The organism is Rhodococcus antarcticus, from assembly GCF_026153295.1.
Classification (GTDB): domain Bacteria; phylum Actinomycetota; class Actinomycetes; order Mycobacteriales; family Mycobacteriaceae; genus Rhodococcus_D; species Rhodococcus_D antarcticus.
This window is the reverse complement of record NZ_CP110616.1, coordinates 56,970-111,007: the sequence shown is the minus strand read 5'-3', so window position 1 is coordinate 111,007 and position 54,038 is coordinate 56,970. Positions and strand designations below refer to the sequence as shown.

Genomic DNA, 54,038 nt, shown 5'->3' with positions numbered 1-54,038 from the left:
CATCGACCTCTCGCGTCAGCAGTCGGTGTGGTACCCGGTCCGGGCGGGAATGGGGAGTGACGCTGCACCACGTGCGTGATTCGTGCAAGTAAGAACGCGTTGTGCGCACTTCGTGCGAGGCTACACATACGAGCGGGCACCGCGGGCCGTGCGTCGACGGGAGGCGAGCGATGGTCACACCGACCGGCATCGACATGCTTGCTCTTGCTGATGACCTCTCCGGTGCCGCCGAGATCACTGTCCTCCTGGGGGCGGCCCGGGCCGACGCTCAGGTCGTCCTTGGGGGGCACCATCCCGTCGAGCTGCGGGCGCGGATCTGCGTGGTCGACCTGGATTCCCGCCACCTTCCACCCGAGGTTGTGGCCGACCGTATCCACAGTGTGGTTTCCCAGGCGCGTTCCGCACGCATCTTTCTCAAGCTTGACTCCTTACTGCGCGGGCCGGTCGCGGCCGCCGTTGATGCAGTCCGCCCTGTGGTCGTGGCCAGTGCGTTACCGGTCCTGCAGCGTGTGGTGATCGACGGCGTGCCAACAGCGGCTGGGCTGCCCCTCTCCGCTGTCGGCGCTTGGGCCGTGGAAGGACGGGGTGCACCCAGCTCCTTGGCTGAGGCGTTGCACCCGCTCTCCGTGACCGTCGTCCCGTTGTCCGTCGTTCGGTCGGACCACCTGGTTGAGGAGCTGCAGTCGGTCATCGCCGGCGGGCGGGTTCCTGTCTGCGACGGGGTGAGCGATGCCGACCTCGACCGGGTCGCTCGCGCCACCGCATGCGTCCCGGGTGTTGCGCTGGCCGGCGCAGGTGGACTCGCCGCCGCCATCGGGCGCTCACTGGGGAACGACACCCCCTCGGGTGTGGCCGTGCGATCTGCCGGCCCCTTGCCGGTCGACGGGCCGTTGATCGTGGTCGGTACGGCGGAGGCCGTGGCCGCGGTTCAGGTGGCACACCTGGTCGCCGCGGGTATCCCCGAGCTGGTCCTCCCGGTGGCAACGATGCTCGCCGGCACCGGCGGTCTCGAGTGGGTCGACGCCATCATCGCGGGCCTCGCGGTGGGTGCGCTCATCCTCCGGGTGCCACCCGTGGAGGCGGAGGTGGACGGCGCTGTCTCCCGGGCCCTGGTCGCAAGGCTGGCCACCCTGGTCGCCACCGCGCTGCGGGAGGTCGGCCGCCCGGTCGACCTCGTGCTGACCGGCGGCGAGACCGCGCGTCGGGTGCTGGATGCACTGGGGGTTCGCACCCTCACCCCGACGGGCTCGGTGCACCACGGCGCCGTCATCTCCACCACCGATGACGGCCGCACCGTCGTCACCCGGCCTGGCAGCTTCGGTGGCCCCGACTCGCTCGTGTCGATCCTCGCTGCGCTGCGCCCCACCGGCGGCGAACCTCACCCCGTACCCACGACACCTACCCCCTTATCTGGCCGCGACCTCACGAAAGGCACCACGTCATGACCACCTCCACCCCCCCTCCCACGTCGACCACACAAGACAACCGTCCGTGGATCGCCGTCACCATGGGCGACGGCGCCGGGGTGGGGCCGGAGGTGATCGTCGGGGCACTGCTCGACCCGACGGCCCACGAGCGGTGTCGCCCCGTCGTAATCGGCGACGCCGTGCGACTGCAGGTCGCTGCGACTGCGCTCGGGCTGCACCCGGAGATCGTTGTCGTCGCCACCCCCGAGGCCGCGGTCTTCACCCCCGGCCGTATCAACGTCATCGACCTGGGACTGCTGCCCGCCGACCTGCCTTTCGGACAAATGTCGGCCATCGCCGGCCACGCCGCCTACGAGTACGTGCGGGTGGCCGCTGAGCTCGCCATGGCCGGACGGGTCCAGGGCATCTGCACCGCCCCGCTGAACAAGGAAGCACTCCACGCGGCCGGACACCTCTACCCCGGGCACACCGAGCTCCTCGCCCACTTCTGTGGCATCGGGGAGGTGTCGATGATGCTGAGCTCGCCCAAGATTCGGGTCATCCACGTCACCACACACATCGGCCTCATCGACGCGGTAGCCAAGATCGAGCCCGGGCTAGTCGAGCGCACGGTGCGCCGGGGGCACGAGGCACTGCTGCGGGCCGGGGTTCCCGAACCTCGCATCGGGGTCTGCGGCATCAACCCCCATGCCGGGGAGAACGGGCTCTTCGGTTACGGCGAGGAGGAAGAGAAGATCGTCCCGGCCATCGAGCGACTCCAGGCCGACGGCATCGACGCACGTGGACCCATACCGGCTGACACCGCGTTCTTCGTCGCCGGCCGGGGCGACTATGACCTCATCGTGGCGATGTACCACGACCAAGGCCACGGCCCGGTCAAGATCCTTGGCATCGAGTCGGGGGTCAACATCACCGTCGGTCTGCCGGTCATCCGCACCTCAGTCGACCACGGCACGGCCTTCGACATCGCCGGGACAGGGACCGTTCAGATCGGGAGCATGGTCGAGGCCCTCCGCCAGGCCGCGCAGATGTCCCCGCCGCCGAGCGTATGACCCACCGCAGCTCCGCTCCACGTGAGAGGAACAGCTGATGCCCAACGAGCCCGGCACCTCCCGGCAGCTGCGTTCGCGTCACCGACGCGAGCAGATCGTCCGTCTCGCGACGACGAGCGGACTTGCCTCGGTCGAGGACCTCGCCGAGGAGTTCGACGTAACGGCCTCGACCATCCGCCGGGACCTGGCCACCTTGACCGCCGGGGGGCGCCTGGCGCGGACCTATGGCGGCGCCATGGCCCTGAGCGCACACCCGGAGGCCTCGCTGCGTCAGCGGATCGGGGTGGCCTTCGAGGCCAAGCGGGGTATCGGGCGCTGGGCAGCCGCCCAGGTCCTCGTGGGGGAGTCGGTGCTGCTCGACGCCGGGTCCACCACCGGTGCACTCGCATTCGAGCTGCGCGGGCACGCCCCCCTCATGGTGGCCACGGTGGGGCTGACCACTCTCGAGGCTCTCGCCGACGCGGAGGCTGTGCACGTGGAGTGCTTGGGCGGCACGCTCCGGCACCTGTCCCAAGGATTCGTCGGTCCCCTGGCTGAAGCTGCGCTCGAGCGCATGAGCTTTGACAGGGTGTTCCTCGGCGCCGACGCCGTCACCGCCGACGACGGGATCTGCGAGGCGGCCATGGAACAGACCCGGCTCAAGGAGCTGATGGCGCGTCGCGGCGAGACTGTCTACGTCCTGGCCCACGCCGCGAAGCTCGGTCAGCGACCCTTCCACGCCTGGGCCCGGCTGCCCGAGGGCTGGACGCTCGTGACCGACGACTCGGCGGAACCCAGCGCCCTGGCCCCGTTCCTCGCGGCCGGGATCACCGTCGTCGTCACCGACGCCGGTGGGCATGCCCAGCTACCCCCTGATCCCGCTGTGCGGCCCCGACTGCCCGGCACCTGAGCAGTACGTCGGGCGGGAGAAGAAAAACTGCGCATTACTCCCCGGGGTCGGGGCACTGGTGGAGGGCGTGGGGCCTGCCTTATGGCGTACCCGGGCCGCCGCGGTCGGTGCCGGGGCGGGCGCGCACGACGGGGGCGCCCGCTGAACCGGGGCGCGTAATCTGCGCCGCGCACGGAGGTGATCCCACGCTCCGGCCCGACGGACGGAGTGCTGGCATGCGCATCGTGGATGTCCGGGAGCGAACGTTTCCGATCTCGTCTCCCATCCGCAACGCGGTCATCGACTTCAGCGGGATGACCCTCAGTGTGGTCGCAGTGGTCACTGACGTGGTGCGGCAGGGCCGGCCCGTCGTCGGGTACGGGTTCCACTCCAACGGCCGTTACGGCCAGGGCGCGATGTTGCGCGAACGCTTCATACCCCGGGTGCTGGGAGCTGACCCGGAGTCGCTGCTGGACGACAACGGTGACCTGGACCCTGGCCGGGTCTGGGCTGCCGCGATGGTCAACGAGAAGCCCGGCGGGCACGGGGAGCGGTCGGTCGCAGTGGGCACGCTGGACATGGCGGTGTGGGATGCCACCGCCAAGATCGCAGAACTCCCACTGTTCCAGCTGTTCGCAGATCGGTACGGCGACGGGCACGTGGACCGTTCGGTGTTCGTCTACGCCGCGGGCGGCTACTACTACCCCGACAAGGACCTGCAGGCGCTGACCGAGGAGATGCGCAGCTACCTCGACCTGGGCTACTCGATGGTGAAGATGAAGATCGGGGGCGCCCCGCTCGCGGAGGACCTGCGACGGATCGAGGCCGTGCTCGGTGTGCTGGGTCCCGGCCAGCGCCTGGCCGTCGACGCCAACGGCCGCTTCGACCGGGCCGAGGCGCTGACCTACGCGCAGGCGCTGTCGACCTACGACCTGGCGTGGTTCGAGGAACCGGTCGACCCGCTGGACTATGCGCTGCACGCCGAGATCGCGCAGGTCTACCCCGGAACCATCGCCACCGGCGAGAACCTGTTCTCCGTGCAGGACGCCCGCAACCTGCTGCTCCACGGGGGTCTTCGCCCCGACCGTGACGTGTTGCAGTTCGACTGCGCGCTCAGCTACGGGGCCGTGGAGTACCTGCGGACCCTCAACGTTCTCACCGAGCACGGCTGGTCCCCGCGCCGGTGCATCCCGCACGGCGGGCACCAGATGTCGCTGGCGTTGGCGGCGGGGCTCGGACTGGGCGGCAACGAGTCCTACCCGGGGCTGTTCCAGCCGTTCGGTGGTTTCCCCGACGGGGTCACCGTCTCCAACGGCCACGTGGTGGTCCCTGAGCTGCCCGGTATCGGATTCGAGGGCAAGGCCGACCTGTACCGCGTGCTCCGCGAGCTGACCCCCTGACCGTCGCCACCTGGTCCGGCTGAGGCCTCCGAAACCCGTTCTTGACGAGAGGGCACTGTGATGCCAATCTCATCAGACGTCTGTTGGATACATCGGAGGAGTCGCCGTGGCCAAGGTTGCCGTACTGCACACGAGCTTCGTGTTTGTCACCGTCGAGCCGGTGATCACCGACCTGATCACCGAGCTCATCCCGGGGGTTGAGCTGATGCACTTCGTCGACTCCGATGTTCTCGCCACGGTGGTGCGTGATCAGGGCATCTCGGCCTCCAGCGAGGCCCGGATGGTGCACCTGGCCCAGGCCGCGGAGGCTGCCGGGGCCGATGTGATCTTCTCGGCGTGCTCGTCGCTGGGACCGACCCTGGATGCCGCCCAGCGCGCGGTGGGCGTCCCGGTGGTGAAGATCGACGAGGCGATGGCGGTGTACGCCGCGACGTACGACCGGATCGGTGTCCTGGCGACGGTGCCGACCACGCTGGGACCCACTAGCGACCTGATCACGGCGAGGGCGCTGGACTCGGGTCGGCACCCGCAGATCGTGCAGCGGCTGTGCCCGGGCGCGTTCGACGTGCTCATGGGCGGTGACCGGGAGGAGCACGACCGGCTGGTCGCCGAGCAGGCCGCCGACCTCGCCGGTGAGGTCGACGTGCTCGTGCTGGCGCAGGCCTCCATGCAGCGGCTGGTGGGACGCCTGGAGTCCGAGACCGGGTTGCGCGTGCTGTCCAGCCCCCGCATCGGTGTGGAGCTGCTCGCCAAGACCGTGCGCGAGCACGGGGCGTGAGCACCAGTCCTGGGCCGGTGACCGCGGTCCCGTTCGGGACCACCACCGTAGAGCGGTTGCGGTCCGGGCTCCCCAAGGCGCTCGAGGTCCCCGACGCACTGCACCGCATCCGGGAGGCGAACGCCACCGCCGGAACGCACGTGGTCGTCCTGGATGACGACCCCACGGGCAGCCAGGTCGTGCACGACGTCCCGGTCCTCATCACGTGGGCGGACGAGGACCTGCGGTGGGCCTTCGCCCACCCCGCCCGCGCGTTCTTCATCCTCACCAACACCCGCAGCCTGGACCAGCGGGCTGCCCGCGCACTGCTCGTCGACCTCGACCAGAGAATTGCCCGCATCGCCGCCGAGGTCGGCACCACCGTGGTGCTGCTCAGCCGCAGCGACTCCACCCTACGAGGGCACTTCCCCCTCGAGACCGACGTCCTCGCGGACGCCGCAGCCGGCCGCGGCCACCCCTACGACGCTGTTGTTCTTTCCCCCGCCTACCTCGACGCGGGACGGGTCACCGTCGGGGACATCCACTACGCGCGCATCGGGACCGACTACGTCCCGGTGGGCGAGACCGACTACGCCACCGACTCGGCTTTCGGGTACCGCAGCTCCTCACTGCCGGAGTGGGTCCGGGAAAGGGCTGGCACCGCCGTGGAGGTGGTGAGCCTGGGCCTGGACGACATCCGGGTAGGGGGAGTGAGCCGGGTGCTCGAGCTGTTGCTGTCCGCGCGCCGCGGGACGGTGGTCGTGGTGAACGCCCTGGACGACGCCGACCTGGAGGTGGTCGCCCTGGCCCTAGGGGAGGCCGAGGCCACCGGGTGGCGGGCCCTGTGCCGGGTGGGGCCGAGCTTCGTCCCGATCCGGGCGGGCGTTGACCGTCGCGCACCCCTGCAGGCCAGCGAGATCGCCGCCGCCGGAGCCCGCCCAGGGCGGGGCCTGGTGGTGGTCGGTTCGCACGTCGCGCTGAGCTCGCGGCAGCTGGAGTCGTTGCTCGAGCTGCCGGGGATCATCCCCGTCGGGCTCGACGTGGAGGCCCTGCTGGACCCGGCGGGGGCCGCCGTCGAGATCGACCGGTGCGCGGCCGCGATGGCTGCCGCGGCGAGCACCGCCGACGTCGTGTTGGTGACCAGCCGTCGCCGGGTCGTCGTTGCCGCGGGCGAGTCGAGCCTGGAGCTGTCCCGGCTGGTGTCGGCGGCCTTGGTCCAGCTGACCCGGCGCCTGACCGACGTCGTCGAGCTCGGGTGGGTGATCGCCAAGGGCGGCATCACCTCCCACGACATCGCCGCGCACGGGCTGGACATCCATCGGGCGACGGTGCTCGGGCAGCTGTTCGCGGGAATTGTCTCGGTGTGGCGGACCGAGCCGGGTGGGGTCACCGACACCGCCCCCGCGGGTCTTCCCTACGTCGTGTTCGCGGGCAACGTCGGTGACGAGTCGACCCTGCGCGACGCCGTGTCCATCCTCAGGGAGGTCCACCGTGCGTGACCGGGGCACGGACACCTTGCGCGCTGCCTACGCGCAGGGCTGGTCGCTGGGCGCGTTCTCCACCTACACCCAGGAGATCACCCAGGCGATCTCCCTGGCCGCGGAGGACATCGGGTGCCCGGTGATCCTGCAGGCCGGGGCGAGCGCGTTCAGCCACGCAGGTCGCGCACAGCTGGCCGCGCAGGCCCTGCTGGCCGCCGACCTGGCCGGCGTCCCGGTGGGGGTGCACCTGGACCACTCCCGCAGCCTCAAGGAGATCCGCGCCTGCCTGGACGCCGGGTACACCTCGGTCATGGTCGACGGGTCGCACCTGCCCTTCGCCGACAACATCGCCCTGACCCAGTCGGTGGTGGCGGCCGCGGCCCCCTACGGGGCCTGGGTCGAGGGGGAGCTGGGGGCCATCCCCGGCGATGAGGACCGCTCCGAGCGCACGGGCCCCGGCGAGCTGACCGACCCGGGTCTCGCCGAGGAGTTCGTGGCACGCACCGGTGTAGATGCCCTGGCGGTGGCGGTCGGCAACGTGCACGGCACGGCCGCCGACCCGGTACCCCTGGACCTCGAGCTCCTGGCGCGGCTGGCCTCCCTCGTGCCCGTCCCGCTCGTGCTGCACGGCGCCTCGGGGCTCCCTGCCGCGGAGCTGGAGGCCGCCGTCGGTCTCGGGGTCGCGAAGGTCAACGTGAACACCGAGCTTCGCACCGCGTTCCTCGGTGCTGTCGAGCTGGCCCTGCCGGGTGCGCAACCCAGCTCGGATGTGGCGGCCGCTCTGGATGCCGCCCGCGAAGCCGTGCGCGAGGTGGTCCGCACCAAGCTCCGCCAGCTCACCCGAACCGCCGCTTCCCCCCGGACGCCGTCGTGAGACCACGCCTCCTCCACCCCAGCCACACCACCCCGAACCGCACCTACCCCTCCCTCACCACCTCAGAAACAGGAGTCATCATGCGCAGAGTCGCCATGCTGGGAACCCTTCTCGTCTCCGCCTCCCTCCTCGCTACCGCGTGCAGCTCCGGCGCCGGAAGCGCCGGAACCGGGAGCGCCCCGGCGACGGGCGCCGCCGGCGGGGGTGCTGCCGTCCAGGGGGGATCTGCCTCCGACGTCAGCTCGAACACCTACGTCTTCCTGCCCAAGTCGCTCAACAACCCGTACTGGGTGGACGCACGAAAGGGTATGGAGGCCGGGGTCAGCAAGTTCGGTGTGCAGGCTCAGTTCCTGGGCCCGGATACCGACGACGCGGCCAAGCAGGTCGCCATCTTCGAGTCTGTGCTGGCCAAGAAGCCCGCCGGCATCGCGGTGTCCCCCAACGACCCGGGCAGTGTCACCCAGATCGTGGCTATGGCCCGAGCGGCGAACATCCCTGTCATCGCCTGGGACGGCCCGGTCCCCAACAGCGAGGTCCAGGGCTACATCGGGACCGACAACGTGGCGGCGGGGGAGAAGGCCGCCGAGGCTCTCGGCAAGGCGATGGGCGGCAAGGGCAAGGTGGCTGTGGTAATTGGCTCGCTCAGCGCCACCAACCTGAACCAGCGCCTCGATGGTCTGAAGAAGGGCCTGGCCAAGTTCCCGGACATCTCCATCGTGGCCACGGAGCAGTCGGGTGAGTCCGTCGGCGACGCCCAGGCCAAGGCCGAGACCATCCTGCAGGCCCACCCCGACCTCGCTGGCTTTGCTGGCATTGGTGGTTCGGACCTGCCCGGGATCGCGGGTGCCCTGAAGTCCGGTGGGCAGTGCGGCAAGATCAAGACGGTTGGCTTCGACGTCGTGCCGCAGGGTGTCGACGGGATGAAGGGCGGCTGCGTCGATGCGCTCATCTCCCAGAAGCCTTACGGCATGACTGAGCAGGCCCTGCAGATCCTGATCGACCTGCACGACGGCAAGTCCACGTTGCCGGCCAACTTCAACGTCGACACCGGCGTCGAGGTGGTCACTCCGGCGACCCTGGACGCCTTCCAGGCTGCGGCACCGCACTAGTCACCGCCGCGCCCTCAGTCACCCCGTCACCCCTCGCGGTTGTCGTCGGTGACTGAGGGCGCCATCCCGGTCTCGGGTTGTTGGCCAACAAGGAAGTCGGAGTTCAACGGTGAACCAAGCACCGCTCATCCGCATGCAGGGCATCGTCAAGAGCTACCCGGGGGTCCGTGCCCTGCGGGGGGTGGACCTGGTGGTCGAGCCCGGTCAGGTCATGGGCCTGGTCGGGGAGAACGGTGCCGGCAAGAGCACCCTGCTGAAAGTCCTCGCCGGTGCCATCACCGCCGATGAGGGCACCATCGAGGTCGCTGGTCGCCCCACGGAGCTGCGGAGTCCCCGGGACTCACGAGATGCTGGCATCGCGGTCATCTACCAGGAGCTGATGCTCGCCGAGCACCTCAGCATCGCCGAGAACGTCTTTGCGGGTCGGGAACCGGGTCGTGGGTGGCGGGGAGTGGACTTCCCGGCGATGCGCCGCGACACGGCCAGGCTGCTGCGGGAGCTGGGGATCAATGCCTCCCCGAACGACCAGGTGGGTCGGCTGAACGTGGCCCGCCGGCAGATGGTGGAGATCGCGAAGGCGCTATCCATCGACGCCCGGCTGATCGTGATGGACGAGCCGACCTCCTCGCTCACCGAGGACGAGGTGGAGAGGCTGCTTGCGCTGGTGGTCCGCCTGCGCGAGCGGGGGGTCAGCGTCGTCTACGTCTCCCACCGCATGCGGGAGATCTTCGCTGTCGCCGACGCCATCACCGTCATGCGTGACGGTGAGCTGGTCGGGGTGCACCGCACGGCGGAGGTCACCCCCGACCAGGTGGTCAAGATGATGGTCGGCCGCGAGCTCATCGACATGTACGGGACCCGGCCGGCACCCCCGACTGGACCCCGGGGGGCTCCGCGACCAGCGCCGACGCCGGTGCTCACCGTCCGTGGGCTGCACGCCGGGCCTCGTGTCCGGGACGTCAGCCTGTCGGTGTCCGCTGGGGAGATCGTGGGGCTGGCCGGCCTCGTCGGGGCCGGTCGCAGCGAGACCGCCCTCGCCGTGTTCGGCCACCTGCACCGCACCGGGGGCAGCGTCCTCATCGACGGCACCGAGGTGCACCTGCGCAGCCCCCGAGAGGCGATCGCCGCCGGGATCGCCTACGTCCCGGAGGACCGCAAGCAGCAAGGCCTGTTCCTCAACCTGTCTATCCGCGCCAACATGTCCTCGGCGTGCTTGGACGACGTGTCCACCAACGGGGTGCTCTCCGCCAGACGTGACCGCGCCCTCGCCGAGCGGCTCGCCGGCGAGCTGCAGGTCAAGGCGTCGTCGGTGGAGACCACGGTGGGCACCCTGAGCGGCGGCAACCAGCAGAAGGTGATCCTGGCCCGCTGGCTCGCTCGGCGCCCCAAGGTGCTGATCCTCGACGAACCCACCCGCGGGGTCGACGTGGGCGCCAAGGCAGAGATCTACCGCCTCATCCGAGCCATCGCCGCCGAGGGCGTCGCGGTCCTGATGATCTCCTCTGAGCTGCCGGAGGTTCTGGGCCTGTCCGACCGCGTCCTGGTGATGCGGGAGGGCTGCCTTGTCGGCGAGCTCGACGGACCAACCGCCCACGAACACGAGGTCATGGCGATGGCCACCGGCGTCCACGAGACCGCGTCATGACCAGCCCCGACACCACCGACCAGGAGACCACCATGTCCGACGTCATCACCACACCCCCGGAGACGGAGCCCGCCGGGGACGGCAGCCGCGGTGGCCGCGGCGCCGGTTCGGCGCGCCGTGTGCGCTCGGCGCTTGCCGCCCGCGAGGCGGGCCTCGCCGGGGTCCTTCTGGTGCTGGTCGTCTTCCTGGCCTGGCGCTCGCCCTACTTCATCACCACCAGCAACATCACCGTCGTAGCCCGACTCGCGGCCCTGTCGCTGATCATCGCCGTAGGCATGACCTTCGTCATCCTCGCTGCCGGCATCGACCTCTCCGTCGGGTCCACTGTGGCCCTGACCAGCATCGTCACCGGCGAGACGATGGTCAGCCTCAACCTGAACATCGCCCTGGCCGTGGCGCTCGCGCTGCTGTCCGGTGTCGCGGTGGGACTGGTCAACGGCGTCATCATCGCAACCACCTCCATCCCACCTTTCGTGGTCACCCTCGGAATGCTCGCGGTCGCCCGGGGTCTTGCCCTCGGCATCACCCAGGGACAGACGCTCAGCGGCCTGCCGGCGTCCTTCCTGGTCCTCGGTCAGGGCTCCATCGCCGGAGTGCCCATCCCCGTGTGGATCGCAGCCGGGGTAGCCGTGGTTGCCCACGTCGCCCTCACCCGGACCCGCTTCGGACGCAACGTGTACTTCGTCGGATCCAACGAGCAGGCCGCCGTGCTCTCCGGCATCCGAGTCCGACGCACCAAGATCATCATCTTCGCCATCGCCGGCGGGCTCGCTGGGCTGGAAGGCATCATCGAGACGGCCCGGCTCAGCGTCGGGCAGCCTTCAGCGGGCAACGGCTACGAGCTGGTCGCCATCGGAGCTGTGGTCATCGGCGGGGCAAGCCTGTTCGGGGGGGAGGGCAGCATCCTCGGCACAGTCCTCGGGACTGTGCTGCTGGCCCTCATCCAGGACGGCCTGATCCTGCTCGACATCTCCGCGTACTGGCAGCAGGTGTTCAGCGGGGTGATCATCGTCGCCGCCGTCGCGCTCAACATCTGGCGTCAGCAGCGCGGACGAGGCAAATGAGCCAACGTGCCCAGCGCCACCACCCATATGATGTCTGAGGACTACGTCGGCGAAGGGGGCTGCAGTGACGGTGCGACCGCCCCTGGCGTCAGGCCTGGCCGACACCATCGTCAACGACATCATCGCCGGGCGGTACCTGACGAACGCGCCCCTGCCCAGCGAGACCGACCTCGCCACCGAGTCCGGGCTCAGCAGGTTGACGGTGCGCGAGGCGGTCAAGTCGTTGGCCGCCAAGGGTGTGGTGCGGGTCGAGCAGGGACGCGGCACCTTCGTCAACCCCTCCGACAGCTGGTCGGTGCTCGACCCGGTGCTGCTGCTCGCCCGGTCCAACCGGGACGGCGACCGGCTTGCCCTACCGCGCATGCTCATCGAGGCACGACGCGTCGTGGAGGTGGCCGTGGCCGAGCTCGCCGCGGCACGACGCACCGAGGCCGACCTGGCCGACATGGAGCACGCGTTGAGGGGGATGCGCTCGGCCGCAGCGGTCGCCGACGTCGCAGCGTTCGTCGCGGCGGACATCGCCTTCCACCAGTACGTCCTGGACGCGGCCCGCAACAGCTTCATCACCTCGTTGTTCGACCCGCTCTCCCGCATCCTGCAGCTGACCCGGCACCAGACCTCGGCGCACGAACCGGTGCGCGAGCACGCGATCGGTCACCACCAGCAGATCCTCGATGCCGTCCGCGCCGGGGACCCCGCCCAGGCCGGGCGGGTGATGCGCGAGCACATGACCCAGACCGAGCAGGACATGGACATCTACGTGCTGGATCCCGGTGCCGCGATGCTCGCGCTGCGAGCCGGCGACTCCGAGGTCGCCCCACGACGTCGCGCGCGCGGCTGACCGTTCAGCCCCTCAACACACCCCCGTACTGCGTTCCCGTCACAGCGGTACCCACCCCTACCGGGGCCCACACCGGGCTGCCCGGCACCCCTCAACGACCAACGAAGGACAACTCATGAAGATCGTCGTCACCGGAGCCCACGGCAAGGTTGGTCGCGCCGCGACCCAGGCCCTCCTCGACGCGGGCCACGACGTGCTCGCCACCGACCTCACCCGACCCGGGTTCGAGCGCAAGCCGCCCGGCAGCGCCGACTACCGGATGGCCGACCTGACCGATGCCGGCGACGCCTTCGCCGTGATCCGGGGCGCTGACGCCGTCGTGCACGCCGCGGCCATCCCCGAACCCACCGGGAACCCCGCACACGTGGTGTTCCAGACCAACATCATGGCCACCTTCAACGTCCTCGAGGCCGCCGTCCGCTTCGGCGTCCAGCGCTTCGTGAACATCTCCAGCGAGACCGTCCCCGGCTTCTTCTTCCCCGAGCGTGACTTCCTCCCCGACTACGCCCCCGTCGACGAGCTGCACCCAGCCCACCCCCAGGACCCGTATGCGCTGACCAAGCTGTTCGGGGAGAAGCTGATGGACGCCGCCGTCGAGCGCTCCGACATCCGGTGCATCTCGATCCGGCCGAGCTGGGTCCAGAACGAGGGCAACTACGAGCAGAACCTCGGCCCCCAGGTGCGCGACGCCGCGGTCACCAGCCCCAACCTGTGGAGCTACATCGACGCCTACGACCTCGCGGACGCGATCGTCCTGGCCGCCGAGAGCGACCTACCTGGCCACGAGGTGTTCTACATCGCCTCACCGGACAACGTCGGCGGCCACGACTTCGCCGCGGTCCTCAAGCAGTACTACGGCGACGCGATCGAGCTACGGGACCTCGAGCGGGTCGACGCCTCGGGCATCTCCTCGCGCAAGGCCATGGACAAGCTCGGGTGGGCGCCGAAGCGGTCCTGGCGTGACTACCTCGACGCCGACGGGCGAGCGCTGCCCAAGCACTAGAGCTGAGCAGGTGGGTGGGGCGATCAGAGCGTGCCGCCCCGCCCACCAGCTCCGCCCGGCCGCACATGGTCGAACAGCTCAGCGTCATCGTGGCCGCCCAGACCCGCGGCTGCGGCGGCGGCGAACTGCCCCAAAGCGGCCTGGACGACCGGTGTAGGTAGATGTGCGGCCCCGGCCTCGTCCAGGACAAGCTGCAAATCCTTGACGAACAAGGACATGGCGCTGCGCACCTGACCATCAGGCCCCGCCACCATCCGGGGCCCGCGATCGTCCAACATGAACGACGCCCCAGCACCACGCCGGATCGTGTCCAACGCGAACCCGGGTTCGATGCCCAGCGCCTGCGCCACGGCAAGTGCCTCCGCCGCGGCGGCGATGTGCACACCGCACAGCACCTGGTTCACCATCTTCATCGACTGCCCCTGACCGGGCCGATCCCCCACGTCAACCACCTCCCCGAGGACCGCCAGGAACTCCCGGTCCCGCCCAGAGACCCCGGCGGCCATGATCAGCAGGGTTCCGGCCGCCGCCCGCACCACACCCCCGCTGACCGGCGCGTCCACCACGACGACACCCGCCGGCAGCCGGTCCGCCAGGTCACGGACCCACGCCGGGCCGAGGGTGCTCAGGACCACCACCCTGGCGGGCGGGCGCAGCTCGCCGGCCGCACCATCCGCCCCGAACAAGGCGGACTCAGCCTGCCCCGGGGTCGCCACCATCAGCACCAGAACGTCGGCCACCTGCGCCACCGCGGCCGGACTCGACACCAGCTCGACACCCGCCGGTGCGGGGGCACCGGGATCAAACGCAACAACCACCCGGCCCACCGCGGCCTGCCGCACCGCCATCGGCGTCCCCATCGCACCCAACCCCAACCAGCCCACCGTCTGACCATCATCCATTCGCGGACCGTAGCGACTACACCGTGAACACGAAGATGCCGGTAGCGTGCGAATTCCTGGGTGGTGCCGTCTCAGTTCGATCGCACCGTGCCCGCAGGAGAGATTGACCTTTCATAGCCGTTGGTCGTGGTGACCCTCAGCTGGGTGCAGGACGGCCGAGCAGGAAGCCCTGGCCGTGGTCGCAGCCCAGCCCGTGCAGGGTCTCGGCCTGGGCGAGGGTTTCGATGCCCTCGGCGACGGTGTCCAGCTTCAGGGCATGCGCGAGGTGGATGACGGCGCTGATGATGGCGTAGCTCTCCCTCCGGAGATCTCGTCCCGGACGACGCCCCGTCACCGGAATGTCCTCCGGACAGGGCATATAGGACCCGCCAGCGCTCGCACCCCGTTGGGCTGCCGCGTTCCCGGTGGGGTTCACCCTGCGGGGCCCACCAGCGGCGACTTACGTCCCGGGCGGGGTCACCCTGCGGGGCCCACCAGCGGCGGCTTACGTCCCGGGCGGGGTCGAGGGCAGCTCAACCCTGGGCTCGGTGGCTGGTCGAGGAGGTTCCCCGTTCACGTTCGGCGGATTCAGGCGGGCCAGCGCCAGCAGGGCCAGAGCCGCAGGCAGCAGCGGCAGGGCGGCGACGGCGATGAGCGCCCTCGCCTGCCCTCCGGCCCCCAGCAGCGCGTCCCCGGCTACCGGTGCGATCAGCCCGGCGCATCCCCACGCGGTGAACACCCAGCCGTAGGCCCGCGGGAACGCCCGCACCCCCACCCGGTCGGTGGTGACGGCGACGATGAGCACCGACACCGTTCCGTAGGACACGCCTACCGTGGTGAAGGCGGTGAGCACGACACCCGGTGGTACGTCCGTGGCCAGCACGCCCACGGAGATCCCGGTCGCAGCCAGCGCCAGTGCCAGACCCGGGACCCGACCCACGCTGTCCGACAGCCAGCCCCCTCCCACCCGTCCGAGCAGGTTGCCCGCCGCCAGCACGGAGACCGCAATGCCGCTGGCGCCCGGGCCGAGACCGCGGGCCGCGGCCAGCTGGAGCGCATGGGCGAAGACCAGCAGTGCCGGTGCGACTCCACCGGCGAACACCAGCCACAGCAGCAGCACCGTCCCCCGCCCGACCGGCTCGGCGGCCGCGCCGTCCTTCTCGTCCCACTGGTGTCGATCCTGGTCACCGGGTGCCAGACCCGCAGCGACGAGCAGCAGCACGGTCACCACCACGGCCAGACCCCCAACACACGCACGCCACCCCTCCACCGCCACCAACCGCGGTCCGGCGGCCCCCAGCAGGATCGGTCCGGCCGCGTAGGCGGCCACCACCACCCCGGTCACCGCCCCCCGCCTCGCAGCCGGGGCGCGCGCGGCCATCCCGGCGGCCACCCCGTAGGCCAGCCCGTTGGCCGCGCCGAACAGCAGACCCACCCCGAACCACAGCGTCACGGGATCCTGCGAGACGGCGGCCAGGCCCAACCCGGCCCCGGCGACCACCGCCGCCGCGACCAACAAGAACCGGGAGGGCGGCTGCGGGTCCAGCCGCCCGACGGCGAGCAGCGTCACCGCAAAGGTGGCGATCGCGGTGGCGAATACAGCGGAGGTGACGGCACCGGTTGCGCCCACATCAGCCGCCGCCTGCTCGGCCACCAGGCTCCACGCGAACAAGGTGCCCACGGCCAGGTTGGCAGTGGCCCCGGCGGCCACCGTCCTGCCGGTAGCAGTCACAGCTGGTCCAAGACCTCGAGCCCCAGCCCATCGGCCCGTGCGAACGCCCCGAGCAGGACGCGGGGTGCTCGGGCGAGGGCGACCTCGGTGAGCCGGCACAGGGCGAAGAGCTGGGCCAGCAGGGCATCGAGCTGCCCGTGGAAGGTGGTCCGCACACCGGGACGCTAACCCCGGCGCGCCAGGGCGGGGTGGAGTTCAGGGGCGTCGTGTCCGGCTCACGTCCATCACGACTTCACCGGAACAACCATCCTGAAGGTGGAGAACGGGCTCATCACCGAGGAGATCGGGCTCGACGACGGCGTCTCCGTCCCGCGTCAGCTCGGGCTAATCGGCGGCTCCTGACCGCCGTGTGCAGCCGGCGGCCAGGCCCTGACCCCGTAGTGGTCTTGTCAGGGGGACAGTGGGTCGAACCTCACGGAACCCGCCACCGAGACGTCTACGAGGTGTGATGCCCAAGCTGCCCTTCGACGCGGTCGTCGAGGCCCACGGTGCGACGGTGCTGCGTGTGTGCCGGGCTGTGCTGGGGCCGGTCGACGCCGACGACGCGTGGTCGGAGACCTTTCTCGCCGCACTGAAGGCCTATCCGGCGCTCCCTGCCGACGCCAACGTGCAGGCCTGGCTGGTCACGATCGCCCACCGCAAGGCGGTCGACGTTGTCCGGGCCACGGCACGACGCGCGACCCCCACCAGCGAACTCCCCGACACGGCACCGGCCCCTGCCGCGGACGACCCCGACCCCGACCTCGCCGACTGTGTGGCACGCCTGGCCCCGAAGCAGCGCCAGGTCGTTGCCTACCACTACCTCGCCGGTCTGCCCTACGCCGACGTCGCCACCCTCGTCGGGGGCAGCGCGGCGGCCGCCAGACGCGCGGGTGCCGATGGCATCGCCGCGCTCCGCACGTCCTACCCAGGCCTGAACGCCACGACGGGAGCACCACGATGACCATCGACGACGACCTGACCAGGGACCACCTGGTTGGCTGCCTCACCTTCGCCCACCCCGCCACCGCCGACCACCTGGAGGCGCTGCGCACCCGGCTGGCCGCGGCGGCGCAGGCCGCGGGGACCCTCGACGTCGCCTACCGCACCGTCGACACCCCAGTGGGACCGCTGCTGCTCGCGGCGACCGAGCAAGGCCTCGTGCGGGTGGCCTACGCCCGCGAGGACCACGACGCCGTGCTGCAGGCCCTCTCCGTGCGGATCAGCCCCCGCATCCTGCGGTCCTCGGTGCGCCTGGAGGAGACCACCCGCGAGCTGGAGGAGTACTTCGACGGACGCCGCCACAGCTTTGACGTCGCTCTGGACTGGCGCCTGTCGGCGGGGTTCCGCCGCGAGGTCCTGCACCACCTGCCCGAGATCACCTACGGCGCCACCGCCAGCTACGCCGCCGTCGCCGCCCTGACCGGCAGCCCGAAGGCGGTGCGGGCCGTCGGCACCGCCTGCGCCACCAACCCCCTGCCGGTGGTCGTGCCCTGCCACCGCGTGGTCCGCGCCGACGGTGCCCTCGGCGGCTACCTCGGTGGCGTCGACGCCAAGCGCACCCTGCTCGCCCTGGAGGCCGCAGCATGACCCCCACCCGGACACCCCGGTCCACATCGGCCGGCAGTACGGCAGCGCCCTGGCGGGCCCGGGTCGACGACGCGAGCTGGACCACGATTGCCGCGGACCTTGACGACACGGGGTGCGCTCTCATCGGCCCCCTGCTCAGTCCCGCCGAGACCACCGCGATCGCCGCTCTGTACGACGACGACACCCGCTTCCGGTCGACGGTCACCATGGCCCGGCACCGCTTCGGCGAGGGGCAGTACCGCTACTTCACCGAGCCCTTCCCCGACGCCGTCACCGAGCTCAAGCAGGCGCTCTACCCCCGGCTGCTGCCCATCGCCCGGGACTGGTGGACCCGCCTGGGTCGGCCCACCCCGTGGCCGGAGAACCTTGACGCTTGGCTGGAGATGTGCCACGAGGCGGGGCAGACCAAGCCCACCCCGATCCTGCTGAAGTACGGGCCGGGGGACTGGAACGCCCTGCACCGCGACCTCTACGGCGACCTGGTGTTCCCGCTGCAGGTCGTGATCAACCTGAACGCCCCCGGGACCGACCACACCGGCGGGGAGTTCCTGCTGCTGGAGCAGCGCCCCCGGGCGCAGTCCCGCGGCACGTCGACCACCATCCCGCACGGTCACGGCCTGGTCTTCACCACCCGTGACCGACCGGTGCGATCGGCGCGTGGCTGGTCCGCGGCCCCGGTGCGCCACGGGGTGTCGATGATTCGCTCCGGGCACCGCATGACCCTCGCCCTCGTCTTCCACGACGCCGCGTGAGCCGACCCGGACGTACCTACGTGCTGCACGACGCGGACCTGCATCCGTTCCCCAGCACGGTGCCCGGCCGGGTCGGTGGTCACCGCCGCTCCAAAATCTACGGGCGCCTGAGCTGCCCCACCGCCCTGCGGGCCATCGCCGCGGGCGGCTACGTGGCGCACCGGGTGTTCTTCGCCGACGAGCAGGCCGCGATCGACGCGGGGTTCCGTCCCTGCGCGGTGTGCATGCCCGCGGCCTACTCCGAGTGGAAGGCCAGGACGACTGCGCCGAAGACCCCACCCGGCATCACACCCGAGCGCGCAGCGGGGTCGGTGCCATCGTGAGCAACCACGAGCCGTCCCCCCGCATCCCCGACGCCGTGATCAAGCGCGTCGCCACCTCCGCCGCTGTCGCCCACCCTCATACCGACGCTGAGCTCGAGCGGGTGCTTGACCTCGTGGGCGCTGCGAGCACCGTGACCCTGGGCCACGGTCGCCACCCGGCGTCCTGGGCAGCCGTACAGGCGTTCGCCCTCGCCTGGGAGCGGCCCGGCCGCACCGTGCTCGACACCGTCACCTGGCCGGCCCAGGCGGCGTCCTGGCGCCGGGCCGCGCAACGCCTGATCGGCGGCGACCCCGACGTGCTGGTCGTGGCGGACACCCCGTCCGGCTGGGCCCAGGTGGCCCGCCGGCTCAGCGTCGACCACGGGTGGGACCCCACCCGGGTCGTCGGGTTCGCCGGGGTGGGCCACGTCGAGCTCGTCGAGCTTCTCGGACCGCGGACCATGGTGGGGATGACCGGGGCCACCGCCAGCGGCGACACCTGGACCCTGGGATCGGGCTTGCTGTTCGTGCGCAGCGCGCGGAGCAACCCGTGACAGGCCTGCGCACCGGCGCCGGGCGGGACTCAACGTTGATGTCGAGCACTGTCCCGGTGGCTATCAGCGAGGGTCAGCTACTCGTGATTCGGTGCGTCGATCTGCGGAGGCGGCCCCGCAACCGACGGCGATGTGGTCCAGCTCGTGGTGCGACGTAACCCGAGGTTTTCGCCGATCTCGGTCACCGCGCCGAGGAGTGGCGCAGCGAGCAGCCGAGGCGGTCGAATACCCAGATCGTCAGGGGCTCCCCGCCGCACCGGGGTGAACGGTGCGGCGGGGGCTGGTGTCAGAAGCTGGAGCGGGGAACGCCGATACCGGGGTTGATCTGGGTGGGGCCGCCCACCGAGGGGGTGAGGTCGATGTCGAAGATGGCCGTCGGCAGGTAGACCGTGGAGCAGGAGTTGGGGATGTCGACGACGCCGGAGAGCCGGCCTTCGATGGGTGCGGCGCCGAGGATCATGTAGGCCTGCTCGGGGCTGTAGCCGAACTTCGTGAGGTAGTCGATGGCGTGCAGGCAGGCCCGCTGGTAGCTCAGGTGGGAGTCGAGGTAGCGCTGCTCGCCGTCGAGGGTGACCGAGGTGCCGGAGAAGGCCAGCCACTGCGAGTACTGCGGGTCGGTGTTGCCGGGCATGAAGATCGCGTTCTCGCTGACGCCGTAGGTGTCCATGCCGCCGGGGATGATGTCGACGTGCAGGTCGATGAACCCGCCCATCTCGATGGCTCCGCAGAAGGTGATCTCGCCGTCGCCCTGGGAGAAGTGCAGGTCGCCCATGGACAGGTTCGCCCCGTCGACGAACACGGGGTAGAACACCCGTGTCCCCTTGGTGAAGTTCTTGATGTCCTGGTTGCCACCGTTCTCCCGGGGCGGTGCGGTGCGGGCCGCCTCGCCGGCCACCCGGTCGAACTCGTCGCCGGTGAGCGAGCCGAGGATCGCTGAGTCGGCGAGCGGGGGCAGCGCCAGCGGCGGGACCCGGTCGGGGTTGGTCGCGATGAGGGCGCCCTCGCGGGCGTTCCACGTCGACAGCAGCTTCGCTGAGGGTGCGGTGCCCATCAGTCCGGGGTGGACGATGCCGGTGAAGCTGACCCCGGGGACGTGCCGTGAGGTGGCCTGCTGGCCGCGGAAGTCCCAGATCGCCTTGTAGGCGTCGGGGAACTGTTCGGTGAGGAAGCTGCCGCCGTTCTGGGTGGCGAAGATCCCGGTGTAGCCCCAGCCCTGCCCGGCCAGGGGGCCGGAGTCCTCCTGGGGGATGGGGCCCAGGTCCACGATGTCGACCACGAGCAGGTCGCCGGGCTTGGCCCCGGTGACGTGGAACGGGCCTGAGAGCACGTGCACCCCGTTCAGCGGGGCGTCGCGGATGTCGTCGGCCGAGTCGTCGTTGTGGATGGCCCCGTCGAACCACTCCCGGCAGTGCACCCGGAAGGTGTCACCGGGCTTGACCGTGACGGGGGCGGGGATGTCGGGGTGCCAGCGGTTGTGACCGGTGATCTGCTGGTCGGTGAACGGCTTGGACGAGTCGAGCGGGAAGACGAGCTCGGGCACGGTGGGCACTCCTTGGTCGACGGCGAGGTCAGGGGCTGGACGGGCACAGGGGCTGGGTTCAGGGGCGGGGCAGCTTGCGGTGCAGCGGGTTCGAGGTCACCGGGGTGCCGCGCCGGCGTGAGGCGGGCAGGCGGGAGACCACCTCGGGCCGGTCGGCGCTGGCCTTGGTGCGGTCGATGGCACGGACGAGGTCGGCCCGGCCGGAACCCAGCCGCGGCGCGAGGAACACCCGGGGGGCCTCGTCCTCGCACGTGGGGCACGCGGCGCTCTGCGGAGCCTGACCCATCGGAGCGCGCAGGTCGAAGGCACCGTCCTGCGGGCACCGGTAGGCGTAGGTCACCACGACGGACCCTCCACTGACGTCGGGTCCTGGTCAGACTTCGCGCGTTGGAACGACCGGGCGCCCCCCTGGCCTGCAGTGCCGCGAAGGGATCTGCCGTTGTCCGTCGTCTCCCGGCTCCCGGTGGGCACCCGCCTCTCACGGGGCGGGCCCGTCCGTCGCGGCTTCCCCGTCCTCTGCACGCCCAGCGAGGCTCCGGACCACCGGGGAGGCGTGGCTCCGCGCACCGACGTGGCTGCGTCAGGTGGGTGGGCGGTGAACCAGACGGAACCGGCGACCCGATCGGCCAGCTCGAGGGGTGCCGTCCGCGCCATGGCGGTGCGTTGATCGACCCGTCCGCAACCGTCGCGGTGGTGCTCGTACCGAGGCATCAGCTCTCCAACCGATGGTGGGGCCGGCCACTGCACCGCCAGGGAACGACACAGAACTCCGGAGGATTACGACCCCGACACGACGCCCGCGAAACAAAACCTGACCCAGCCGTCACCGTGCTGTTCGAATAGTTTCCACAGGAAGGACCGTGTGGTCAAGGGAGTCGGAGTCGGTGTCGCCGCCGAACGGAAGATGACCCGAGCCGGGCACCCCGTGTGTGCTCGACGCCATGACGGCCCCGTCCCGGATCAGGCCAGGTCCTCCATCACGTGCGCGTCGTCGCCCACGGCGACCACGCCCGGCTGGTCGACGGTGGCGTACACGCCGAAGATGACGGTCCCGTTGTCCGGGAGGTGAGCCACGGGGGTTGTGAGATCGGTGGCGAGCTCGCCGCGGTACCGCACGATGGCCTTGAGGGTATTGAAGTCGACCTCACCGGTGTCGGGGCTCTCGTTGGTGACGACACAGCGGGGGACGGGGCCCACGACCCGCACGGTTGCACCGCCGATCCGTACGCGCCGGCCAACCCAGGTGTCTTCCTCGTGCACGTCGCAGCCGTCTACTTCGACGAGCATCCGGAAGCGTCGGTGGTCGAGCTGGGGTCCGTCCGGGGTGACGTTGCGCAGGTGTTGCAGGGTGGCTGTGGAGATGAGCGTGACCGGGTGGACGTCCACGGCCTCGCCGGGGCGGTCCACCGCGACGAGGTGCACCTGCTCACCAACGAAGTCGGTGAGCGCAGCAGACCAGGGCCCCTGCACGAGGTGCCCGTCGACCTCTCGTCCGTAGAAGTTCGTGTGCACCGCGTCGCCGAGCTCGGTGGCGGGGCCCTCGACGGGTGCACGGTCGGGGAACGTCAGGTGCAGACGCCGAGCTTGCGGGTCGTAGGCCGTAGTGAGCCGTACCAGCGGACCGTGGTGCTTGCCGTTGAACAGGTGTCCCTGCGCATCAACCAGGTAGAAGCGGCGGTTGTCCACCACTCCGCCCGCGGTCAGGGTCACCGCCTTTGACGGGAGCATTGCCGTCCCCTTGAGCGGGGTCGTGGACAGGCGAGAGATGCGGGGCATGGGTCTCCGTGGCTACGAGGTGGCGGTGGTCTGGGGCGCAGCGGGAGCCCGCGGCGCCCCATGCTGACCGGGGCTCAGTGGCGGTGGCCGCCGAGACCGTGCAGCCGACGACCGAGCGGCGGGCCGGTGACCACCGGCTCGCCACCGCGGGCACGGTCGACCCGGCTTCGCTCGACACGTCCCGCATCGCGCAGTGCGCCGTTGGGCACCGGTTGCGCTCCCACGCTGTAACGACGCTGGGCAAGTTCCGCACAACCAGGGCAGTGCGCGATCGAGCTGTCCTCCTGCATCGTGCGATGGAGGTCAAAGGGGCCGCAGCAGGAGCAGCGGAATTCGTACAGCGGCACGGATCATCCTTTCGTCTCACGGCGAGCACAGCGCAGCGGGTCCTTCGTACACCCTTGCCGTCACCAACTCTCGTTCTCGTGATCCCGTGCTTCCCGGGTAGCAGCAGCGGCCTCCCACGACGTGCGCACGGGTCGGATCTCGTGAGAGCAACCGCGCCCAGGCTGCGCGGTCGCCATCCTTGGTGGACCTCCTAAAGCGGACCGGACTGGACCTTGACGCCACCCCACGTCGTAGATATTTTCCCCATGAAGTACCTGGTGGTCAAGGGTCACCCACGGTCCACCAGATGTCAGCACGAGGAATGAGGAACTTCATGCCTGAGGTCGTTTTTGAGGTCAACCGTGATCTGAACGTGTCGATGCGTGACCAGGTGGTGCCGGGGCACAACCGGTGGCACCCCGAGATCCCGCCGGCGGCGACGCTGCGGACGGGTTCGACGTACCGGATCGAGTGCAAGGACTGGACGGACAACCAGGTCCGCAACGACGACAGCTCCGACGACATCCGGGACATGAACATCGACCCGTGCCACATGCTCAGTGGGCCGTTCTCCTTCGAGGGCGTGGAGCCTGGTGACCTGCTCGTGGTCGACATCGTGAACATCGGCCCGTTCCAGGAGCAGGCGTGGGGCTACACCGGGGTGTTCGCGAAGGAGAACGGTGGCGGGTTCCTCACTGACTACTCCCCGGGTGCGTCCAAGGCCATCTGGGACCTGGACGGGGTGTGGGCAAGCTCCCGGCACGTGCCCGGTGTCCGCTTCATCGGCAACTCCCACCCCGGGCTGTTCGGCTGCGCCCCCTCACCGAGCCTGCTCACCGAGTGGAACCGACGCGAGCAGGCGTTGATCGACCTGAACCCCGACCGGGTCACCGGTGACCAGCCCGCGAACTCCGGGGCCGTTCCCGGCGCACCGCAGGTCCCTGGTCTGGCCCTGCCCCCGCTGGCCAAGGACGCCCTGCTGGGCACCCTCAGCGGGGCGGCGTTCGACCGGGCCGCGGCCGAGGCCGTCCGGACGATCCCGCCGCGGGAGCACGGTGGCAACGTCGACATCAAGGACCTCGGCGTCGGCAGCCGGGTCTACATGCCCGTCTACGTCCCCGGTGGGCTGTTCTCGATCGGCGACCTGCACTTCGCCCAGGGCGACGGGGAGATCACCTTCTGCGGGGCCATCGAGATGCCGGGGTTCATCGACCTGCACTTCGACGTGATCAAGGGCGGCATGAACACCTACCCCTCGACCATGCCGTTCTTCAAGCCCGGGCGGGTCAGCCCGAACTACTCCGAGTTCCTCACCTTCGAGGGCATCAGCGTCGAGAACGGACGCAACTACTACCTCAACGCCACCGTCGCCTACCGCCAGGCGTGCCTCAACGCCATCAACTACCTCATGCCCGCCATGGGCTGGACCTTCGAGCAGGCGTACCTGTTCCTTGGTGCGGCCCCGATCGAGGGGCGCATCGGTGGGCTCGTCGACATCCCCAACTGCGCCGTGTCGCTGAGCATCCCGCTGTCCATCTTCGACCGAGACATCCTGCCCGGCGTCGCCGCAGGTCACGACCCCGTCACCGACTAGGGCGCCTACGCCCCCGATGACCGACCCGCCGACGTTGGCATTCGCGATGCCGGGCGCGGCCAGAAGGTGAACCGAAACCCCGCGCCGTCGGCACTGCGGCGCAGGTCCACCGCACGTCCCCACACCCCACCTATCTACCTCACCTGGGAGACCACATGCTGGACTACGACATCTTCGAGCTGGGCGACGTCCGCCTCAGCACCGGGCAGACACTGCGGGCCGCGAAGCTCGCCTACAAGACCTACGGGACCCTCAACGAGGACAAGTCCAACGCCATCGTCTACCCCACCTGGTACTCCGGGCAGCACCAGGACAACGAGTGGCTCATCGGCGAGGGCATGGCCCTGGACCCCAGCAAGTACTTCATCATCGTCCCGAACATGCTGGGCAACGGGCTGTCCTCCTCCCCGAGCAACACCCCCGCCCCGCACGACGGCGCCCGGTTCCCCAACGTCACCTTCTACGACCAGGTCGAGCAGCAGCACCGCCTCGTCACCGAGAAGTTCGGCATCGAGAAGCTGGCCCTGGTGACCGGGTGGTCCATGGGCGCGGGACAGACGTACCAGTGGGCGGTGAGCTACCCCGACATGGTCGAGCGGGCCCTTCCCTTCTGCGGCTCCTCCAAGACCGCGGAGCACAACGTCGTGTTCCTCGAGGCCGTCAAGTACGCCATCTACACCGACGCAGCCTGGCAGGACGGCATGTACACCAGCCAGCCCGTCAAGGGCCTGCGCGCGGTGGGCAGGGTCTACGCCGGGTGGGGTCTGTCGCAGGCCTTCTACTGGCAGCAGCTCTACGCGAAGGACCCCTTCGACTACGCCTCCCTCGAGGACTTCCTCGTCGGCTTCTGGGAAGGGCTGTTCCTCGCCAAGGACGCGAACAACCTGCTCGCCATGGCCTGGACGTGGCAGAACGGCAACGTCGGCAACACCCCCGGATTCGACGGGGACCACGAGCGCGCCCTGGCCTCGATCAAGGCCAAGACGATCGTGATGCCCGCCGAGAAGGACCTGTACTTCCCCCCCGAGGACGAGGAGTACGCGGTGGGCCACATCCCCGGGGCCGAGCTGCGGGTGATCCCGGGGGTCTGGGGCCACTTCGCCGGCGGCGGTGCCAACACCGTCGACACCGCGTTCATCAACGCTGCCCTGACCGAGCTGCTCGAGTCGTAGGAGACGCCATGACAACTTTGTCGGACTCACCGCCGGTCACGCTGCCCGACTTCCGGCCCGAAGCCGGCGTCGGCACCCCGCTCGCCGTCGGCGCCTTCGCCTTGTCCGTGCTGATGCTCGGGATCCCCAACGCAGGCCTCATCGCCCCCGCCGCGGTCACCGTGTTCGCGGCGGTCGCCTTCGGTACAGGCTTCCTGGGGCTGTTCGTCGGCGGCCTGCTGGAGCTGCGGGCCAACAACATCTTCGGTGGCAGCTTCGCGGTCTTCTACTCCGCGTTCCTGCTGACCACAGCGATCATGCTGCGCTTCTACGCCAGCACGATGGAGCCTGCAGCCTTCGCTGATGCCTTCGGGACCTGGCTGCTGCTGTGGTGCGTCTTTACGGTGATGCTGTCCTGGGGGGCCTGGCACATCAACATGCCCGCGTTCCTCGCCTTCGCGTTCCTCGCCGTCGCCTACCTCGTCCTCGGCCTGGCGAACTTCGTTCACGGTGACGCCGCCGCCGCGCTCAGCAAGGTCGGGGGCTGGGTGCTCATCGTCGACGGGGTGGTCGCTCTCTACCTGAGCTGGGCCCTCGCCGTGATCCCCATGGTCGGGGAGCGAATCCCCCTGTTCCCCCACCCCTACGGCGCGGCACGACCAGGAGCCTGACGGGTACGAGGACCTCGAGCGGTCACCGACGTCCCCGCAGGCTCGACGCCGAGGGTAACGGTGCGCCTCCTGACCCGGCTCAGCTGACCTTCTGGCTGAGCCGGGTCAAGAGGCGCGTCAGCTGCTCCAGGTCACCATCATCAGTCAAGGCCGTGAGCTCCTCCTGCTCAGCCTGCAGCAGCGGCGAAAGCCTCTCGTAGGCAACACGCCCCCGCGGTGCGAGATGAACAACGACACGTCGGCCATCGTTCTCATCGCCACGTCGATACACGAGGTTCGCGGCCACCATCGCGTCGATCAGCTTCGTGGCAGTCGACGCCGGCACGTCGAGGGAGGTCGCGACGTCGCGCATGGCGCTACCACCCCCGTCCACGAGCTGCGCAAGAACGCGCCACTCGTTCAACGAGCTGCCCGCTGCCGCTAGCTTCCGCGTGAGGCGGTCCGACAAGCGACGCTGCAGGTAGCCCAGCAACCCCGTCAACTCCACATCGTCGGGACCGATCACGGTAGATCCCCTCTACTGAACAAGTGGCGACGCGGGAGCTCACGCGACACCAGGATGACAATAATGTTAACCCGCCTTGCCCTTAGAGGCCGGGAAGGAGACGATGCGCACGAAGGTTCGCCTGCAGCACCCTCAGGCTCGTGCATCTCACTCAGCCGAAGCCTTCACGAGTACCTGCGTCGGTCGATGTGGAGGTCGATGCCGTGCCGTCGATTCACTACCCTTTACCCCGTCACCGCAACGAGGGTCCCGTCAGAGTCGGGCTCCTCATCCCACTGCAGGGACCTGCTGGCATCTTCGGACCATCCTGCGAGTTCTGCGCCGCACTGGCCGTGGACCACATCAACGCCGAGGGTGGGTTGCTCGGCCGTGAGGTCCAGCTGCAGGTCGTTGACGGCGGAGATGCACCGAGTCGGGTGGCGGACGAGGTGGACCGGTTGCTTCGAGACGACCAGATCGATGCCATCGTCGGTTGGCACAGCTCGGCCGTGCGCCAAGCTGTCGCGCCTCGCGTACGCGCACGAGTCCCGTACATCTACACCGCCCTCTACGAAGGTGGTGAGGTCACACCGGGACTCTTCATGACCGGCGAGACCCCCCACCGGCAGGTCCTGGCCGCGCTGAGCTGGCTGGCCCGCGAGGCCGACATCAGCCGATGGACCATCATCGGGGACGACTACGTCTGGCCACGGCGAACGGCAGCCGAAGCCACTGCTGCGGCAGCAGAATGTGGCGTCACCTTCGCCGATAACATCTTCGTCACCCCCGACATCAACACCCATTCAGCAGCTCTGCTGGAGTTGGAGCAGCGCGACTCTGACGGCGTGTTGATGCTGATGCTGGGTGAACACGGTGTTCAGTTCAACCGCCAGTTCGTCAGCGCCGGCCTCGATGAATCTCTCGCTCGACTGAGCCCGCTGATGGACGAGAACATGCTGCTCGCCGGCGGAACCAGCACCACCCGCAACCTGTACTCCACTGCCGGCTACTTCGAGACCTTAGCCACGGCGGAAAGCCTGGACCTCAGCGCCCGCTACGCACGGAAGTACGGTTCTGATGCGCCGGTCCTCAACAGCGTGGGTGAGTCCTGCTACGAAGGAATGCTGCTGCTGGCCGAGCTCATCGGCGGGGCACGATCTCTCGACGTTGCCAGCCTGTGCGCCAGCGCGCCCGGGACGATCTACTCCAGTCCCCGGGGCGAGGTCGCCGTCACCGGGCAGGACCTCGAACAACAGGTGTACCTCGCCCAAGCGGCAGGCTTGAATTTCGATATTCTCACAGCCCTCTAAGTTTAATTGGCTGAACCTGTTCACCTGTGCAGCGATAGATGTAAGGCGCTCATCGCAGGGACGGGGTAGTCGGGCTCGGGGCGTAGCGGACCATGGTCACCCGCAGCGCATAGCGTCCGTCCACTTCACAAGGCCCGCGGTGTGCAAGTCAGCCGCAGCGATGCCATCCACGCGTTCCTGACCAGGCTGCGCGCCGCCGGCCACCATGCCCTGCACCTGGACTGGCGCACCGACGACCTCGGGAACCCTGGGACGGACTGCTCGCCGACGCAGTCCTGCTGCACCTGGACCGGGCCCAGCTCGAGGACCTCTTGCACCGCGACCGACGCGCGGTGACCACCGACGGGGTCCTGGGTTTCACCCTGAAGAGGGCGACGGGTCGGGGTGGACCACCGACCAGCTCGACCAGCCCCACCCCTTCACCTGCTGGCACGAACCCGCCCTGCGCGAGGTCCTCGCCCGCATCGGGTGGGCGGTGCGACACCGGCACCACATCGACGGCCGATACGAACCCTGGCTCTACGTCTGCGCACTCGCCTACCAGCAGACTCGATGAACCCAACGCAGGACGCGACCAGTGGACTGCGGATGGCTCGGCCGGTAGAAGACTGCCGCGGCGACGGTCGAACCCGTCGGCCGATGCTGTGTGGCCGTCCCGCAAGGGATCCCCTGCGGGACGTCGCGGGCGGAACGGCCGAAAGCCGTGGGCGTCGTCGAAGCTGGTTCGACTGTCGGGACAGTGCCGTCTCACGTGGTGGAGGACACAGAGGCGCCCGTTCCCGTCGTTCGGCGGACCTACAGTGGGACCGTGCCGACCTTCACCGCGTCCGTTGACGGCGGCGACGACGACGACGACGCTGGCCTGACCGAAGAGCAGCGGGCTGCGCTCGTCCGCGCGTTCTCGACGCCGGCGTTCACGCGCTCAATGGAGCAGCTCCGGCAGCAGATCAGCAGCCCTCTCGAGGGGGCGCTCCAGCAGCTCAATCAGCAGGTGACGGCGGGAGTCACCGCTCAGCTGGAGCCGGTGCTGAGGGCGTCTAGGTTGCGGAATGAGGCCCTGATGAAGGCGATCCAGCCGCAACTTTCGGCTCAGGTAGCAGCGCCGTTGCGGATGCGGGCGGTCCTGGAACCGATGTTCGCGCAGATCGCGGAGCGGCAGAGGGAGTGGGCAAAGGCGCTCGCGGTGCCTCTGATGGCGAACGCCCACATTCAGTCGCAGCTCGCCGGCCTTGCGGTGAACTCGGAGTTCACCCGTTCGTTGGATCGAGTCAGTGCGCTGTCGCGGCTGCGTTTGGAGCTTCCGGACGCTGCCGGGTTCGATCGGTTGTCGGAACTGATCGACGAGGGCGAGTTCGATGCGGAGACGCTGTCGGCTGCAGAGGACGGCGTTGCTGCGGACGCTGAGCTGTCCGCAGCGATCGACGAGGCGGCCGAGGTGTTGTCCGAGGCTCGCCCCTGGATCTCACGCGTGCGGGCCCGTCAGATGGTGGTCGTGTGGGTGTGGCTGATGTGGACTGCGGCGTTGACGGTCGTGGCGGTGGCCGCGCCTTCAACGATCGCGACGTACGTGAGTCTCGCGGGGCTGCCGGCGGGTAAGGAGGCCGCGAAGAGGGCTGGCGAACAGTTCGACCGGCGCTTCCCGCCGGAGGACGAGCCGGTCGGCGGCTGAGCCCCGCCCGGTCAGTGTCGGCGCTTTGGGGTCAGCAGGGTGAGCCGAGTCATCATGCCAAGTGGCGGCGTCCTCGCAAGCGGATCCCCGTGCGAAACGGCGTGGATGTTCGGGGTGAGGGTCTGGAGAGGGTGACCACCGGTGGGCTGGGGCGGCGTCGAGCTCGTCAGGGTCACCCGCGCTCGCCTTCCCGGACACTGCTCGACCGGGAGGGAGCAGCCTGTGGTCTACTTCTGCCTCGACCATCCAGAGCGGCTGAGAGACCTGGCTCGACGACGCCGCAGCAACCATCGTTCGCGAAGGTGCTACCGCCAGGACCGATGGAGGAACACTGCTGTGAGCGCGTCGACCCGTGTCCTCGACACTCCCTCGCACGCCCCGCCGACTAGCGGTGCGCTGCGCCGCGTGGGCGCCGCGGGATCCGTCGGCACCACGATCGAGTGGTACGACTTCTATGGCTCTGCCGCTGCCCTGGTCTTCAGGCCCGCTCCGGAGACCCTGCACCGTGACCTGACTGCGCCGACCCGGGCACTCCCCGAGCGGGTCGTCGAGCCGGTCACTACGTGGGCGCGGGGGTACTGACCGTGGGCGCGAGCGACCGTATCCGGTTGTGTGCCTTCGCCATGGGGTGTGCCGGTCACCAGAGTGCGGGGTTGTGGACCCACCCGGGTGACCGCTCGACCTCCTACACCGATCTGTCGTACTGGACGGACCTGGCGCGGCTGCTGGAGCGCGGCGGGTTTGATGCCCTGTTCCTGGCCGACGTCCTGGGTGTCTACGACGTGCACGGTGGGTCGCGCGACACCGCGGTCCGTGCGGGGGCTCAGGTGCCGCTGATCGATCCGATGCTGACCATCCCGGCGATGGCCGCGGTCACCGAGCGTCTTGGGTTCGCGGTGACGTCGTCGGTGACCTATGAGCACCCCTGGGCCACGGCGCGCCGCTTCACCACCCTGGACCACCTCACCAACGGCCGGGTGGGGTGGAACGTGGTCACCTCCTACCTGGCCAGCGCCGCGCGCGGGTATGGCATGGGGGAGCAGGTGCCCCACGACCGGCGCTACGACCTCGCCGAGGAGTACGTCGAGGTGTGCGCCGCGCTGTGGGAGGGCAGCTGGGAGGACGGTGCGGTGGTCCACGACAGTGCCTCAGCCACCTTCACCGACCCGTCCAAGGTCCACGACGTCGACCACGACGGGGAGTTCTTCTCCGTCCATGGCCCTTTCCTGTGCGAGCCGTCACCCCAGCGCACCCCGGTGGTCTTCCAGGCGGGGGCCTCGGCCCGGGGGCTGGAGCTGGGCGGGCGAATCGCCGAGGTGGTGTTCGTCTCCGGGCCGACAACGGCGGCGGTGCGCACCATGGTCGACGGGGTGCGCGCAGCCGCGCAGGCCGCCGGGCGGGACCGGGGCGACATCAAGGTGTTGACGATGCTCACCCCCGTCCTCGCCGACACTGACGACGCCGCCTGGGCCAAGCACGCCGACTACGTCGCCCACTCCAGCCGGGAAGGTGCCATGGCCCTGTTCGGGGGGTGGACGGGGGTGGACCTGTCCGGGCTGGACCCCGACGCCCCCCTGGAGCACGTCGAGAACGATGCCACCCGCACCGCGCTGGCCGCCTTCACCACCGCCGACCCCCACGCCGCGTGGACGGTCGGCTCGGTGGCGGAGTTCGTGGCCGTCGGCGGGCGCGGACCGGTGCTGGTGGGCTCCCCGACCACCGTGGCCGACGAGCTCGAGCGGTGGTGCGAGGAAGCCGACGTCGACGGGTTCAACCTGGCCTACGCCACGTCGCCAGGCACCTTCACCGACGTCGTCGACCTCCTGGTCCCCGAGCTACGAGCCCGCGGCCGGATCCTGGAGCCCGAGGGGGCCACGCTGCGCGAACGCCTCGTCGGCGGAACAGCGCGGCTGTCCAACTCCTCATGGGTAGGCAAACACCGAAAGTAAATGCCCCCTCACCGGCCCGCCCGACGGCACCCCTGCAGCACCGGCACTGACCTGCTGGGCGCGCGCCGTCCCAGGGCCCTAGCAACGGGAGCGGTATCGATTGCCCCGCTGCACAACGCGTTTCGAAGTGCCGATAAGAGAGATTATGACAAGTCAGGAGCCTTGACTGGCTCTTCCGGTGCTACCTGCCCTCCCCGGTGTCCCGGTCCTTATGGGGGCCCACCGGCGGAGTCGTCGAACCTCTGGCCCGGACGCCCCTTGGTTTCGTGCCAGGCTCCCGCTGCCGGGCCGCCTCCACGGTGTGGCGCTGCCCGCGTATCAGCTGGCTCCCCGAGCGCCCCGGCAGGCTCTACTGCCCCACCCCGGGCACCCTCCATTGCACCGGCGCCGACCTGGACGGGTCCGTACAGCTGCTCGAGCACCGCGGTGCCCCGGTTCCCGGCGATGACCACCCGGGCGGCCGTGAGGTCCTGCACCTGGCGGCCGCGATGCTGCCTGCGCAGCCGGTCACAGTCGCGTGTTGACAGCCCGTGACTGCCATGTTGCACTGAGATCTACCTCACATCAAACTCACACCGTTGGCGAACCCCCTCGGCCGAGTGGGCCTCACCAGCTGGTCGCGTGCTCCGCCTCCACGGACCGTGCGGCGATCGTGGAACGCGGCAACTTCGACGCGCGGCTATCCCGGCCGGCAGGCCGATCACAAGTTGGTCGTCAAGGCCCAGCGAGGACGGTGATGCGGTGGCCAGAAGTAATGATGTCGCCGCCCAGCCTGCGAGTACCCCTGGTAGGACGACGACGGGAACGCAGCCCCTTGATCAGTTGCCGGCGGCAGCGCTGATCCAGCTGGGCTGGACGGCGCAGCGCCTGGACCGGGCGCGCCCGCGGAGAGTGATGGCGTCGACGGGCCTGCCCGATCGCCTGTCCGGACTCTCCGGACACGGCGAGTTCGACTGTGCCCGGGTTGACCTCACCCTGGCCTCGACGTGCGTCGCCGCGATCGCGGCGACGCTGTCGTGGCCCACCGACCGGGTTCCGGAGCTCACCGCGGTGACGACGGCTGCGCATGCTCACGGCGCCGCGCTCGCGGACCGCCTCTGTGGTCGCCGGCGCCACGGAGGCCCCCATCGTGGCGGTCTGGGCGATCTACGCCTCCGACGTGACCGGTGGTGGGAAGGTCGCCGGACAGCTCAGCGCAGTGGCGGGCTACCTCGTGTCGTACGCCCGGACGGTCGGCACCCGGAACAGGGCGCCGCCTACAAGGCCGGTATGCCGCTATGAGGCTCGCCGATCGACTTCGTCTACGCCGAGGCCGTGTCCGGCCCCCCGTCGGACCCCGCGACGAAACGGGGTGGGTGGCAGTGACAGTGACCGCAGCAGCGGCCAGTCAGGCGACGGTGGCAGTGGCAGTGACCGCAGCAGCGCCCACTCACGCGACGGTGGCCGCGTCAGCGGGCAGGCAGCACCGCTCCGATGAAGAGGGTGTCAGGGCGAAGCAACTCGGGAAGAAGCGGCAGACCATGGGACTAACAAACGGTTTGACAAGATGGGGCGTCGCCACGCCCGCTCTAGTCGCCATCGGCGTTCTCGGATGGAGTGCTTATAGCGCCGCAACTCCGGCCGCCGTGGAGGGAACGTCCTCAGGAAAGGGCTTAACCACTGCAGCAAGTCAGACCACCGGACTCACCATGGATGACCATCACGCGCTCGGGCTGGCGATCTGGGGCGTGGCCGCGTTCATGGTCGCGATTCTTCTGTTGTTAGAATTCTCTGCGTCGCCACGCCAGTCGAGTAACAAGTTTGGCTTCCTCGACAGCATCGTTGGTGTTGACGGCCGAATATCGACGAGCAAGACCGTCGTGTTCATATGGACCCTCGAACTCGCAGCCGCGCTCATCCTTCTTTCTGGCATCGTCGTATGGGACCGCAACCCTGCCGTCACCGCCGATCACGTCTTCGGCACAGGCGATTGGAACGCCTATTCGTTATTGCTCGGCGGCCCGTTCGCGGCCGCCGTCATAGCCAAGGGCATCACCGCCTCAACGACCACAACGACCACAACGACCACAACGAATCCGATCCCCAAATCGAACACCCAAGACGTTACGCCGTTAGTGAGCTTGTCTGGGATGACTGATAAAGGTGCAGCGCTGAAGGACATAACCAGTAACGATGACGGGTCGACGAGCCTAGCCGACAGCCAGTACGTCATCTTTTCCCTCGTCGCGATGGTGTACTTCTTTGGCGCGTTCGTCGGCAATATTGTCGACTACACCAGGACGACCGACGTCACGAAGATTCACCTCGGGTTGCCCACGATCCCGTCCGCCCTCCTCGGCCTGACCAGTTTGGCGGCGCTCACCTACGTTGGTAACAAGGCCGCAGCCACACAAGGCCTAAACCCCTCCTAGCTCATCACGACCTGGGTCGGCGCGAATCAACCTGTAACAGCCACCATGGCGAACTTGCCCGCGACCGTGACCCCGGGGAACGTGGTTGTCATCTGCACCACCGACTACTCCACGCCGGCTCTCCAGCTGAACGTCACCGGATTTCGGCGCAGCACATTTCCCTCGCCCCCGCCATCGCATCAGTCCTACCGCGCGGTTCGGCGTAGTTGAACTAGCGAACGAGTGGACGGGGGTGGCAGCGCCGTCTTGTCCCTTGAAGACCGTCCGCGCAACTGCGCGTCCTACGGCGCCGTCGGTGCGGTGCCGAGGACCTGGCGGTAGGCACCCACCCAGTCGGTGGCGATGGTGTTCTGGGCGTCGGCCAGGGTCATGCGGTGGGCGCAGACCAGGTCGTGCAGGGCGGTCTCGAGCGTGTCCTTGGGGTTGGGGGCGGCACCCGGTTCGGGCCACAGGTTGCGGGGGCTGTTCGGGGACCCACCGAGCTCCAGGGGCACCAGGTGGTCCAGCTCGTAGCTCGAGCTGGGACCACGGTCGTTGTAGGCGCGCAGCGTGGACTTCTTCTCCGTGCTGGTGACCGAGGCGGGGGGCCGCACCGTGGAGGTGTACCCACCCCGCCGGCAGATCGTCGTACCGATCGTGGCCTGGGTGACGTGCGGGTCAACCGCACCCGGGGTGCACGCGGGGTCGGGCAGGGTCCCGTTCTGTACGGCCCGGGCGTGACAGGTGCCCGGGGCCGGGAACGGCTGGGCGGTGCCGTGGTCAGGGTCCTCCGCCACCACACCACCACTAGCGCCGGCAGCGGAGGTCACCGACCCGACGCCCCCACCACCGCCACTAGCCCCACCGCTCGAACCGGCCGGGGTAGAAGTGCACCCGGCGGTCATCACGCTGGCGACACCCAGCAGGGACAGCAGGAGAACGGCCCGGGTCGACCTGGGCGCCCGGCGGCGGCTGGTCCGAGCTCCCGTTGTCGCCGCATCGGCGGACTGGTCATGGACGAGCTCAGACACCGGTGCTCTTCCGTCGTCGAGGGGTAGGACACCGCGAGAACAACGACGCGTTCTGCCGAGCACTGACCGCGTGAGCCGGTCGGCCAGCCCGCCCAGCACGGGTGACGGCACCATTGCGGCGGGGGTCACCGCTCCAGTCCGGGTTCCCGCTGCCGGGCTGCTTCAACGGTGTGGCGTTGTCCGCGACGCAACTGGCTCCCAGGTTGTCCGGGCAGGCTCGAGCGCCCGGCCCGGGTGGTCTGGGCCATCCCCGCCAGCCGGGGTGCCTCGGCACCGTGCTGCCAGGCCCCCCCAGGCCCAGACTCCGCCACCGTCTCGGGGTGCGTGACCGCAGCACCGTCGGTGCCGGCGGTGATGACGTGCCCGGCCCAGTCGGGCCCGTGCAGCTGCTCCAGCACCGCGGTGCGGTCAGCGTCGACGGCCCGGCCCGCGGCGTGGTCCCCCGTGACCACCACACGGGCCGCGGCCAGGTCCTCCACCTGGCGGGCGGCGTCACGGGAAGCGACGGCGGGGTCGACGACGTCGGCCTTGATCCGCAACGCGTCGGCCCGGGCCCGGTCCGGGTCCGCACCGACGGCCCGCAGGGCGTCGTCCCACTGGCGGGGGTCGCCGCCCCCGGTCGCGGTGTGCGCCGCCCACGCCGTGGCGACGTCCGCTACGTCGGTAGCCCGCAGCCCGTCCACGACGTCGGCGGTACTGCCGGCCGGGGTCTGCGACAGCGGACCCCGCCCTGCGACCTCGGCCACGGTGGGCAGAGCCTGGGCTTGGGTGAGCCGGCCGAGCTGCGCCCGCCGCGCGATCTCCTGGGCATCGGCCCCGGCTTGGCGGGCGGCGTCCCGCACAGCCCGGTCACGGCGCTCCGCGACGGCCTGGGCGATGGCCAGCGCGGCGGCCAGCATCGCCTGCAGCTGCCGCCCGGCGTGCTCCATGTGCTCGTCGACCTCGTTCATCGTCCGATCCCCCGATCATTCGTGGTGATGCCGCTGGTGGTGCCCGGGGTCATCACCGGGACAGCTGTGGGCAGGGTGCTCCGCTGCGGTGACCGTGGGGTCAGCGCCAGACGCGGCCCGGTATCGCCGCCGATGACCACACTCGGGTCCAGGGCCGCCGCCGCAGCCTTCACGTGCACCCCCGCCGCCGCCGCCGCCCGGGCCTGGGTCACCCGGCCCGCGGTCTCGTGGGTGCGTTGGATGGTCTGGGCGAGGCGGAGCACCTGGTGCAGCAGCATCACCGTCCCGGCCGGACCCTTGCGCCCGGCGGTCTGCACGGTGAGCACTGCCCGGGCGACGGTCGCGAGCCGGTGCTCCGCCGGCGCCACCGGCGGCCGCTGTCGGGGTTCGCGTTCCGCGGCCCGGTACAGCTGATCCGCCGCCCGCCCAAGCAGGTAGGCAGGTTGGCCCTCAACCCGCTCGGCCGCGGCGGCCAGCACACCGGCGGCCTCCCGGGCGGTCGCCGACACCCGAGCCCGGTCGGACAAGGGGACATCGGTGAGGGTGGCGCCGATGCGGGCGACCTCCTGCTGCGCCCGCACCATCACCTCCGGCCGCAACGCGTCGGCTTTGGCGGGACCACGGGTGTCGACGGTCCGCCACGTGTCCACCGCCGCGGGGTCCGGTGCCCACCCGCCGCGCAGCGCCTGCAGGGTGAGGTTGCGGTCGAGCTTCCCGCCCCCGAACCACACCAGCGCCGGGGTCACCCCCACGCCGGTGGGTGCGCTGGGCAGGGCCACGGAGTACCCGACCACCGCGGTGCGCGACGTCCCGGCCTCCCACCGCGGGCGGACGATGACCCCACCCCGGCGCAGGGTCTCCACGAACTCCGACTCCGTCCGCGCCGAGGTGCCGGCGGCGAGGACCGCCCGCCGCAGCCGTTCCCGGGGCAGCTCGGTGCCGGCGGCGCGTTGCTGCTGGACCTCCAGCCGGGACACCGGGGCGAGCCCGGTCTTCGCCCGGCCGGTGACGGTGAGCCCGTACTTGGTCTCCATCTCCGCACGCACCTCGGCCAGGACAGTGAAGTCGGGGCGGGTGAAGTAATGCTTGCGCCCGTCCTCACGCACCAGGTTCGCCACCAGGTGGATGTGGTCGTTGCCGTTCGCGGACTTCCCGTGGTGCACGGCGATCCACCGGACCCGCCCACCCGGGCCGCCGGTGTTGAACCCGAGCCGCTCGGCGGCGGTCTCGGCGACGTCGCGCCACTCGTCGTCGGTGAGGTCCCGGTCGGCGTCGGCCTTGTTGCTGATCGACACGTGGTAGACAAAATCCTGGTCCACCTCCGGGGCGAACACCTTGCGGGGGAAGTCCAGCTCGGCGGTCAACATGGCCACGCCGAGCTCGGTGTCGCCACGGTCCCCCACGAGAATCGGGTCGTAGGCGGCGACGACCCGCTGGTTGCTGTGCTCCTCGGCCTTGCCCGGCCCGAACAGATAGGTGACCAACCCGCGCATCCGGGACCCGCGCCCGACCTTGGTGATCACCAGCGGTACCTCGGCACGACACCGTCATCGGCCCACGTGGACGCCGACCGCTCCAGGGCGGTGATGGCCCGCTCCGCCGCCGCCAACGTGCCGGCCGCGTACCCGGCGACCTCCCCGGTGCCGTTGAGCAACCGCGTCACCTGGTTCACGTTCACCCCGATCCGCTGCACCTGGGCGGTGAGCATCACCAGCTGGTGCAGCACGAACTGCCGGGACTCCCGCTCCGCGACCGCCGCCTCACCGCCGGCGAGTCCGATGCGGGCGAGGTAGTGCGGCACCGTCACCCGCTGGGCCGCCGCACGGGCCGATACGTCGGCGAACTCGGCGTCGGTGAACACCACCGTCACCTTGTTCGGCCGGCCACCGGTGGCGCGCCGACGGCGCAGCGATCCCGCCCGGCGCCCGTCGTCGCCCTGCTCCAGCTCCGACACCGCACCCACCCCCACCCGTTCTCGGTCCCTGGCCGCGCCGCGGCTGACCTCGATCCCCCGGCCCAGCGCAGCGTTCACACCCAGTGTGACCCCTCTCCCGCCGTCTGGGAAGCGCCGCAGGCGCAATCAGACGGGTGATTAGATATCTTGCTCTCCGGATGGCAGCGGTTCGGCGACCACGGCAACTCCGGTCGGAGTGCTGGTCGATCGCTCGGGATTCGGTGGGGTGGGCCCTCCCCTCGCCGGTAGGATCTGCGCACCGGCCACCACGTCAAGGGCGCTACCACGGTGCTCCGCACGGGACCTCCGGTCCCCCCTGGACCCGGCGACCGGCTCGAAGGATCGGCTGTGTACGGGGAGGACGGCACCAGGTGGTCTACCTGGGGCCGCAACACTGAGGGGTGGAGACAACGATGACCGAGACCACGGGCAAGAGTGCCGCGGCGGCACTGGCGAAGGAGCTGCTGCGCGAGCGCATCGCCCTCGTCAACGACCTCGGCAACCAGATCGACGCCCACAAGACCAAGGTCGCCCTGGTCGAGGAAGCGCGCTCGGCCGAGCAGGAAGCGGCCGACGCCGCCCGCGTCTCCTACGGCCTGGCCTTGGCCGGCGGGTGGACCGCGAAGGACCTCCGCAACGCCGGCCTGATCGTGCCGGCCGCACCCCGCGCGAAGCGGACGACCACCACCGCCACGACGTCAGAGCCGAATGCGTCGGCGCACGCCGACGGCGACCACGGCCAGGACTAGCGACCCTGCTGGCGCTCGGCCGGCCCCCTGGGCAGGTCCACCGTGGAGGCCTGATCACGAAGCCGGGTGCTGTCCTGCTGCCGCTGGAGGGCTGTGAGCGGCATCCGGTGAGGGTTGGCTAGGGCGGCGAGCTGCCCCGGCGAGCGTTGCACTGAGCGTTCCAACCCTTGCCCCCGCGCCGGTGACGGCGGGTCACGATCCACGGTGAGAGCGCGGAACACCGGCACCAACGGGGCCAGGTCTGGGGCCTCACCCCGACCGGTGGGCATGGACGCGGCGCTGGCTTGGTTCCACACCTGCGCCGACACCCGGGTGAAGTCCAAGGCGAACGGGGTGCGCTCAGCCAGGTGCTCCAGCAGCACCCGGGTGGTGCGACCGTTGCCCTCCCGGAACGGGTGCGCGAAGTTCAGGTGCGCCGTCACCTCGGCCATGGCAACCGCGAACTCCTCACGGTCCAACCGCTCCCACGGGGTGCGGGCCACCACCACCTTGGCCTCCCACACCTGCCCCATCACCTCGTGCTCGACATCGGCGAAGTTGCGCCCGTCCTTGGCCATGTTCACCGTCCGCGGCTGCCCCGCCCACGGGTACACGTCCCCGAACAAGTGCCGGTGCACCGCCACGAGGTGCGCGTCATCGAACGTCCGCGGCACCACCACCGTGCCCTGGTCGAGCTGCTGCCTGCGCACCGAGGAGATCCGGTACTCCACCGCCCGTAGCGCCTCCGGGTCGATGATCCCCAGGTTCTTCCGCAACGTGGTCGTGTCGGGCATGAAGTACGCCCGCCACCGCCACTCCGCCTGATCCCGCGCGAACTGGCCCCCGCTCACAACCCCTCGACCGGTGCGGCGACCGACGCCTCGGCCACCAACCGGGCAACCAGCTCGTCCGCGGTCACCTCCCCCCGGGCCTGCGCCACCAACGCGACCACCAGCTCCCGGTCAGGCTCCATCCCCTCCAGCCGACCACTGGCCAACGTCGCTGACAACGAGCGTCGGGCCTCATCCGACGGCAACACCGCCCACAGCTCCGGCCACCTCTGTGCGTACACACACAGCGAGTACGTCACCCTCTAGACCCTCCCCCGGGAGCGCTGGTCCGCACCCTCACCGACAGTGTCCCCGACCGTTGCACGTCACGTGGCAGCGTCCAGCAGGACCGAGCAGAAGGACCCAAGGAGATCCCCGTTCCGTTCACCGATCGCTGACCGGTCAGCGATCGCCCGCCCCAGCCGGACACTGAGGCGCGTCCCGGCCTGTGTGGTGACGTGTGGCCCCTGTGCCGTCGTGGTGGGTGGAGGAGGATGGTGGCATGGTTCCGGATGGGGCGAAGGACTTCTTCCTCGCCAGCGCAGGCGTCGCTGGTGCCTTGATCGGGCTGCTGTTCGTGGCCATCTCCGTCTCGCAGGGCCACCTCACCGGCGTCGGGACCAGCCAGCTCCAACGGCTGCGCGGCGCGGCCGCGATGAGCGCGTTCAGCAACTCCCTGGTGGTGTCGCTGTTCGCGCTGGTCCCGGGCAGGAAGATCGGGTGGTCGACCCTGACGGCGTCGATCCTCGGCCTGCGCTTCGTCGCCGCCTAGCTGATCGTGCTCGTGCGCGCCGGGACCAAGCGCTGGCACGACGCGTGGGACGTGGTGTTCCTGCTCAGCCTGGCCACCACCTTCGTGGTTCAGCTGGTGTCCGGCCTCCAGGTCCTCGCGCACCCCGACGACGCCGGCACCGTCGACACGATCGCGGTGCTGGTCATCGTGTGCTTCCTCGTCGGCATCGCTCGAGCCTGGGAGCTCATCGGCGGACCGCAGATCGGGCTGGCCCACGAGGTGGCGGCCCTGGTCAAGAAGGCCAGGGACCCCGCAGGAGCCGACGCCGCCAACGCCCAGGACTCCACCGGAGCGCCAGCCCGAGTGACGGACTGAGCGGTGCGAGCGCCAGGTGCCGCAATCGGAACCCGCTGCGGTGAAGGACGCGCCCCTCGGCCGAGGACAGCGCTGACACCAACCGTCAGCCGGCCGCACCGCAGCCACCCCGCCACGCCGAGCCAGCGACGCTGCCGGGGCGATAGCGCCCGTCACGGGCTGGGATCGGCCCGCGAGACCCATGATCAGTTGTCGACCGCGACCGCGACGGCATGCGGTTGCCGCCAGTGGTGCGCGTGGCGATCTGACCTCGCGGAATGAGTGACGTCATGACGGATCTGCCGCACCGTTCCGTGGCATCGGCTTTGACGAGCTGAGTGACGGGGGTTCGTGGGGCCCAGGGGTCTCAGGTCGGGTGTGGTCGTGATGGTGGAGGTTCCCGAACGTGACGGCAGCGGGATCGGCGGGGGTGTTCACCACGTTTCCCGGCGTGGTCCGGTACGCCTGCGCTCCTCGTTGAGCGCTGACGGCCCGGGCGACCCCTGGGGTACCTCGAGGGTGCCGTGACCTCTGCGACACCGGCTAGGGCCGAAGGTCACCACCCCCGCCGGGCCGCTCCACGACGTGTGCACCGCTCTCGTGATCAGCGGCTGCTGTGGCAGCTCGGTGGTGGGACGCCAGGCCCGGGACCGTCTCCGCAAGACCACCGTGGACCTCGCCGACGCGGAGGTGACGGTCACCATCGGCGTCACCCAGCTCAAGACGCAGGACACCTTGTCGTCGGTGATCACCCGCGCCGACGACGCCATGTACGCCCAGCGCCGATGAGCGAGCTCGCCGGATCGAGGAGGCCCCCTGACCGGCGTAACCGTCGATCAGGCCCCGGACGTCGGAGAGCAGCGAGCTCCGAGTACCACATCAGCCGACATCGGTCGATGGGGGTTCCCCGCCGTCGATCTCCGGCGACACAGAGGGGTACTGGAATACTCCTTCGAGGGGGAAGCCCAGCTCACGCGCGATCTTGAACGCCACCTCCAGCGACGGCGAGTACTTGCCGAGCTCGATCGCGTTCACGGTCTGGCGGGTCACACCGATGCGGGCGGCGAGGTCCTGCTGGGTCATCCGTCCCGCACCAGCCCGAAGCGCGGCGATGTGATTGGTCAGGCGGGTCGGCCGTGCCACCCTCACGCTCCCCGGTGGTACTGCGCGACGACGGTGGCGCCTTTCGCGACCTCCCCCAGAACCAGCGCGGCGAGCAGCGCCTGGGCGATCCAGAAGGTCGGCGCATCGACCATCGCGAGCGTCAGCCCGCCAACGATCCCCGTCGCCAGGACGTAGCCACAAACCTGCGCACCGCGCCGCTCGAACGACCTGTCGCGCTCGTCCTCGTGCCCGGCCTGGGAGGGAGCGCTGATCGCGATCACTGCATGGGCGGCGGCGGCCAGGACGACCAGGATCACCACGACCGTGACCATCAGTCCTACCCAGGCGACGTCGCGACCCGGCGAGCGCGACACCCTGCCCATGACAATCGTGAAGTACCCCCCGAAGACGAGGACGAGGATGGTCGTCATCGCCAGCGTGCTCTTCTCCTTGAAGGGCATCAGGTCCCGCTTCCCACCATGTGAAGTCAAACTTCCTTGTCATTTCACCGTAAGCCGCCGGGCCGCTGCTGTCAAAGATATTTGACGTCAGGCGGTCACCCGGGGGGACGCCACCACCCGGGTGGCGCACCGTGGTGGGGGTCTACTGCTGGCCGGGGGCCGTTCTGCCGGTCTCGTGGGCCCAGCGTGCGAGCTCGACCCGGTTGCGGGCGTGCAGCTTGGCCATCAGGGCGCTGACGTGGAACTTCACGGTGCTGGTGCTGATGTGCAGCTGTGACCCGATCTCGGGGTTGGTGCGACCGCGTGCGACCTGGAGCAGGACGCGCTCCTCCTGCTCGGTGAGCGGGGCGAGGGGTTGATGCGTCCGGGTGGGTGGCTCGCTGCGGGCGAACGCGGCGAGCAGGCGGGCGGTGACAGCTGGGTCGATGAGGGCGTCGCCGCGGACAGCGGCTTCGATGGCCTGCACGAGCTGGTCCGGCGGGGCGCCCTTGAGCAGGAAGCCGCGGGCGCCGGCCTTCAGCGCTGCGTGCACGTGCTCGTCGGTGTCGAAGGTCGTGATCACCACGACGGGGATCGGGTCGGCAACGTCGGGCCCGGCGAGCAGCAGGGTCGCCTCGACACCGTCGAGCAGGGGCATCCGAATGTCGAACAGGCACACGTCGGGACTTACCTGGCGGGCCAGGGCAACGGCGTGGCGGCCGTCGGCGGCAGCGCCGACGACCTCGATGCCGGGCTGGGCGTTGAGGATCGTCGTCAGACCGGCGCGCACGATGCTCTGGTCATCGGCGAGCAGGACGCGGATGGTCATCGGGCCGCTCCCCTGGGGAGCTCGGCGCACACAGCCCACCCCGCGCTCGCCCGCGGGCCGGCGGTGAACGTTCCGCCGAGCAGGGTGACACGCTCGCGCATCCCCACCAGGCCGAAACCCGTCGTGGTGGTCGACGAGGCGCCGTTGCCGTCGTCGACGACGCGCAGCTGCACCTCCGACCGGGTCCCGACCACCTCGATGGAGACCCGGGTCGCCCGCGACGCGTGCAGCGTGGCGTTGCTCAGGGACTCCTGCGCCACCCGGTAGATGGTCGACTCCACCGCGGGCGGAAGACCGTCCAGGTCACCGGTCATGGTGAGGGCAACCTGGAGTGCGCCGGATCGCCCGACCAACCCCTCGAGGTCGGCCAGGCCGTGCCGCTCGGTGCGCAACCCACCGACGATGGCCCGCATCTCGCTCAGCGTCCGGGTGGCTTCGCCCTCGATGGCGTCCAAGGCATCAACGGCCCCGTCGAGGCAGGACCTCCGACCCAGCACCAGTCCAGCCTGGGCCTGCACCACGATGGCGCACACGTGGTGGGCCACGGTGTCGTGCAGCTCGCGGGCGAGCTGCTCACGCTCCTGCAGCCTGGCCCGATCCACCAGCTGAGCCCGCGCTTGAACCCGGACGCGCACCGCCGCCCCGAGGGTCCCCGCCAGAGCGAGCACCGTCGCCCCGCCGAGCGCGTCCTGGACACCGGTGGGATCGGTGAGCACCGCGACCGCGAACCCCGCGGCCACCGACGCGGAGCCCAGGAGAACACCACGGAACGACCCCCAGCGAAACAGCGCGTACAACAGGACCAGCACCACCACGGCAGCGGTCAGCCGGACAGGAGGCTCCCCGGCGAGGTACGTGGTGAGGTCCACCGCAGCGAGCGTTCCGAACGCCGACACGACAGCTGTCGCCGGCCGTGAGCGGCGCACCAGGACGGCCGCGGCGAGGACCGCGCCGAGGACGACAGCGCCCGGGCGCCAGGTGACCTCATAGCCGCTGAACGCCTCGACGACGGCGCCGAGCAGCACCACGGCGGCCAACACCCGGTCACGCACGGCGGGGGATCTGTACACCGACCTCACGCTAGCGCCGGACGTGACCTCACGACCCCGACCTGCGGCCATACTCGGCCCGGACCTTCGGCCAGGCCAGACGTAGCCCCGGGACCGGGTTCAACCAGGACCGGCCACGCGAGACTCGTGGCCATGACCGACCACCTCCACGACCACCGTCCGGACGTGAAGATCGTGCTCAGCGGACTGTGGGTCACGGTGCTCTTCGTCTTCGCCTACGTCGACATCTTCTCCTTCTGGCGCGCCGACGTCATCCGCGGGTCGCTGCAGGGCCGGGTACCCGACGCCGGCCCGGTGATCGACCAAGGCTTCCTCGCCGCGGCCACCGCCTACGTCGTGGTGCCCAGCCTGATGATCGTCGTCTCGCTGCTCGCGCCGGCCCGGATCAACCGGCCGACCAACATCACGGTCTCCCTGCTCTACGCAGTCTCGGTCGGGGCCCTCACGATCCACGAGAGCTGGATCTACTACCTCATCGGCAGCCTCCTCGAGGTGACCCTGCTCCTCACCGTCGCCCGAACCTCGTGGGCATGGCCACGGCACGACACCTGAACCCCACCTGACACACACCCGACCTGACCTGATCCCGCCGACCGACCAGCGGCTGGACGCCGCCGCTGACCGTCGACGACGGAATCCGGGGTGCAGGGAGTCCAGGACCCGATCGGTCAGCGACCTGGCTCGACGTCGATCGCGACCATGGGCAGGTCCGTCCCGCGACCGTCGATGTGGGTTCCGAGGGTTTGCTCGAGCACCGGTCTGAACTTGGCCCAGGAGCGCGGGTGGGCGTCGGCGTAACGTCCGAGCGAGACGGTGGCGGCTCCGTCGTCGAGACGGCGAGCGACCGCCGCGACAGGTGCGCGGCTGCCGAGATACACCCGTACGTGCGGATTGGCCTCCACGTTGCGGAACCACTGGGCCCGGCGACCAAAACCTGCGACCACGACGCAGCAGCCCGGGCTGGGACGGTCAACGACCTCCAGCACGACATAGCGACGCAGCCCCGACCTCCTCCCGACGTGCTCGATCATCAACAACCGGGAACCGAACACCGCACCGAGCCTGGCCCGGAACAGCCAGATCGGCGCGCGGACCATCCATCGAACGCGCAGGACGGCCGCACCCACCCGGGCAACCAGACTCCGACGCTCCACGAGCACAATCAACACCGCTGCGGACCTCGGGCGCATCTGCCGTTGGTCCCGAGCAACACCCAGCGCGCGTCTACAACACGCCGGCCGGACAGCCCCATCACCGCCTGCACCGGTAGTGGAACCCGAACCGGAGCAGGACCGGCGGTCTGAGGACGCTTCCGCGTCCGTCCGGCAGGGGATCCTCTTTCGGACTGCACCAGCTCGGCGCCGCCTGCCGCGGTCGGTCCAGAGCGCGACGGTGTTGTCCTTGCTCGTCTGTACGTTGCGGGCCATGACGGTCCGCGAGGTTCAGATCACCTTCGATTGCGACGACCCGGCTGCGCTGGCGGGTTTCTGGTGTGAGGTGCTCGGCTACGAGGTGCAGTCCCCACCGGCGGGCTTCGCCAGCTGGGAGGCGGCCCTCGACGCCTGGGGAGTCCCGTCCGAGGAGCGCAACAGCCGCTCGGCCGCCCTCCCGCCTGCGGGCGAGTCCGGCCCGCGCGTGTTCTTCCAGAAGGTGCTGGAGGGCAAGTCCGTCAAGAACCGGTTGCACCTGGACGTGCGGATCGCCCCGGGAGCCGCGGGCGATGTTCGGATGGCGGCCTTGGAGGCCGAGGCCACCCGCCTCTCGGGCCGTGGCGCGCTTCGGGTCCGTCGGGTGGATCCCGACGGTCGCATGGAGACCGGGTTCATCGTGATGCAGGATCCCGAGGGCAACGAGTTCTGCCTCGACTGACGATCGGCAACTGACGTGCTTGTACGATTCGGCGGGTCGGTCGTACAGTTTGGGCATGGCCACGATGAGCATCAGCGACGCCCGGGACCACCTGCCTGACGCGATGGAGACTGCCCGTACCGAAGCCGTGTTCGTGGAGCGTCGAGGCCGCCTGGCTGGGGTGCTGGTGAGTCCCGAACGGTACGAGCAGCTGATGACGGCCCTCGAAGAGGTGGAAGACGTGGCGGCGTTCGACGCGGCGATGGCCGAGGAGGGGCCGAATATCCCGTGGGAGCAGGTCAAGGCTGACCTCGGCTGGGAGTGAGCGCCTACCGAATAGAGCTGCGTCCGGCCGCGGCCCGCGCACTTCGCAAGCTCGATCCCCAGGCTCGACGACGCGTGCAGGGCGCCATCGCGCTCCTCGCCCAGGATCCGCGACCACCGGGCGCACGCGCCCTGCAGGGGCGCCCGGGTCTTCGTGTGCGGGTAGGTGACTACCGCATCGTCTACACCGTGGAGGACGACGTTCTGCTGGTGGTCGTCGTGCGGCTCGGGCATCGACGCGACGTCTACGAGCAGTAGTCACGACGCGTCCGGTAGCGGAACGCCGACCGGTCGTCGATCCGCCCAAGGCTCTTGCTGTGAGAGGGACCAGGGCGGAGGGTACGTCCGTGGCCAGGAAGAGATGGACCGAGCTCGATCCTCGCGTTCGCCAGCTGCTCGTGGTGGGAGGAGCCGTCGAAGGTGTGCTGAAGGTCGCCGCGCTCGTCGACCTCTACCGGCGCCCTGCTAATGAGGTCAGGGGTTCGAAGTGGCGGTGGGCAACGGTGATCACGTTGGTGAACGCCGTGGGCGCCGTACCCGCCATCTACTTCCGCTACGGACGCCGCAGGTAGCGGTTAGCAAATGTCTCTGACGTCCCGCAGGGGATCGGCCAGCGGGGCACCTTGCACGCCGCAGCGCGGCGGGAACTCACCACGGGAACAGCCGCGTGTCGAGGCGCGGGGACCAGACAACGCGCCGGGCCGCTGACGATCGCGCCGCGGTCGAGGGTGTCAGGCCAGCCGCCGCCCGCGCACGGCCGGCCGAGCTGACCCGATACTGGGTCCATGAGCCGTGAGCACGACCACGCCCACCCAGTCTTCGCCCAGGTCTACCGGCTCGTCGCTGCAGCCGGGGAACGTGGCGGCTACGGCCAGCTGCGCGCATCGGTCCTGGCCGACGCGAGCGGGCGGCTGCTGATCCTGGGTCTCGGGCCCGGCCACGACCTCACCCATCTGCCGCCCGCGGTGACGTCGGTAGTCGCCGTCGAGCCCGACCCTTCCATGCGTGCGCTCGCCCGCGGGCGGGTGGCGGCCTGTCCGGTGCCGGTGACGGTGCTCTCCGCGGACGCCCACGACCTGCCGCTAATCGACGGCTCCATCGACGCGGTCCTCTGCGCCTGCGTGCTCTGTTCGGTCGCGCAACCGCGTCGAGCGCTGGCGGAGCTTCGGCGGGTCCTGGTTCCCGGCGGTCGGCTGCTGCTGCTCGAGCACATCGCCGCCCCGCCGGGGCACTGGGTCGGCCGGCTCCAACAGCTGCTGGAGCCGATGTGGGGACGTGCCGCCGGGGGTTGCTCGATCCGCCGAGACACCAAGGGCGCCGTCGTGGCCGCGGGGTTCGACGCCACCGCAGTGCGCACCGCCATGATCTGGCCGAACGTGCCACCGGTCGCCCCGACCGTCTTGGGAACAGCCCTCAACCGATGAACAAGAGCGGTGTCCGGCGGGGGATCCCTCTCCGTCGGGGAGGTTGAACCGCCTGAGACCTGCCCCCACCCTCTCTCCGAGATGAGTAGGGCTGAGATTCCGATACACCGTCGGACGCTTGTCGTGGCCCGTCACCACGTAGCTCTCCTGGGCCCGTGACGCTCCGGTTCTTCGACGGCCCTGACGCTAGATCCAGGCGGGAATTGTCGGCAGGTCCTGACCAAGGCCATGCTCGAGAGAGCCGGGTCCCCGCCCTGAGAGCCAGCAGGCGAGACTGTTCACGTCTCCGGTCACCGTCACCTGCGTGCCGGCGCCGTCGGTGGCGCCCGCGGGATGACCTTCTGCGGTGACGAGGCGAAGTTGAGGTCCGTCCCGTCGTTTGGAGCGGAGCGCACAGATCTCGGTGACGAGCCTGCTGCAGAAGTCCAGGGGCAGGTCGGCGAAAACGAGACCGGTGTGAAGGTCCACGACGTGGATGCACACCTCGCGGGCCCTCAACCAGATGATCTCGCTCGCAGGCACCGTCCGGCCTTGGGCGGTGACGACCTCGTTCCGCCAGTGCGGTTCCTCGAGCTCGGCGACGTCCGTTGCCAGGCTGGCCGCGCTTTCCTGGACGAACTGTCTGAGTTGAGCCGGCTCCCAGGCTGCTCCCTCGGCGATTTCCGCCGCCCGCTGCTCCTTCGAGGCGTACATGGGTGTCGTGTCCCCCGATGCCGCCCAGTGAAGGAGGCGCCGCAGTGCCTCGGCGTTGAACCCGATGTGAGCCAGCAACTGGCGACGCGACCAGCCCGGGAGCGCCGACCGTGCACCCAGCTCATCGTCTGTCAGGCGGTCAACAGCTTGCAGGAGCAAGGTCGTGTAGTCCTCGACCCACCCCAGGGTGACGTCGTGCTGCGTGGTCACCGCGCCGCAACCGCCCGCACGACGTTGACGAGCCTGCCTAGGCCAGCGATCTCGGTGACGAGGCTGGCGCCATCGCTGAGGTAACGCGGGGGCTTGCGCGCGTGCCCCACTCCCCCTGGGGTGCCGGTGGCGATGATGTCCCCCGGGTTCAACGTGAGGACGCTCGAAATGTAGGTAACCAGCGCAACGGGGTCGAAGACGAGATCGTCGGTGTTGGCGTGCTGCACCCTCTCGCCATCTACCTCGCAGCTCATGGACAGCGCGGGCCGCACCCCGCCTTCTAGATCGTCCGGGGTCACGAGTACTGGCCCCACCGGCGTCGTCGCCTCGAACGTCTTGCCCTGCAACCACTGGGTGGTCCGGTACTGCCAGTCGCGCATCGTGACGTCGTTCACGACGGTGAAACCGGCGATGGCCGCCGCCGCCGATGCCTCGTCCGCGTGGCGCACGCTCCGGCCGATGACGACGCCGAGCTCCGCCTCCCAGTCGACGGCCTGGGACTCGGCGGGCAGGGCAATGTCGTCGTGCGCCCCAATGAGAGCTTCGGGGTACTTGGCGAACAACGTCGGGTACGTCGGGAGATCGCGCCCCATCTCCAGGATGTGCGTGCGGTAGTTCAGACCCACGCAGATGATCTTTCCGGGAGCGGTGACGAGCGAGGCGAACTCGACGTCCGCTGCGGGGCTCCGCGGACCGTCAGCGGTCGCTGCCTGAGCCCAGTCCGGTCCACGCAGGAGCTCACCCACGTCGCTCACGCCCAAGTCGACGATCTCCTCGTCCTCGACTCGGACGGCACGAGTGCCCTTGTCAGTCCGGACAGTAGCGAGCCTCACGAGTGCGTTCCTTCCACCTGCACGCGGTACTGGTGCAGTCGTTCGAAGATGGGGGTGTCGCTGAAGCGGAACAAGTCGAGCCCGGACTCCGCGCTGATCGTCAGCGGCTGCCAGGACGGAACCACGAAGAGGTCACCACGCGTCAGCTGCCACTCCTGGTCGCCGACACGCGCGGTTCCCGTCCCCTCGAAGACCTGCCACACCGAGGAGCCGACCTCCCGCCTCGTCGCACTCGTTGCGCCGTCTCGGAACCGGTGGAACTCAGCCCGGAGGGTCGGCATGACGTCCTCACCTGTGCCGGGGTGGCTGAAACGCACCGCGGCGTGACCCGGCTCGAGTACCCCTGGCGCGCCCTCAGTTTCGAGTGCGAGCTGCTCGCGGAGTGCGGCGTCGGTGTGCTCCCACCGGTAGGCCATGAGCGGCGAGTGCGGCTGGGACCGGTTCCCAGCCTGTGACACCGGGGTGAGACCGGGGTGGCCCCACAGCCGTTCCCCCCGGGAGATGCGAGGTGTCTCCGTTGTCGAGACCTGTTCGGACCCAAACTCGAAAAAGGCGCTGTCGGTGCCGTGCACGAAGGGTATGTCGAGGCCGTCGAGCCAGGCCATCGGTTCGGTGGCCACGTTGTGGTGGCCGTGCCACCGCCAGCCGGGGGTCAGCAGGAAGTCGCCGCGACGCATCGCGACGGGGTCGCCGTCGACGACCGTCCACACGCCCTCACCCTCGATGACGAAGCGGAAGGCGTTCTGCGTGTGGCGGTGCTCCGGGGCCACCTCGTCGGGGCGCAGGTACTGGATGGCGGCCCAGAGGGTCGGGGTCGCGAAGGGGCGCCCGCCCAACCCGGGATTGGCCAGGGCGATCGCCCGGCGCTCACCTCCGCGTCCCACGGGGACGAGGTCACCCGCCCGTTCCGCCAACGGGAGCATTGATCCCCAGTGCCAGAGGTGCGGGACGGCACTCGGCTGCGGGCTGAGTGGCATGAGGTCACCGATCTCGGTCCACAGAGGAACGAGCAGCTCCCTCTCGAAGCCGCGGTACAGGTCGTCGAGCTCTGGGGTCGCCGGCGGCTGCGTCGGCGAGTCCACGGCGGTCAGCCGGACAGGTGACGTGGGTGTCTCCAAGGACATGGCAGCACTCCTTTCGCTTCCGCGGACGCTAGTGTCGTTCTGCTGAGCGATCTAGGGAGTTCTGACGTGAAGAACAAGCCGGTGTACGCCATCGCGTCGGTTGACCATGCGCTGCACCTGGCGCAGCTGCTGCAGCAGGAGGGGGCACTGTCGGTCTCGGAGGCCGCAGAGCTGGTCGGGGTGGCGAGGTCCACTGCGCACCGGCTGCTCGCGATGTTGGTGTATCGCGACCTGGCGACCCAGGGCGACGATCGCAGGTACTTCCCCGGCCCGGTGCTGGGGCCCGCGTCAGCGGCGCCCTCGATGCGACTACGCAAAGCCGCACTGCCTCACATGCACGCCCTCGTGGCCCGAGTGAACGAGACGGTGAGCCTGCAGGTCCGGGTCGGCGTGGACGTGCGGTTCCTCGAGTCGGTCGAGTGTGACCGCATGCTCCGGGTCGGAGACCGTTCCGGAAAGGTCCTGCCCGCGCACTGCGTGGCCGGCGGGAAGGTACTCCTGGCCTTCCTGTCCCACGACGAGCTCAACGAGCTCTACGGCGAGGTAGAGCTGGACATCGAACGCCTGCGCAAGCATCTCGCTCTCGCACGGAGGCACGGGTTCGCCGTCAACGACCAGGAGACCGAGGCCGGGGTTACCGCAGTGGGGGTGGCCGTTCTGGGGCAGGACGGCTGCCCCCTCGGCGCCCTCTCCCTGGCCGTCCCGTCTGCCCGGTTCGACCGCCAAAGCTTGTCCACGTACACGGCGGTGCTGCAGGGAGCCTGCGCCGCGGTCTCCAGGGACCTCGCCGCACCCTGAGGAAGCGCTCAGCGGAGGTCTGCGCCGATGGCTTCCGCTGCCTCGCCTATGGAAGCCACGAGCAGGGGGAGGTCACCCGCTGCTAGATGCGCGCTGGGCATGGACACCGCGAGGGCTGCGACCGCCCGTTCACGCGCGTCCCGGATCACCACGGCTACCGCCGTCAGCCCTCTGGTGCTCTCGCTTCTGTTCAGGGCGTACCCCTGCTCCCGGACAGCCTGCAGCTCAGATTCCAGTGCGCAGAACAGCGTGATCGTCTCCTCTGTCAGGCGTGGGAGTCCGTCGGGGTAGAGCGCCTTCACGTCCTCGAAGGGCAGCTCGGCAAGGAGCGCCTTACCCCCCGACGTCGTACTCGCCGGCAGCAGCTGGCCGATGCGCAGACCCACCCTCACCGGGTGCTCGCCCTCGACTCCATCGACGAACCGCGCGCCAGGCCCCTCGAGGACCAGCAGGTGCACAGTCTCGCCAACCGCCGCAGACAGCCTTTCGACGTGGCGGCGAGATTTGCGGCGCACCTCGAGGTCGCCGACGGCCGCCAGGCCCAGCTCGAAAAAGACCCGGCCGGGCCGGTAGGCCCGAGTGGCTCGGTCCTGGGTGACGAAGTCGTACTGGACAAGAGTGGCGAGCAACCGGTGGGCGGTGGACCTTCCCACCCCCAGCTCGTCACTCACATCGGTCACCCGAACGGATCGGCGGTCCTTGAGCAGGAGCAACACCCGCAGAGCGTTCGCCGCTGAGCCGATACCAGTTGCCGCAGCGCCTTCGCCCATCGTCCGTCCTCTTCTGCAGAAGCGTGGTGGGAGAGGCCGGGACGGGGTTCCCTCGCCGGCCGACGCCAGGCTCAGCGTCCTGGACCGTGGATAACGTCGCATCGTTGATGTCTTTACGCCACGCGTTCCGCAGAACAGAAATGACTCCTGGAGACGTTCCGCACGACGCTACGCTCGTTCGACCTGAGCGTTTGGCAGGCAAGGAAGCGACACGGCTCGTCGACGCGCGTACAGCAGGCCTTCGGCGGCCAATCACCACCGCACGGCCCACGTGGCCGCCGAAGGAGAACCATGGACAACGTCGTCATCATCGGCGCCGGCATCGGTGGGCTGACCTTGGCTCTCGAGCTGCACGCGGTCGGCATCCCCTGCCGCGTCTATGAGGGGGTCGCCGAAATCGCGCCGGTGGGGGTCGGCATCAACGTCCTCCCCCACGCCTCGCGGGCTTTGACACGCCTCGGACTTGAAGCGGAGCTGTCCTCCGTCGCGGTCCTCACGGAGGAGTCCGCGTTCTACAACCGCTTCGGTCAGCTGATCTATCGGCAGCCAGCAGGCCTGGCGGCTGGCTACGAAGTGCCTCAGTACTCCATCCATCGAGGCGACCTCCAGGGAGTGCTCCTCGCCGCCGTCCTCGACCGTCTCGGTGCCGACAGCGTCGTCACCGGCTGGCGGTGCACCGGCGCCACCCAGGACGACGAGAGCGCCGTGGCGCACTTCATCGACCCTGACGGCGATGCCCTGCCACCGCAGCGAGGTCGCGCCGTCGTCGGCTGCGACGGCATCCACTCCGCGATACGGAAGATGCTGCACCCCGACGAGGGCGCACCCCGGTACTCCGGTGTCAACATGTGGCGCGGGGTCACCGTCGCCGAACCCTTCCTCACCGGTGCGTCGATGGTGCGTGCGGGGTGGCTGACGACCGGCAAACTCGTCGTCTACCCGATCCGCAACAACGTCGATACCCAGGGTCGGCAGCTGGTCAACTGGGTAGCGGAGATTGAAACTCCCCAGCACCACCGCCGAGACTGGAACCGCACGGGCCGGCTCGAGGACTTCATCGCCGCCTTCGACGACTGGCACTTCGACTGGCTCGACGTCCCGGCGCTGATGCGGTCCTCCGAAGTCGTCCTGGAGTACCCGATGGTCGACCAAGACCCCCTGGACCGCTGGAGCTTCGGTCGGCTCACGGTGTTGGGCGACGCCGCACACCCCATGGTGCCCCGCGGCTCGAACGGGGCCGGACAGTCGATCCTGGACGCACGCATCCTGGCCCAACAGCTGCTGGACTCACCGCCGCACTCCACCGCCGAAGCTCTCACGGCGTACGAACATGAGCGCCTGCCGGTCACTGCCCAAATCGTCACGACCAACCGGACGAACCCCCCGGACGCCATCTTGCGCGAGGTGTACGAGCGGACGGGCGATCAGCCGTTCGCCGACATCAACGACGTCATCTCCCACGAGGAGATGCGTCGCATCATCGGCGGCTACGAGACGCTCGCGGGGTACGCCCGCTGAGCCGGCGCACCCTCAGGACGGTCCTCGAGCCGACGGCGCCCGGGGCCGCGTTTCACGATGTTCTACCTGCCAGAACACGTCGCCAAATGATTCCGACTAGCGGCGATGTGTGGTTCTCTCCCCCTCACTTGACCATCGACGACAGGACAGCAATGCGCCGGATACGCACGACTCGGAGGATCGCCACCGCCGTCCTCGCCGTCAGCACGCTGCTGCTCGCGGGCTGCGGCGGTGGTGGTGGGTCGGCGGCGCAGCCCGCTGCGGACGGCACGGTGGCGATTAACGTGGGCGAGACCCCGGG

At 69.8% G+C, this 54,038-nt stretch carries 59 protein-coding genes, 2 pseudogenes and 1 riboswitch (1 of these 62 only partly in view); of the genes and pseudogenes, 37 read left to right on the top strand and 24 right to left on the bottom strand.

The window, feature by feature from the left end; genetic code table 11:
• Nucleotides 1-170: 170 nt before the first annotated feature.
• The 12 genes from RHODO2019_RS18500 to RHODO2019_RS18445 all read left to right on the top strand — a co-directional run bounded on the left by RHODO2019_RS18500 (nt 171) and on the right by RHODO2019_RS18445 (nt 13,521).
• On the top strand, nt 171-1,445 hold the full coding sequence (locus tag RHODO2019_RS18500) for a four-carbon acid sugar kinase family protein (protein WP_265384975.1): 1,275 nt from the start codon (nt 171-173) through the stop codon (nt 1,443-1,445).
• Nucleotides 1,442-2,479, top strand: coding sequence for a 4-hydroxythreonine-4-phosphate dehydrogenase PdxA (pdxA, locus tag RHODO2019_RS18495; protein ID WP_265384974.1), 1,038 nt, complete (start codon nt 1,442-1,444; stop codon nt 2,477-2,479). Before RHODO2019_RS18500 ends, pdxA begins: the two co-directional genes overlap by 4 nt.
• Before the next feature lie 37 nt (nt 2,480-2,516).
• Complete coding sequence (locus tag RHODO2019_RS18490; protein ID WP_265384973.1) at nt 2,517-3,368, top strand: DeoR/GlpR family DNA-binding transcription regulator; 852 nt, start codon at nt 2,517-2,519, stop codon at nt 3,366-3,368.
• A gap of 215 nt (nt 3,369-3,583) precedes the next feature.
• Complete coding sequence (locus RHODO2019_RS18485; RefSeq protein WP_265384972.1) at nt 3,584-4,747, top strand: mandelate racemase/muconate lactonizing enzyme family protein; 1,164 nt, start codon at nt 3,584-3,586, stop codon at nt 4,745-4,747.
• Nucleotides 4,748-4,853: 106 nt separating this feature from the next.
• Complete coding sequence (locus RHODO2019_RS18480; protein ID WP_265384971.1) at nt 4,854-5,525, top strand: aspartate/glutamate racemase family protein; 672 nt, start codon at nt 4,854-4,856, stop codon at nt 5,523-5,525.
• Nucleotides 5,522-7,003 carry a four-carbon acid sugar kinase family protein gene (locus RHODO2019_RS18475; RefSeq protein WP_265384970.1) on the top strand — a complete coding sequence of 494 codons (1,482 nt, stop codon included), beginning with the start codon at nt 5,522-5,524 and terminating at the stop codon, nt 7,001-7,003. Before RHODO2019_RS18480 ends, RHODO2019_RS18475 begins: the two co-directional genes overlap by 4 nt.
• Nucleotides 6,996-7,859 (top strand): class II fructose-bisphosphate aldolase, encoded by an 864-nt coding sequence (locus tag RHODO2019_RS18470; protein WP_265384969.1) that lies wholly within the window; start codon nt 6,996-6,998, stop codon nt 7,857-7,859. Before RHODO2019_RS18475 ends, RHODO2019_RS18470 begins: the two co-directional genes overlap by 8 nt.
• An 80-nt stretch (nt 7,860-7,939) precedes the next feature.
• Nucleotides 7,940-8,968, top strand: coding sequence for a sugar-binding protein (locus tag RHODO2019_RS18465; RefSeq protein ID WP_265384968.1), 1,029 nt, complete (start codon nt 7,940-7,942; stop codon nt 8,966-8,968).
• A gap of 133 nt (nt 8,969-9,101) precedes the next feature.
• A complete protein-coding gene (locus RHODO2019_RS18460; protein WP_435532254.1) occupies nt 9,102-10,613 on the top strand; it encodes a sugar ABC transporter ATP-binding protein in 1,512 nt (503 codons plus the stop codon).
• Nucleotides 10,610-11,677, top strand: a complete 1,068-nt coding sequence (locus RHODO2019_RS18455) for an ABC transporter permease (protein ID WP_265384966.1) — start codon at nt 10,610-10,612, stop codon at nt 11,675-11,677. Before RHODO2019_RS18460 ends, RHODO2019_RS18455 begins: the two co-directional genes overlap by 4 nt.
• Before the next feature lie 64 nt (nt 11,678-11,741).
• Nucleotides 11,742-12,518: a FadR/GntR family transcriptional regulator gene (locus RHODO2019_RS18450; RefSeq protein WP_265384965.1), complete on the top strand. Its 777-nt coding sequence runs from the start codon at nt 11,742-11,744 to the stop codon at nt 12,516-12,518.
• 115 nt (nt 12,519-12,633) lie between these two features.
• The gene (locus RHODO2019_RS18445) at nt 12,634-13,521 is read left to right on the top strand and encodes an NAD-dependent epimerase/dehydratase family protein (RefSeq protein WP_265384964.1); all 888 of its coding nucleotides are present in this window, start codon (nt 12,634-12,636) and stop codon (nt 13,519-13,521) included.
• Nucleotides 13,522-13,544: 23 nt separating this feature from the next.
• Here RHODO2019_RS18445 and RHODO2019_RS18440 read toward each other — a convergent pair whose 3' ends face one another.
• The 4 genes and pseudogenes from RHODO2019_RS18440 to RHODO2019_RS18425 form a co-directional block, all read right to left on the bottom strand.
• Nucleotides 13,545-14,423 carry an NAD(P)-dependent oxidoreductase gene (locus RHODO2019_RS18440; RefSeq protein ID WP_265384963.1) on the bottom strand — a complete coding sequence of 293 codons (879 nt, stop codon included), beginning with the start codon at nt 14,421-14,423 and terminating at the stop codon, nt 13,545-13,547.
• A 136-nt stretch (nt 14,424-14,559) separates the two neighbouring features.
• Nucleotides 14,560-14,721: pseudogene (locus RHODO2019_RS18435) on the bottom strand (EAL domain-containing protein); the annotation flags it as partial.
• A gap of 186 nt (nt 14,722-14,907) precedes the next feature.
• Entirely contained in the window at nt 14,908-16,134 is a 1,227-nt protein-coding gene (locus tag RHODO2019_RS18430) for an MFS transporter (RefSeq protein ID WP_265384961.1), read from the bottom strand.
• Nucleotides 16,131-16,289, bottom strand: a complete 159-nt coding sequence (locus tag RHODO2019_RS18425) for a hypothetical protein (RefSeq protein ID WP_265384960.1) — start codon at nt 16,287-16,289, stop codon at nt 16,131-16,133. Before RHODO2019_RS18425 ends, RHODO2019_RS18430 begins: the two co-directional genes overlap by 4 nt.
• Nucleotides 16,290-16,365: 76 nt before the next feature.
• Here RHODO2019_RS18425 and RHODO2019_RS18420 point away from each other — a divergent pair.
• The 6 genes and pseudogenes from RHODO2019_RS18420 to RHODO2019_RS18395 form a co-directional block, all read left to right on the top strand.
• Nucleotides 16,366-16,476 (top strand): annotated as a pseudogene (locus tag RHODO2019_RS18420) (ester cyclase); the annotation flags it as partial.
• Nucleotides 16,477-16,582: 106 nt separating this feature from the next.
• Nucleotides 16,583-17,077, top strand: a complete 495-nt coding sequence (locus tag RHODO2019_RS18415; protein WP_265384959.1) for an RNA polymerase sigma factor — start codon at nt 16,583-16,585, stop codon at nt 17,075-17,077.
• Nucleotides 17,074-17,703 carry a methylated-DNA--[protein]-cysteine S-methyltransferase gene (locus RHODO2019_RS18410; RefSeq protein WP_265384958.1) on the top strand — a complete coding sequence of 210 codons (630 nt, stop codon included), beginning with the start codon at nt 17,074-17,076 and terminating at the stop codon, nt 17,701-17,703. Before RHODO2019_RS18415 ends, RHODO2019_RS18410 begins: the two co-directional genes overlap by 4 nt.
• On the top strand, nt 17,700-18,455 hold the full coding sequence (locus RHODO2019_RS18405; RefSeq protein WP_265384957.1) for a 2OG-Fe(II) oxygenase: 756 nt from the start codon (nt 17,700-17,702) through the stop codon (nt 18,453-18,455). Before RHODO2019_RS18410 ends, RHODO2019_RS18405 begins: the two co-directional genes overlap by 4 nt.
• The gene (locus RHODO2019_RS18400; RefSeq protein WP_354005613.1) at nt 18,452-18,778 is read left to right on the top strand and encodes an Ada metal-binding domain-containing protein; all 327 of its coding nucleotides are present in this window, start codon (nt 18,452-18,454) and stop codon (nt 18,776-18,778) included. Before RHODO2019_RS18405 ends, RHODO2019_RS18400 begins: the two co-directional genes overlap by 4 nt.
• Nucleotides 18,775-19,311 (top strand): type 1 periplasmic-binding domain-containing protein, encoded by a 537-nt coding sequence (locus RHODO2019_RS18395; protein ID WP_265384956.1) that lies wholly within the window; start codon nt 18,775-18,777, stop codon nt 19,309-19,311. The genes RHODO2019_RS18400 and RHODO2019_RS18395 overlap by 4 nt, the downstream gene beginning before the upstream one ends.
• Nucleotides 19,312-19,597: 286 nt before the next feature.
• Here the strand turns inward: RHODO2019_RS18395 and fmdA (RHODO2019_RS18390) are convergent, their stop codons facing one another.
• The 4 genes from fmdA (RHODO2019_RS18390) to RHODO2019_RS18375 form a co-directional block, all read right to left on the bottom strand.
• Nucleotides 19,598-20,851 (bottom strand): formamidase, encoded by a 1,254-nt coding sequence (gene fmdA / locus RHODO2019_RS18390; protein WP_265384955.1) that lies wholly within the window; start codon nt 20,849-20,851, stop codon nt 19,598-19,600.
• Nucleotides 20,852-20,909: 58 nt separating this feature from the next.
• The gene (locus RHODO2019_RS18385) at nt 20,910-21,194 is read right to left on the bottom strand and encodes a zinc ribbon domain-containing protein (protein WP_265384954.1); all 285 of its coding nucleotides are present in this window, start codon (nt 21,192-21,194) and stop codon (nt 20,910-20,912) included.
• Between the two features lie 617 nt (nt 21,195-21,811).
• Nucleotides 21,812-22,627: an MOSC domain-containing protein gene (locus RHODO2019_RS18380; RefSeq protein ID WP_265384953.1), complete on the bottom strand. Its 816-nt coding sequence runs from the start codon at nt 22,625-22,627 to the stop codon at nt 21,812-21,814.
• A 74-nt stretch (nt 22,628-22,701) separates the two neighbouring features.
• Nucleotides 22,702-22,974 (bottom strand): FmdB family zinc ribbon protein, encoded by a 273-nt coding sequence (locus RHODO2019_RS18375; protein ID WP_265384952.1) that lies wholly within the window; start codon nt 22,972-22,974, stop codon nt 22,702-22,704.
• Nucleotides 22,975-23,288: 314 nt separating this feature from the next.
• Between RHODO2019_RS18375 and fmdA (RHODO2019_RS18370) the strand changes: the two genes are divergently transcribed.
• The 3 genes from fmdA (RHODO2019_RS18370) (at nt 23,289) to RHODO2019_RS18360 (ending at nt 26,370) form a co-directional block, all read left to right on the top strand.
• Nucleotides 23,289-24,548 carry a formamidase gene (fmdA, locus tag RHODO2019_RS18370; RefSeq protein WP_265384951.1) on the top strand — a complete coding sequence of 420 codons (1,260 nt, stop codon included), beginning with the start codon at nt 23,289-23,291 and terminating at the stop codon, nt 24,546-24,548.
• Nucleotides 24,549-24,703: 155 nt separating this feature from the next.
• Nucleotides 24,704-25,720, top strand: a complete 1,017-nt coding sequence (locus RHODO2019_RS18365) for an alpha/beta fold hydrolase (protein WP_265384950.1) — start codon at nt 24,704-24,706, stop codon at nt 25,718-25,720.
• Nucleotides 25,721-25,728: 8 nt separating this feature from the next.
• The gene (locus RHODO2019_RS18360; RefSeq protein WP_265384949.1) at nt 25,729-26,370 is read left to right on the top strand and encodes an acetate uptake transporter; all 642 of its coding nucleotides are present in this window, start codon (nt 25,729-25,731) and stop codon (nt 26,368-26,370) included.
• A gap of 79 nt (nt 26,371-26,449) precedes the next feature.
• On the opposite strand, the gene RHODO2019_RS18355 is transcribed toward RHODO2019_RS18360, so the two are convergent.
• On the bottom strand, nt 26,450-26,875 hold the full coding sequence (locus tag RHODO2019_RS18355; protein ID WP_265384948.1) for a MarR family winged helix-turn-helix transcriptional regulator: 426 nt from the start codon (nt 26,873-26,875) through the stop codon (nt 26,450-26,452).
• Between the two features lie 188 nt (nt 26,876-27,063).
• Between RHODO2019_RS18355 and RHODO2019_RS18350 the strand changes: the two genes are divergently transcribed.
• The 4 genes from RHODO2019_RS18350 (at nt 27,064) to RHODO2019_RS18335 (ending at nt 34,193) form a co-directional block, all read left to right on the top strand.
• Nucleotides 27,064-28,164 (top strand): substrate-binding domain-containing protein, encoded by a 1,101-nt coding sequence (locus RHODO2019_RS18350; protein ID WP_354005615.1) that lies wholly within the window; start codon nt 27,064-27,066, stop codon nt 28,162-28,164.
• Nucleotides 28,165-28,972: 808 nt separating this feature from the next.
• Entirely contained in the window at nt 28,973-29,833 is an 861-nt protein-coding gene (locus RHODO2019_RS18345) for a hypothetical protein (RefSeq protein ID WP_265384947.1), read from the top strand.
• A gap of 239 nt (nt 29,834-30,072) precedes the next feature.
• Nucleotides 30,073-30,160: riboswitch (SAM riboswitch) on the top strand.
• 296 nt (nt 30,161-30,456) lie between these two features.
• Nucleotides 30,457-31,782: an LLM class flavin-dependent oxidoreductase gene (locus RHODO2019_RS18340; RefSeq protein ID WP_265385032.1), complete on the top strand. Its 1,326-nt coding sequence runs from the start codon at nt 30,457-30,459 to the stop codon at nt 31,780-31,782.
• Nucleotides 31,783-33,143: 1,361 nt separating this feature from the next.
• Nucleotides 33,144-34,193 (top strand): hypothetical protein, encoded by a 1,050-nt coding sequence (locus tag RHODO2019_RS18335; RefSeq protein WP_265384946.1) that lies wholly within the window; start codon nt 33,144-33,146, stop codon nt 34,191-34,193.
• A gap of 281 nt (nt 34,194-34,474) precedes the next feature.
• On the opposite strand, the gene RHODO2019_RS18330 is transcribed toward RHODO2019_RS18335, so the two are convergent.
• The 4 genes from RHODO2019_RS18330 to RHODO2019_RS18315 all read right to left on the bottom strand — a co-directional run bounded on the left by RHODO2019_RS18330 (nt 34,475) and on the right by RHODO2019_RS18315 (nt 38,185).
• Entirely contained in the window at nt 34,475-34,969 is a 495-nt protein-coding gene (locus RHODO2019_RS18330) for a hypothetical protein (protein ID WP_265384945.1), read from the bottom strand.
• 359 nt (nt 34,970-35,328) lie between these two features.
• Nucleotides 35,329-36,153 (bottom strand): hypothetical protein, encoded by an 825-nt coding sequence (locus tag RHODO2019_RS18325; RefSeq protein WP_265384944.1) that lies wholly within the window; start codon nt 36,151-36,153, stop codon nt 35,329-35,331.
• Nucleotides 36,150-37,676, bottom strand: a complete 1,527-nt coding sequence (locus tag RHODO2019_RS18320) for a relaxase/mobilization nuclease domain-containing protein (protein ID WP_265384943.1) — start codon at nt 37,674-37,676, stop codon at nt 36,150-36,152. The genes RHODO2019_RS18325 and RHODO2019_RS18320 overlap by 4 nt, the downstream gene beginning before the upstream one ends.
• Nucleotides 37,673-38,185: a plasmid mobilization protein gene (locus tag RHODO2019_RS18315; RefSeq protein WP_265384942.1), complete on the bottom strand. Its 513-nt coding sequence runs from the start codon at nt 38,183-38,185 to the stop codon at nt 37,673-37,675. The genes RHODO2019_RS18320 and RHODO2019_RS18315 overlap by 4 nt, the downstream gene beginning before the upstream one ends.
• 335 nt (nt 38,186-38,520) lie before the next feature.
• Between RHODO2019_RS18315 and RHODO2019_RS18310 the strand changes: the two genes are divergently transcribed.
• Nucleotides 38,521-38,856 carry a hypothetical protein gene (locus RHODO2019_RS18310; protein WP_265384941.1) on the top strand — a complete coding sequence of 112 codons (336 nt, stop codon included), beginning with the start codon at nt 38,521-38,523 and terminating at the stop codon, nt 38,854-38,856.
• Here the strand turns inward: RHODO2019_RS18310 and RHODO2019_RS18305 are convergent.
• Nucleotides 38,853-39,686: a Fic/DOC family protein gene (locus tag RHODO2019_RS18305; protein WP_265384940.1), complete on the bottom strand. Its 834-nt coding sequence runs from the start codon at nt 39,684-39,686 to the stop codon at nt 38,853-38,855. The two genes, RHODO2019_RS18310 and RHODO2019_RS18305, sit on opposite strands and share 4 nt — an antisense overlap.
• Nucleotides 39,683-39,808, bottom strand: a complete 126-nt coding sequence (locus RHODO2019_RS18300) for a hypothetical protein (protein WP_435532251.1) — start codon at nt 39,806-39,808, stop codon at nt 39,683-39,685. The genes RHODO2019_RS18305 and RHODO2019_RS18300 overlap by 4 nt, the downstream gene beginning before the upstream one ends.
• A gap of 359 nt (nt 39,809-40,167) precedes the next feature.
• Between RHODO2019_RS18300 and RHODO2019_RS18295 the strand changes: the two genes are divergently transcribed.
• The 3 genes from RHODO2019_RS18295 (at nt 40,168) to RHODO2019_RS18285 (ending at nt 41,541) form a co-directional block, all read left to right on the top strand.
• Complete coding sequence (locus RHODO2019_RS18295) at nt 40,168-40,437, top strand: hypothetical protein (protein WP_265384938.1); 270 nt, start codon at nt 40,168-40,170, stop codon at nt 40,435-40,437.
• A gap of 6 nt (nt 40,438-40,443) precedes the next feature.
• Nucleotides 40,444-40,773, top strand: a complete 330-nt coding sequence (locus RHODO2019_RS18290; RefSeq protein ID WP_265384937.1) for a hypothetical protein — start codon at nt 40,444-40,446, stop codon at nt 40,771-40,773.
• Nucleotides 40,774-41,382: 609 nt separating this feature from the next.
• Nucleotides 41,383-41,541, top strand: a complete 159-nt coding sequence (locus RHODO2019_RS18285) for a hypothetical protein (protein ID WP_265384936.1) — start codon at nt 41,383-41,385, stop codon at nt 41,539-41,541.
• A 90-nt stretch (nt 41,542-41,631) separates the two neighbouring features.
• On the opposite strand, the gene RHODO2019_RS18280 is transcribed toward RHODO2019_RS18285, so the two are convergent.
• From RHODO2019_RS18280 to RHODO2019_RS18265, 4 genes are all read right to left on the bottom strand, one after another.
• On the bottom strand, nt 41,632-41,895 hold the full coding sequence (locus tag RHODO2019_RS18280; RefSeq protein WP_265384935.1) for a helix-turn-helix transcriptional regulator: 264 nt from the start codon (nt 41,893-41,895) through the stop codon (nt 41,632-41,634).
• A gap of 2 nt (nt 41,896-41,897) precedes the next feature.
• On the bottom strand, nt 41,898-42,317 hold the full coding sequence (locus RHODO2019_RS18275; protein WP_265384934.1) for a hypothetical protein: 420 nt from the start codon (nt 42,315-42,317) through the stop codon (nt 41,898-41,900).
• Between the two features lie 142 nt (nt 42,318-42,459).
• On the bottom strand, nt 42,460-43,125 hold the full coding sequence (locus RHODO2019_RS18270; RefSeq protein ID WP_265384933.1) for a response regulator: 666 nt from the start codon (nt 43,123-43,125) through the stop codon (nt 42,460-42,462).
• A complete protein-coding gene (locus RHODO2019_RS18265) occupies nt 43,122-44,195 on the bottom strand; it encodes a sensor histidine kinase (RefSeq protein ID WP_265384932.1) in 1,074 nt (357 codons plus the stop codon). Before RHODO2019_RS18265 ends, RHODO2019_RS18270 begins: the two co-directional genes overlap by 4 nt.
• 132 nt (nt 44,196-44,327) lie before the next feature.
• On the opposite strand from RHODO2019_RS18265, the gene RHODO2019_RS18260 reads away from it, so the two are divergent.
• Entirely contained in the window at nt 44,328-44,747 is a 420-nt protein-coding gene (locus RHODO2019_RS18260; RefSeq protein ID WP_265384931.1) for a DUF6326 family protein, read from the top strand.
• A 116-nt stretch (nt 44,748-44,863) separates the two neighbouring features.
• On the opposite strand, the gene RHODO2019_RS18255 is transcribed toward RHODO2019_RS18260, so the two are convergent.
• A complete protein-coding gene (locus RHODO2019_RS18255) occupies nt 44,864-45,292 on the bottom strand; it encodes a nitroreductase family deazaflavin-dependent oxidoreductase (RefSeq protein WP_265385031.1) in 429 nt (142 codons plus the stop codon).
• Between the two features lie 328 nt (nt 45,293-45,620).
• Here RHODO2019_RS18255 and RHODO2019_RS18250 point away from each other — a divergent pair, with 328 nt between their 5' ends.
• The 4 genes from RHODO2019_RS18250 to RHODO2019_RS18235 all read left to right on the top strand — a co-directional run bounded on the left by RHODO2019_RS18250 (nt 45,621) and on the right by RHODO2019_RS18235 (nt 47,791).
• Complete coding sequence (locus RHODO2019_RS18250; protein ID WP_265384930.1) at nt 45,621-46,064, top strand: VOC family protein; 444 nt, start codon at nt 45,621-45,623, stop codon at nt 46,062-46,064.
• A 55-nt stretch (nt 46,065-46,119) separates the two neighbouring features.
• Nucleotides 46,120-46,368 (top strand): type II toxin-antitoxin system Phd/YefM family antitoxin, encoded by a 249-nt coding sequence (locus RHODO2019_RS18245; RefSeq protein ID WP_265384929.1) that lies wholly within the window; start codon nt 46,120-46,122, stop codon nt 46,366-46,368.
• Nucleotides 46,365-46,625: a type II toxin-antitoxin system RelE family toxin gene (locus RHODO2019_RS18240; protein WP_265384928.1), complete on the top strand. Its 261-nt coding sequence runs from the start codon at nt 46,365-46,367 to the stop codon at nt 46,623-46,625. Before RHODO2019_RS18245 ends, RHODO2019_RS18240 begins: the two co-directional genes overlap by 4 nt.
• A 527-nt stretch (nt 46,626-47,152) precedes the next feature.
• Nucleotides 47,153-47,791, top strand: coding sequence for a class I SAM-dependent methyltransferase (locus RHODO2019_RS18235; RefSeq protein WP_265384927.1), 639 nt, complete (start codon nt 47,153-47,155; stop codon nt 47,789-47,791).
• 186 nt (nt 47,792-47,977) lie between these two features.
• On the opposite strand, the gene RHODO2019_RS18230 is transcribed toward RHODO2019_RS18235, so the two are convergent.
• Genes RHODO2019_RS18230 through RHODO2019_RS18220 form a run of 3 tightly spaced genes read right to left on the bottom strand, consistent with a single transcriptional unit; the run spans nt 47,978 to nt 50,651 of the window.
• Nucleotides 47,978-48,694, bottom strand: a complete 717-nt coding sequence (locus RHODO2019_RS18230) for a maleylpyruvate isomerase family mycothiol-dependent enzyme (protein WP_265384926.1) — start codon at nt 48,692-48,694, stop codon at nt 47,978-47,980.
• Nucleotides 48,691-49,527, bottom strand: a complete 837-nt coding sequence (locus RHODO2019_RS18225) for a fumarylacetoacetate hydrolase family protein (RefSeq protein ID WP_265384925.1) — start codon at nt 49,525-49,527, stop codon at nt 48,691-48,693. The genes RHODO2019_RS18230 and RHODO2019_RS18225 overlap by 4 nt, the downstream gene beginning before the upstream one ends.
• The gene (locus RHODO2019_RS18220; RefSeq protein WP_265384924.1) at nt 49,524-50,651 is read right to left on the bottom strand and encodes a cupin domain-containing protein; all 1,128 of its coding nucleotides are present in this window, start codon (nt 50,649-50,651) and stop codon (nt 49,524-49,526) included. The genes RHODO2019_RS18225 and RHODO2019_RS18220 overlap by 4 nt, the downstream gene beginning before the upstream one ends.
• Nucleotides 50,652-50,717: 66 nt before the next feature.
• Here RHODO2019_RS18220 and RHODO2019_RS18215 point away from each other — a divergent pair, with 66 nt between their 5' ends.
• The gene (locus RHODO2019_RS18215) at nt 50,718-51,449 is read left to right on the top strand and encodes an IclR family transcriptional regulator (protein ID WP_265384923.1); all 732 of its coding nucleotides are present in this window, start codon (nt 50,718-50,720) and stop codon (nt 51,447-51,449) included.
• 8 nt (nt 51,450-51,457) lie between these two features.
• Here RHODO2019_RS18215 and RHODO2019_RS18210 read toward each other — a convergent pair whose 3' ends face one another.
• Entirely contained in the window at nt 51,458-52,165 is a 708-nt protein-coding gene (locus RHODO2019_RS18210; RefSeq protein ID WP_435532250.1) for an IclR family transcriptional regulator, read from the bottom strand.
• Nucleotides 52,166-52,510: 345 nt separating this feature from the next.
• On the opposite strand from RHODO2019_RS18210, the gene RHODO2019_RS18205 reads away from it, so the two are divergent.
• On the top strand, nt 52,511-53,737 hold the full coding sequence (locus RHODO2019_RS18205) for a flavin-dependent oxidoreductase (RefSeq protein WP_265384921.1): 1,227 nt from the start codon (nt 52,511-52,513) through the stop codon (nt 53,735-53,737).
• Between the two features lie 128 nt (nt 53,738-53,865).
• Nucleotides 53,866-54,038: the 5' portion of an ABC transporter substrate-binding protein gene (locus RHODO2019_RS18200; RefSeq protein ID WP_265384920.1), read on the top strand. It continues 838 nt past the right edge of the window; the window shows 173 of its 1,011 coding nt (coding positions 1-173); its start codon is at nt 53,866-53,868; the stop codon falls past the right edge of the window.

What these genes read in the sequence shown, in the direction of transcription:
- RHODO2019_RS18340 (WP_265385032.1), top strand. Translation starts at nt 30,457, where the DNA reads ATGGGGTGTGCCGGTCACCAGAGTGCGGGGTTGTGGACCCACCCGGGT.
- RHODO2019_RS18360 (WP_265384949.1), top strand. Translation starts at nt 25,729, where the DNA reads ATGACAACTTTGTCGGACTCACCGCCGGTCACGCTGCCCGACTTCCGG.
- RHODO2019_RS18245 (WP_265384929.1), top strand. Translation starts at nt 46,120, where the DNA reads ATGGCCACGATGAGCATCAGCGACGCCCGGGACCACCTGCCTGACGCG.
- RHODO2019_RS18300 (WP_435532251.1), bottom strand. Translation starts at nt 39,808, where the DNA reads ATGGAGCCTGACCGGGAGCTGGTGGTCGCGTTGGTGGCGCAGGCCCGG.
- RHODO2019_RS18460 (WP_435532254.1), top strand. Translation starts at nt 9,102, where the DNA reads ATGCAGGGCATCGTCAAGAGCTACCCGGGGGTCCGTGCCCTGCGGGGG.
- RHODO2019_RS18325 (WP_265384944.1), bottom strand. Translation starts at nt 36,153, where the DNA reads ATGAACGAGGTCGACGAGCACATGGAGCACGCCGGGCGGCAGCTGCAG.
- RHODO2019_RS18415 (WP_265384959.1), top strand. Translation starts at nt 16,583, where the DNA reads ATGCCCAAGCTGCCCTTCGACGCGGTCGTCGAGGCCCACGGTGCGACG.
- RHODO2019_RS18275 (WP_265384934.1), bottom strand. Translation starts at nt 42,317, where the DNA reads ATGCCCTTCAAGGAGAAGAGCACGCTGGCGATGACGACCATCCTCGTC.
- RHODO2019_RS18295 (WP_265384938.1), top strand. Translation starts at nt 40,168, where the DNA reads ATGGTTCCGGATGGGGCGAAGGACTTCTTCCTCGCCAGCGCAGGCGTC.
- RHODO2019_RS18250 (WP_265384930.1), top strand. Translation starts at nt 45,621, where the DNA reads ATGACGGTCCGCGAGGTTCAGATCACCTTCGATTGCGACGACCCGGCT.
- RHODO2019_RS18380 (WP_265384953.1), bottom strand. Translation starts at nt 22,627, where the DNA reads ATGCCCCGCATCTCTCGCCTGTCCACGACCCCGCTCAAGGGGACGGCA.
- RHODO2019_RS18485 (WP_265384972.1), top strand. Translation starts at nt 3,584, where the DNA reads ATGCGCATCGTGGATGTCCGGGAGCGAACGTTTCCGATCTCGTCTCCC.
- RHODO2019_RS18260 (WP_265384931.1), top strand. Translation starts at nt 44,328, where the DNA reads ATGACCGACCACCTCCACGACCACCGTCCGGACGTGAAGATCGTGCTC.
- RHODO2019_RS18255 (WP_265385031.1), bottom strand. Translation starts at nt 45,292, where the DNA reads ATGGTCCGCGCGCCGATCTGGCTGTTCCGGGCCAGGCTCGGTGCGGTG.
- RHODO2019_RS18440 (WP_265384963.1), bottom strand. Translation starts at nt 14,423, where the DNA reads ATGGATGATGGTCAGACGGTGGGCTGGTTGGGGTTGGGTGCGATGGGG.
- RHODO2019_RS18205 (WP_265384921.1), top strand. Translation starts at nt 52,511, where the DNA reads ATGGACAACGTCGTCATCATCGGCGCCGGCATCGGTGGGCTGACCTTG.
- RHODO2019_RS18445 (WP_265384964.1), top strand. Translation starts at nt 12,634, where the DNA reads ATGAAGATCGTCGTCACCGGAGCCCACGGCAAGGTTGGTCGCGCCGCG.
- fmdA (WP_265384951.1), top strand. Translation starts at nt 23,289, where the DNA reads ATGCCTGAGGTCGTTTTTGAGGTCAACCGTGATCTGAACGTGTCGATG.
- RHODO2019_RS18455 (WP_265384966.1), top strand. Translation starts at nt 10,610, where the DNA reads ATGACCAGCCCCGACACCACCGACCAGGAGACCACCATGTCCGACGTC.
- RHODO2019_RS18235 (WP_265384927.1), top strand. Translation starts at nt 47,153, where the DNA reads ATGAGCCGTGAGCACGACCACGCCCACCCAGTCTTCGCCCAGGTCTAC.
- pdxA (WP_265384974.1), top strand. Translation starts at nt 1,442, where the DNA reads ATGACCACCTCCACCCCCCCTCCCACGTCGACCACACAAGACAACCGT.
- RHODO2019_RS18365 (WP_265384950.1), top strand. Translation starts at nt 24,704, where the DNA reads ATGCTGGACTACGACATCTTCGAGCTGGGCGACGTCCGCCTCAGCACC.
- RHODO2019_RS18410 (WP_265384958.1), top strand. Translation starts at nt 17,074, where the DNA reads ATGACCATCGACGACGACCTGACCAGGGACCACCTGGTTGGCTGCCTC.
- RHODO2019_RS18310 (WP_265384941.1), top strand. Translation starts at nt 38,521, where the DNA reads ATGACCGAGACCACGGGCAAGAGTGCCGCGGCGGCACTGGCGAAGGAG.
- RHODO2019_RS18220 (WP_265384924.1), bottom strand. Translation starts at nt 50,651, where the DNA reads ATGTCCTTGGAGACACCCACGTCACCTGTCCGGCTGACCGCCGTGGAC.
- RHODO2019_RS18500 (WP_265384975.1), top strand. Translation starts at nt 171, where the DNA reads ATGGTCACACCGACCGGCATCGACATGCTTGCTCTTGCTGATGACCTC.
- RHODO2019_RS18465 (WP_265384968.1), top strand. Translation starts at nt 7,940, where the DNA reads ATGCGCAGAGTCGCCATGCTGGGAACCCTTCTCGTCTCCGCCTCCCTC.
- RHODO2019_RS18405 (WP_265384957.1), top strand. Translation starts at nt 17,700, where the DNA reads ATGACCCCCACCCGGACACCCCGGTCCACATCGGCCGGCAGTACGGCA.
- RHODO2019_RS18490 (WP_265384973.1), top strand. Translation starts at nt 2,517, where the DNA reads ATGCCCAACGAGCCCGGCACCTCCCGGCAGCTGCGTTCGCGTCACCGA.
- RHODO2019_RS18270 (WP_265384933.1), bottom strand. Translation starts at nt 43,125, where the DNA reads ATGACCATCCGCGTCCTGCTCGCCGATGACCAGAGCATCGTGCGCGCC.